Below are 55,989 nucleotides of genomic sequence, written 5' to 3'. Positions count from 1 at the left end.
AGGTGAACGGGCAGGTGGTCGACACCAGCTTTGTGATCAACAAGGACAGCAGCCTGGCCATCATCACCGCCAAGGACGCAGACGGACTGGAAGTGATTCGTCACTCCACGGCGCACTTGTTGGCCTACGCCGTGAAAGAGCTTTTTCCCGCAGCGCAGGTCACCATTGGCCCGGTCATTGAAAACGGCTTTTTCTACGACTTCTCGTTCGAGCGTCCGTTCACCCTGGACGACCTGGCCGTCATCGAAAAACGCATGACCGCGCTGGCCGCCAAGGACGAACCCATAGTGCGCCGCGTGTTGCCACGTGACGAGGCGGTGGCCTATTTCAAGGGCCTGGGCGAGCACTACAAGGCCGAAATCATCGCCAGCATTCCGGCCGGTGAAGACGTCAGCCTGTACCGTGAAGGCGCCTTTGAAGACCTGTGCCGCGGCCCGCACGTGCCCAGCACTGGCAAGCTCAAACACTTCAAGCTCATGAAAGTCGCGGGCGCCTACTGGCGCGGTGACCACAAGAATGAAATGCTGCAGCGCATTTACGGCACGGCCTGGGCTACCAAGGAAGATTTGCAGCAGCACCTCACCATGCTTGAAGAGGCCGAAAAACGCGACCACCGCAAATTGGGCCGCGAACTTGACCTGTTCCACATTGATGACCATGCCCCGGGCCTGGTATTTTGGCACCCCAAGGGCTGGGCCATCTGGCAGGCGGTGGAGCAGTACATGCGCCAGGTCTACCGCGACAACGGCTACCAGGAAGTCAAGGGCCCGCAACTGCTCGACAAAGGCCTGTGGGAAAAAACCGGTCACTGGGACAAGTACCGTGACAACATGTTCACCACCGAGTCCGAAAAACGCGACTTCGCCCTGAAGCCCATGAACTGCCCGGGTCACATCCTGATCTTCAAGCAGGGCCTGAAAAGTTACCGTGACTTGCCGCTGCGCTACGGCGAATTCGGCCAGTGCCACCGCAATGAAGCCACCGGCGGACTGCACGGCATCATGCGGGTGCGCGGCTTTACCCAGGACGACGGCCATATCTTTTGCACCGAAGACCAAATTTTGGCCGAATGCGTGGCCTACACCACGCTGCTGCAAAAGGTCTATGCCGACTTCGGGTTCAAGAACATCATCTACAAGATCGCCACCCGGCCCGAGCAGCGCATTGGCTCGGACGACATCTGGGACAAGGCTGAGCACGCGCTCATCGAGAGCTTGCGCGCTTCGGGGTGTGAGTTTGAGCTCTCGCCCGGTGAAGGCGCTTTTTACGGCCCCAAGGTCGAATACACCCTGAAAGACGCCATTGGCCGGCACTGGCAGTGCGGCACCATCCAGGTCGACTTCTCGATGCCTGAGCGGCTTGACGCCGATTACGTGGGTGAAGACAGCGCCCGGCACCGCCCGGTGATGCTGCACCGCGCCATCGTCGGCAGCCTGGAGCGTTTCATCGGTATTTTGATCGAGGAAACCGCTGGTGCGCTGCCAACCTGGCTCGCGCCGGTGCAGGTCAAGGTGCTCAATATCACCGACGCACAGGCCGAATATGCCCGTGATGTCGTCAAAACGCTGCAGAATCAAGGCTTTAGGGTCGAGGCAGATCTTCGCAATGAAAAAATCACGTATAAAATACGGGAGCATTCAATGCAGAAGGTGCCGTATCTGATCGTCATTGGCGACAAAGAGATGGCTTCCGGTGCTGTTGCAGTGCGCGCCCGAGGTGGACAAGACCTTGGCGTGATGTCGGTAGCCGAATTTGCTCAAAAGCTCTCGGCCGACGTCACGCACAAATCATCGCTTTGATTTTGAATTGTTCACGGGGGCTGCGCTGCCCAGTTTTAGCCACGGTGCCTGTGGCAGTTTTTGTGAAGGATTAAGTCATCGCTACCGAATTTCGTGATCGCCGTCACCGCGAAGAACGCAAACACCGATTGAATCGGGAAATCATGGTGCCAGAGGTTCGCCTCTCTGGCGTTGAAAACGAACCCCTGGGTGTTGTCAATATCAACGACGCACTGCGCATGGCGGGCGAGTTGGACGTAGACCTGGTTGAGATTGCTGCTACTGCCAACCCGCCGGTGTGTCGTTTGATGGATTACGGCAAGTTCAAGTACCAGGAACAAAAGAAAGCTGCTGAAGCCAAAGCCAAGCAGACCGTGATCGAAATCAAGGAGATCAAGTTCCGCCCAGGTACCGATGATGGCGACTACAACATCAAGATGCGCAACATCAAGCGCTTTCTTGCTGAAGGCGACAAATGCAAGATCACCTTGCGTTTTCGCGGTCGCGAAATCACCCACCAGGAACTCGGCATGGCCTTGTTGAACCGCATTCGCGACGAGTTGGGCGATACGATTTTGGTCGAGCAGTTTCCCAAGCTCGAAGGGCGCCAGATGATCATGATGATCGCGCCCGGCCGCAAGAAAGTGGCTGCGGCCAAGCCGGTGGTGACAGAGGTCACCGCCAGTACGTAAAGAATTGGGGCAAACGCCGCAAGGTGTTTGCCACGAAAGTGGCAGGTTCACGCCTGCCACTGTAAGTGGTGGGTTAACGTCCACCACTAAAAGTGGAGGGTTTTTAACTCGCCACTAAAAGTGGCTCGGGGCCATCAAGGCTGCAAATTGATTGCAGACGCCTCACGAGCACAATGTAATAGGAGCAGTAAATGCCCAAAATGAAGACCAAGAGCGCGGCGAAGAAACGCTTCCGCGTCCGTCCAGGTGGTACCGTTAAACGCGGCCAAGCCTTCAAACGTCACATTCTGACCAAGAAGACCACTAAAAATAAACGCCATCTGCGTGGTTCAACTGCTGTTCATGAGACCAATATGGGTCACATGGCACAGATGCTTCCAGGCCGTGGTATTTAATTAACGACGAACAAGGAGTACTCACATGCCTCGCGTCAAACGTGGTGTAACGGCTCGCGCCCGCCACAAAAAAGTTCTCGCCCTTGCAAAAGGTTTCCGCGGTCGTCGTGGTAATGTCTTCCGCGTCGCCAAAGAAGCGGTGATGAAGGCTGGGCAATATGCCTACCGTGACCGCCGTACCAAAAAACGTGTCTTCCGTCAGTTGTGGATTGCCCGTATCAATGCCGCTGCTCGTCAGTGTGGCATGACCTACAGCCAGTTCGCCAACGGTCTGAAGAAAGCCTGTATCGAGATTGACCGCAAGGTTCTGTCTGATATTGCGATCCATGACATGGCCGCATTTGCTGGTATCGTGGAACAAGTCAAGGCCAAACTGGCTGCTTGATTTGCAAGATTTGTAATCGTTGCTATTTAATTTATAGCCACTTGCAATAAGATGATGAGGGCTAGAGCTTGAAAAGGCGCTAGCCCTTTTTCCTTGGATCAGAGTTTTCCTGAGTATCTATGAACGACTTGACCGCTGTTGTTGAACAAGCCCGCGCCGCCTTCGAGCTGGCCCTTACACCTGCTGAACTTGAAAACAGCAAGGCCCTGTACCTGGGCAAGGCCGGCCGTATCACCGAGCTGATGAAGGGCCTGGCCGCCTTGCCGGTCGAAGAAAAGAAATTGCAGGGCGCCGCCATCAACCAGGCCAAGCAGGGCATTGAGGCCGCGCTCAACGCCCGCCGCCAGGCGCTGGCAGACCGTGAACTGCAGGCTCAACTGCAGGCCGAAGCCCTTGACGTGAGCCTGCCCGGCCGCCAGCGCGGTACCGGTGGCCTGCACCCGGTGTCGCTCACCCTGGAACGCATCGAAGCCATCTTTGGCTCCATGGGTTTTGAAGTGGCCCAAGGCCCCGAGATCGAGTCCGACTGGTTTAACTTCACCGCGCTCAACACCCCCGAAGACCACCCCGCACGCTCCATGCACGACACCTTCTATGTTGAAGGCGGCAGCGAGACAGCCCCCAATTTATTGCGCACCCACACCAGCCCGATGCAAATCCGGCACGCGGTGCAGCATGTCAAGCAACACCGCCTGGCCCATGGCAGCGCGGTGGACGGCACGCTCTACAGCGGCGACATGCCCGAGATTCGTGTGATTGCGCCAGGGCGCACCTACCGCGTCGACAGCGACGCCACCCATTCGCCCATGTTTCACCAGTGCGAGGGCCTGTGGGTGGGCGAGGCCATCAGCTTCAAGGACCTGAAGTACGTTTTTACCGACTTCTGCCGCACCTTCTTTGAAAACCCCGACTTGGTGCTGCGCTTTCGGCCCAGCTTTTTCCCGTTCACCGAGCCCAGCGCCGAGATCGACATCCAGTTTCCCAGTGGCCCGCTGGCCGGTCGCTGGCTCGAAGTGGCTGGCTCCGGTCAGGTGCACCCCAACGTGATCCGCAACATGGGCCTGGACCCCGAGCGCTACATCGGTTTTGCCTTCGGCATGGGCCCGGACCGGCTTACCATGCTGCGCTACGGCGTCAATGATTTGCGCCTGTTTTTTGATGGCGACATCCGCTTTTTGTCGCAGTTCCGTTGAACTGCGCCGGCCTTGTCTCCCAAGAATTAATCGATAAAAACTATGCAATTTCCTGAATCCTGGTTGCGTGAATTTTGCAACCCCGCTTTAAGCACCACCGAGCTCGCTGAAACCCTGACCATGGCCGGTCTCGAGGTGGAAGAACTTAAATCCGTGGCGCCACCATTCAGCCACATCGTGGTCGGTGAAATCAAGGAAGCGGCACAGCACCCCAATGCCGACCGCCTGCGCGTTTGCCAGGTCGACGTCGGCCAGCCCGAGCTGCTCACCATCGTTTGTGGTGCGCCCAACGCGCGCGTCGGCATCAAGGTGCCCTGCGCCATGGTGGGGGCCGAATTGCCCCCGGGTGAAGACGGACAGCCCTTCCTCATCAAGGTCGGCAAGCTGCGTGGCGTCGAGAGCTTTGGCATGTTGTGCTCGGCGCGCGAACTCAAGCTCTCCGAAGACCATGGCGGCCTGCTCGAACTCGCGGCTGACGCAGCCGTGGGGCAAAGCATTCGTGATCATCTGCTGCTTGATGACACCCTGTTCACGCTCAAACTCACGCCCAACCTGGCGCATTGCCTGAGTGTCTATGGCATCGCGCGCGAGGTGTCGGCGCTCACCGGCGCGCCCCTCAAAACACCGGCTTTTCCAAAAGCCATCTGCGCTGTCAATGAAGTCCTGCCGGTCAAGGTCGGCGCGCTTGATCTGTGCGGCCGTTTTTCCGGCCGCATCATTCGCGGCGTCAACCCCAAGGCAGCCACCCCCGCCTGGATGGTCGACCGCCTGGCGCGCTGCGGCCAGCGCAGCGTGACCGCGCTGGTCGATATCTCCAACTACGTGATGTTCGAACTCGGCCGGCCGTCACACATTTTTGACCTCGACAAAATCCACGGCGGCCTCGACGTGCGCTGGGGCAGGGCGGGCGAGTCGCTCAAACTGCTCAACGGCAATACCGTCACGGTCGACGCCCAGGTGGGTGTGATCGCCGACGCTCAACAGGTCGAATCGCTGGCCGGCATCATGGGCGGTGACGCCACTGCCGTGTCGGACGATACCGCCAACATCTATGTCGAAGCCGCTTTCTGGTGGCCCAAGGCCATCGCCGGACGCTCACGCCGCTTCAACTTCTCCACCGATGCCGGGCACCGCTTCGAGCGCGGTGTCGACCCCGAACTCACCGTCGAACACATCGAACGCATCACCCAGTTGGTGCTCGACATCTGCGGCACGCCCAGCACCGTGTGCGGTCCCATCGACGACCAGCAGGTCGCCATGCCCCAGCCCGCCAAGGTGGTCCTGCGCGTGGCGCGTGCCGCGCGCGTGCTGGGCATGCCGTTAACGCAAGCTCAGTGCGTCAAGGCGCTCACCGGCCTGGGTCTGCCCGTGACCGAGGGCGATGGTGTCATTGAAGTCACTGCGCCTTCCTACCGCTTCGACCTGCGAATCGAGGAAGACCTGATCGAGGAAGTCGCCCGCATGATCGGCTTCCACAACTTGCCTCAGACGCCGCCGCAAGCCCCCATCACAGCCAAGCTTCGTCCCGAGAACGAACGCAGCCCGTTTGCCGTGCGGCGCACACTGGCTGCCCTGGGCTACCAGGAAACCATCAACTTCAGTTTTGTCGACGAGCGCTGGGAGCACGAACTGGCGGGCAATCCCAAGCCCATCAAACTGCTCAACCCCATCGCCAGTCAGATGAATGTGATGCGCTCCAGCCTGCTGGGCTCGCTGCTGCAGGTGCTGAAATTCAACCAGGACCGCAAAGCGCAACGTGTGCGCGTGTTCGAGTTGGGTCGCGTGTTTCTGCGTGATGCCTCGGTGCCCAGTTCTGACACCACGGTGCAGGGCTTCGACCAACCCATGCGTGTTGCCGGTGTGGCCATGGGCCCGGTCGACGCGCCCGAGTGGGGTTGCAAGGAACGCCCGGTGGACTTCTATGACGTGAAAGGTGACCTTGAAGCCCTGTTCGCGCCCGTCCGCCTGAGTTTTGAGCCGGCCGAGCACCCAGCCATGCACCCGGGTCGCTGCGCGCGTGTGCTGTGTGCGGGCAGCGAGGTCGGCTTTGTCGGCGAACTGCACCCCAAGTGGCGCCAGTCCCTTGACTTGGTGCAGGCGCCGGTCATGTTCGAAGTCGACCTTGACGCCGCGTTGGGTCGCCCCGTGCCACGCTTTGAAGCGGTGCCGCGCTTCCAGGCGGTTGAGCGTGACATTGCGGTGCTGGTGGCCGAGTCGGTCAGCCACAACGCCCTGATGCAAGCCATCTGGGCCGCGCCCTGCGGCGGCCTCCTGCGTGATGCGGTGCTGTTCGACATCTACCGGCCCAAGCCCCAGGCGTCTGATGTGCACAACGTCGCCCCCGAAAAAAGCATGGCCATCCGTTTGACGCTCAACGCACCCGATGCTACGCTGTCCGAACAGCAAATCGAAGAAGCCGTGGCCGCCGTGGTGGCCACCCTGAGCGAAAAAGTTGCCGCGCGTCAGCGTGTGTAAGCCGGTCATCACCCCTATAGCCACAGAGCGAGTCATCGATGGACATTACCGTTGAAACATTGGAAACCCCGGCGCTCACCAAGGCGCAACTCGCCGAGCTGCTGTTTGAACAGATTGGTCTGAACAAGCGCGAGGCCAAGGACATGGTCGATGCTTTTTTTGACTTGGTCTCCAACAGCCTGGTCGATGGTGACGACGTCAAGATCACCGGCTTTGGCAACTTCCAGATCCGCACGAAGTCACCGCGCCCCGGGCGCAACCCGCGAACCGGCGAAGCCATCCCCATTGCCGCACGCCGAGTGGTCACTTTTCATGCCAGTCAAAAACTCAAGGAACAAATTCAGGCCGGTGCGACGGCAAATCAAGTGCAAGTTTGATCGTTCGCAAGTCATATGCGGGTAAGCTGTCTTTACAGCGAGGGCTCAGTTAGAGTACGCTCGCACGTTCGCAGCTTAGATTGTTGATTCGCATGGAGAATTCGCTCCCCCATATTCCAGCCAAACGCTACTTCACCATCGGTGAAGTGGGCGAGCTGTGCGGTGTCAAGCCGCATGTGCTGCGTTACTGGGAGCAGGAATTTACCCAGCTGCGGCCCATGAAACGCCGCGGCAACCGGCGCTACTACCAGCACCACGAAGTGCTGATGATCCGGCGCATTCGAGAATTGCTCTACGACCAGGGCTTCACCATCAGTGGTGCACGCAACAAAATGCAGGAAATGGGGCATGACAAACGTCATTTGTCTGACAACATCCCTGAAATGGACGAGGGTTTGGAGATGCCCGACCCTCAGCCGGCCAGCTTTTCTGACCCAGACACCTTGCCCACCTCTGAGCCGTCGAACGATCCTTGGCGCCAGGTGCGCCACGAGCTTCACGAAATACGCGCTTTGCTGTCGCCCGCCATCTGAAACCGGTTCGCTCTGGGGTTATAATTTGAGGCTTCGGTGTGTGGCGCAGCCTGGTAGCGCACTTGCATGGGGTGCAAGGGGTCGAAGGTTCGAATCCTTTCACACCGACCACAATTTAAAGGCTTGAAGAGCGTCCGCTTTTCAAGCCTTTTTTACTTTTCGGGATGCCTTTTGCGTCAACATTCCATTTGTTCTTGTGGGTGCTCGATTGAATGATCCTGATTTGAGCGTGTTGGCCATGGCGGCTTTTGACCGAATGGTGGCCGCCACGCCTGGTTTTCGCGCCCGCGCTGGCCAGCACGCCATGGCACAGCGCATTGCCAGCAGTCTGCGCGATGTGTCGCTGGGCGACCAGGACCACCCGCAGAGTGCGGTCACGGTGATTCAGGCAGGCACCGGCGTTGGCAAGTCGGCGGCGTATTTGTCGACCACCGTGGCGCTGGCACTGGCGCGCAAGACGCGGGTGGTGGTGTCGACCGCCACCGTGGCGTTGCAAGAGCAGTTGATGACCAAGGACCTGCCGGCGCTGGCCGCCGTGATCGACACGCCGTTTGTTTATGCCCTGGCCAAGGGCCGTGGCCGCTATGTGTGCAAGCTCAAGCTGGAGCGCCTGGTGGGTCATGTTGGCGCAGACGCGGCCGAGCTGTTTGAAGGTGACGACGAGGCCAACACCCCCCAAGCGTCAAGCACGTTCCAGCCTACCCGGGGCGTGGTGTGGCAGGACCCCACGGAGCGGCGCGTGGCCTTGTACGAAACTCTGGCTTCAGCCCTGGTTGCGGGTAAGTGGGACGGCGACCGCGACAGCCTGGCCGAGCAACCCGAGGCGCGCGACTGGTCGACCGTGGCCGCCGAGCGCCACACTTGCACGGCGCGCCATTGCCCGCGTTTTTCCAGCTGCAGCTATTACCAGGCCCGCATGCAGCTGGCGCAGGCGCAGGTGATTGTGGCGAACCACGACTTGGTGCTGGCCTCTTTGGGCATGAAGGCACTGCCGGACCTGGACAACTGCCTGGTGGTGTTCGACGAAGGCCACCATTTGCCAGCGGTGGCGTTGGACCAGTTTTCCAGCGCCATGGACCTCACCGGCCTGCGCTGGCTCGACAAGCTGCCAAAAATCCTGATTGAGGTGGCCGACAAGATGGGTGTTGTGCTGGCGCAGGACGTCACCACGCTGGCGCAACAGCTCAAGACCGCGCTACTCGATGCGGGCCGGCTGGCGCTGGAGCTGGTGCGGGGTCTGTCGACCGGTTATGACACGGTGTACCGTTTCAAGGACGGCGTGGTGCCCGAGGCCATGCTGGAGCCTTTCAAGCTCATCCATGGCCACGCCGCGGCGTTGTCGGATGCGCTCGAGGCGCTGGGCGCCGAGCTGAAATTGCGCGCCAAGGAAGACCCGGCCCAGGCCGCCAATTGCTCGGTGCAGTACGCCAGGCTGGGCCAGATGGCGCCCAAGCTCAACAGCGTGGTGGCCACCAGCGCGCAGTGGCTCAGCAGCGACGAGCCGCCGCTGGCCAAGTGGCTCAAGTCAGACACCGGCTCGGGTTTGGTGTCGATCAGCGCGCATGCCTGCCCGATCGTGCCCGGCGACTTGCTGCGGCGCCACCTGTGGCGCCAAGTGCGCGGCGCGGTGGTGACCTCGGCGTCGCTGACCACTTGCGGCAGCTTTGACTTTTTCCTGGGTGAGACCGGGCTGGCTGGCTTGCCGCAGGTGAGCACGCTGGCGGTGGAGAGCCCGTTTGATTACCGCACCCAGGGCCAGTTGGTGGTGGCTGATACTGCCGCGGACCCCAAGCAGGTGGATCTTTACACCACCCAGATGGTGGCGGCCTTGCTACGTGACCTGCGCGAGGTGCCGCATGGCGCGCTGGTGTTGTTTACCTCGCGCGTGCAGATGCAGGCGGCGGTGAGCGCGCTGGACGCAAGTTTGCAGGAGGTCGTGCTGGTGCAGGGACAGATGGCACGTGGCCGATTGTTGGGCATTCACCAGGCGCGGGTGGAGGCGGGTTTTGCCTCGGTGATTTTTGGTCTGCAGTCCTTTGGCGAAGGGCTGGATTTGCCGGGCACGCTGTGCGAGACCGTGTTCATCGCCAAGCTGCCATTCAGCCCGCCCTCGGACCCGGTCGAGGAAGCGCGCGCCGAGTGGCTCAAGCGGGCCGGGCGCGACCCGTTTAACGAATTGGTGGTGCCGGCCACCGGTATCAAGTTGCTGCAATGGACCGGCCGCGCGATCCGCTCCGAAACCGATCAGGCGAGGGTGATTTGCTACGACAAGCGCTTGCTGAACACCGCCTATGGCCGGCGCATGCTGCAAGGCCTGCCCCCCTATGCGGTTTCAAGGCGCGCGTCAGGAACGGTTTTGGTCGTTTGATGCGATGATGCCCCCACGAATGGCATACAAGGAATTGCTGGGTGAATAATTTTGTAAAAGTGCTGGCCGCCTGGGTGTTTCGCCTGAGTTTGCTGGCGGCTGCGCTGATTTTTATGGTGGGCCTGCTGTTTGTAGCCGCCTTGCTGCTGTCGCTGTGGCTGCTGCGTGCCTTGTGGGCCAAACTGACCGGCCAGCCGGTGCAACCCTGGGTCTTCAAGATGAACCGGGCTGACCTGTGGCAACGGGCTTACCGGGGCACAGCGCCGGGTGCCAGCCGGGCTCAAACGCCGGTGGATGTGATTGATGCCGAGGTGACCGACGTCACGGATGTCACAGAAAAACGCCGCTGAACTCAGCGCAGTGCGGGGTTTGTCGTGATGGCGCCTGCAAGCGCGTTGCCGGCTTCGGTGGAGGTGACGCGTCGTGCGCCGTCAAAGCGATGGCTCCAGTAGGAGATACCCATGTTTTCCACCCGCACCTGCGCGCCGGGCTTGGGTGAATGAATGAATTTGCCGTCGCCAATGTAGATGCCCACATGGCTGAAGGTGCGGCGCAGGGTGTTGAAAAACACCAGGTCGCCGGGCTGCAGTTCGGAGCGGTCAATGTGTTGGGTGGCGGCGGCTTGCTGCTCGGCCTTGCGCGGCAGGATCAGGCCCACGGTTTGTTCGTACATGGCTTTGACAAAACCACTGCAGTCGAAACCAGTTTCAGCGTTGTTGCCGCCCATTCGGTAGGGAACACCCAGAAAACCCAGCGCGTTGACCACCAGGTCGGAAGCCTTGTTCGTGACGTTTTGGCGTACCTGGTCAATTTGGGACAACAAGCCCTTGTCATGCATAAAGCGGCTCAGGTCATCGGGCGCATCAGCCGGCGCAGCGTGCACACTGGCGGCCATGAGCAGGGATGACAAAAGGGCGGAAATTCGCATCGGCGTAGTTTACACACATTTGCCGGACCGCCACGCACATCCTCAAACCTGCGGTTTAATCAGCAGATGCCTGTTTTATATTTTTGAAAGCCCGCCATGCTGCTTGAATCCGAACTCTCCCAATTGGTCCTGGTCGACTACCAGACCCGACTGATGCCTGCCATTTTTGAGGCGCCGCTGGCGTTGGCCAATGCCGTGCGCTTGGCGCAGGCGGCCCAATTGATGCAGGTACCGGTGTGGGGTACCGAGCAAAACCCGTCCAAGCTCGGCGAAAACCCGCCCGAACTTCGCGCCCTGTGCCAGCGCACGCTGGCCAAGATGCAGTTCAGCGGCGTCGAAGAGGGCCTGGGCGAGTGGTTGCGCCCGCCATTGAAAGCGCCGACTGGCAATGCGCGCAGCCTGCCCAAGCACCTGCAGAAACCGTCCAACACGCCCACCGAGCGCAACAGCATCGTGATCGCTGGTTGCGAGGCGCATGTGTGCCTGATGCAGACCGCGCTGCATTTGCTCGAGGACGAGTTTGACGTTTGGGTGGTGACCGATGCCTGCAGTTCTCGCACCGAGCGTAATCGCGACGCCGCCTTCGACCGCCTGGCCGGCGCTGGTGCCGAATTCGTGACCACCGAAATGGTGGTGTTCGAGTGGCTGCGCAGCGCCGAGGCGCCGCAGTTCAAGGCGATGCATGCCTTGATCAAGTAAGACCAGCCGCTGGCACGGTACGGTACGGTACGGTACGGCGCAGGCAGGCGGCGATAATCAGCCGCTTCTTGTACGGGAGCTTGCGTGGATATTGTTTTGCTGATCAAAGCCGCCATCATGGGCGTGGTGGAGGGGCTGACCGAGTTTTTGCCGATCTCGAGCACGGGTCATCTGATTTTGGCCGGGGCCCTGCTGGGGTTCGACGATGACAAGGCCAAGGTGTTCGACATTGCCATCCAGACCGGCGCCATTTTTGCCGTGATCCTGGTGTACTGGCAAAAAATACGCGACACCGTGCTGGACCTGCCCACCGAAAAGCAGGCGCAGCGCTTTGCCCTCAATGTGCTGATCGCGTTTTTCCCGGCGGTGATTCTGGGCCTGCTCTACGGCAAGGCGATCAAGGCGCATCTGTTCACGCCGGTGGTGGTGGCCAGCATGTTCATCATTGGTGGTTTCATCATCCTCTGGGCCGAACGGCGTCAGCAAAAAAATCCGGCGGTTACCCGTATCCATGATGTGGATGCCATGACGGCCATGGACGCGCTCAAGGTGGGTCTGGCGCAGTGCACGGCCATGATTCCAGGCATGAGCCGCAGCGGCGCCACCATCATCGGTGGCATGCTGTTGGGCCTGAGCCGCAAGGCCGCTACCGACTTCTCCTTTTACCTGGCCATTCCGACGCTGATCGGCGCGGGTGCCTACAGCCTGTTCAAGGACCGGGCTCTGCTGTCCTGGGCCGACGCGCCGGTGTTTGGTGTCGGGCTGGTGATGTCATTCCTGAGTGCCTGGTTGTGCATCCGCTGGTTGCTGCGTTTTATTTCAACGCACAGCTTTGTCGGTTTCGCCTACTACCGCATTGTGTTTGGCATCGTGGTACTGGTCACCGCCTGGACCGGCACCGTGAGCTGGACGGCCTGAAGCCCGCAAGCACGATCGGTTGAGGACAGAGCAAATTTACTGCGTAAATCTTGGTCTGTCCCGCAAGGTAATTAGATTAACTTTTCCTGCGGCGAGCTGATTTTTTTCAGGGCCTGGTTGCGGCTGGCGGGCTGCATCAGGGGTACGGTGGTGTGTTCGCCGTTCCACATCGGGTCCTCGATGCTGTCAAAGACTTCGCGCAGCTTGGCGCCCCAGCTGTTGTGCATCATCTTGAAGTAGGGGTTGTGCTCGTCAATGCAGACCACCTTGTCGGTCTGGAACTGGTTGACCTCATAGACGACCATGTCCAGCGGCAGGCCCACCGACAAGTTGGATTTGAGGGTCGAGTCCATGGACACCAGCGCGCACTTGGCGGCCTCGTCCAGCGGCGTGTGCGGGGTGATCACGCGGTCCAGCACGGGTTTGCCGTATTTGGATTCGCCAACCTGGAAATAAGGTGTCTCGGGCGTGGCTTCGATGAAGTTGCCAGCTGAGTAGACCTGGAACAGACGCATGCCTTCGCCCTTGATCTGGCCGCCAAAAATCAGCGAGACGTTGAAATCGACCCCAGCCAGTTTGAGCGCAGCGGCATCGCGATCGTAGACATGGCGAATGGCCGAGCCGAGCACGCGCGCTGCGTCGAACATGCTTTTGGCGTTCCAGATCGTGATGCCCTCGTCTTCGTCACGGTCCTTGAGTTTCTCTACCTGCAGGATCTCGCGCACCGACTGCGAAATGCTCAGATTGCCGGCTGACAGCAGCACCATGAAGCGGTCGTCGGGCTTTTCGTAAACGATCATCTTGCGAAAGGTGCTGATCTGGTCCAGACCGGCGTTGGTGCGTGAATCGGACAGAAAAACCAGTCCGGCGTTGAGTTTGATGGCGACGCAATATGTCATGGATTCGGGTTCGTGGGAAAAGAGTGAGTTTAACGGGCAGAAAAAAATTCGCCCGGGTTCAGCGAGCGAATGATCTACAGTGCACGCTGGTACTGGCTTAGGACATCGGCACGCAACTGCAGAACAAATTGCGGTCGCCATGCACGTTGTCGATGCGCCCGACCGGCACCCAGTACTTGGACTGCTTCAGCGCGGGTGCCGGGAAGGCAGCCAATTCCCGTGAGTAGGGTCGGTCCCAGGTTTCACCCAAGAGCGACGCCGCCGTGTGAGGCGCGTGACTCAGCGGGTTGTTGCCCTGCGGCCAGACGCCTTGCTCGACCTTGGCGATCTCTTCGCGGATGGCGATCATGGCGTTGATGAAACGGTCGAGTTCTTCCAGCGTTTCGCTCTCGGTGGGTTCCACCATCAGCGTGCCGGGCACCGGAAAGCTCAGTGTGGGGGCATGAAAACCGTAGTCCATCAGGCGCTTGGTAACGTCTTCGGCGGTCACACCGTTGACGCCGCCACTGCTTTCCTTCAGCGGACGCAGGTCGAGAATGCACTCGTGCGCGACACGACCCGGCTTGCTTTCGTGCGCGACGCGACCGGGTTTGCCATGGGAGGAGGCGCTGGTGTAGAGCGTGGGGTAGTGGTCTTTCAGGCGCACGCTGATGTAGTTGGCGCTCAAAATGGCCACCTCGGTGGCGGCTTTCAAGCCCTCGGCCCCCATCATGCGGCAGTACATCCAGCTGATCGGCAGCACGGCCGCATTGCCCAGGGGCGCGGCTGACACGGCACCGACACCATCACCCGGCAAGTAGGGCACCAGGTCGGCCACCACACACACGGGCCCCACACCGGGGCCGCCGCCGCCGTGCGGGATGCAAAAGGTCTTGTGCAGGTTCAGGTGGCTCACGTCGCCGCCGAATTCGCCGGGCGCAGCCAGGCCGACCAGCGCGTTCATGTTGGCGCCGTCCACATAAACGCGCCCGCCATGGCTGTGCACCAGGGCGCACAGTTCCTTGACGCTGGTCTCGAACACGCCGTGGGTGCTGGGATAGGTGATCATGATCGCCGCGAGGTTGGCGCTGTGCTGTTCACACTTGGCTTTGAGGTCGTCCATGTCGACATTGCCGTTGGCATCACACGCCGTGACCACCACCTTCATGCCCACCATGGTGGCGCTGGCGGGGTTGGTGCCGTGCGCGCTGCTCGGGATCAGGCAAATGTTGCGATGGCCCTCGCCACGCGCTTCGTGGTAGCCGCGGATGGCCATCATGCCGGCGTATTCGCCCTGGCTGCCGGCATTGGGTTGCAGGCTGATGCCGGCGTAACCGGTGGCCTCGCAGAGCCAGGCGCGCAGCTGCTCATCCATCTCGGCGTAGCCCGCGCGCTGGTCGTCGGGGCAATAGGGGTGGATGTTGGCAAACTCGGGCCAGGTGATCGGGATCATTTCGCTGGTGGCGTTGAGCTTCATGGTGCAACTGCCCAGCGGGATCATGGTGCGGTCCAGGGCCAGGTCAAAGTCAGACAGGCGGCGGATGTAGCGCAGCATGCCGGTCTCACTGTGATGCGTGTTGAACACCGGGTGCGTCAGGTAACTGCTGGTGCGCAACAAGGCGGCGGGCAGCAGGCTGGCCGTGTTTTGCTCGAAGTCAGCCACCTTGGGCAGGGTCTGGCCGGGCTTGGCGAAGAAGCCCCAGAGCTGCTCCACATCGGTGCGTGTGGTGGTTTCATCGAGCGACACGCTGAGGGAGCCGCTCGATGCCAGCCGCAGGTTGGCACCGGCTGCGAGCGCTTTGGAAGCGATCGCCACCGTGTTGTCAGCCGTGGCGATCGTGAGCGTGTCAAAGGCGTTGGCATTGGTGACGGCAAAGCCCAGGCTCTTCAGACCCGCAGCCAGCACGGAGGTCAAGGTCGCCACGCGTTGCGCGATGCGCTTGAGGCCGGCCGGGCCGTGGTAAACCGCGTACATGCTGGCGATCACCGCCGGCAGCACCTGCGCGGTGCAGATGTTGGAGGTGGCTTTTTCGCGGCGAATGTGCTGTTCGCGCGTTTGCAGCGCCAGCCGGTAGGCCGGGTTGCCGTGGCTGTCGACACTGACGCCCACCAGGCGGCCGGGCATGGTGCGCTTGTGCTCGTCGCGGCAGGCCATGTAGGCGGCGTGCGGGCCGCCGTTGCCCATTGGCATGCCGAAGCGCTGCGTGGTGCCCACGGCGATGTCGGCGCCGAGTTCGCCGGGCGAGGTCAGCAGCGTGAGCGCCAGCAGGTCGGCCGCCATGATGACAATGCCACCGCGGGCCTTGACGGCGCTGATCAGCGCGCGGTCATCACGCACCACGCCGCCGGTACCAGGGTATTGCAGCAGCACAGCGAAGCTGTCCTGGGCCAAATCGTCGCTGTTGTGGCACGGCTTGACGCTGATGCCCAGCGGCTCGGCACGGGTCTGGATCACGGCCAGGGTCTGCGGCAGCACCTCGGCATCGACCAGAAAAGTGGTCGACTTGGACTTGCTGACACGCATGGCCATGGTCATGGCTTCGGCCGCGGCAGTGGCTTCGTCAAGCATCGAGGCATTGGCCATGGGCATGCCGGTCAGGTCCATCACCATGGTCTGGAAATTGACCAACGCCTCCATGCGGCCCTGGCTGATCTCGGCCTGGTAGGGCGTGTAGGCGGTGTACCAGGCGGGGTTCTCCAGAATGTTGCGCAGGATCACGCCGGGCGTGTGGGTGCCGTAGTAGCCCTGGCCGATGTAGCTTTTGAACACCTTGTTCTTGCCCGCCATGGCCTTGAGCTCGGCCAGCGCGGCCGCCTCGGTGATGGGCGCGGGGATGGCCATGGGCTGGCTGCGGACGATGCTGGCTGGGACGATCTCGTCGATGAGTGCCGCGCGCGATGCTGCCGCTACGGTTTTCAGCATCACAGCTTCGTCAGCCGCATCGATGCCGATATGGCGCGCAATAAATTCAGACGCGTTTTCAAGTTCGCCCAAAGGCGAAAGAGCAATGGAGGTCATGGTGGGCTGCCTGATCAGTGCGCGTCAGCGGCGAAAGCGGTGTAGCTGGTCTCGTCCATGAAGGCGTCCAGGTCGGCCGGGTTGGCGAACTTGATCTTGAAGAACCAGCCTGCGCCCAGCGGGTCGGAATTGGCCAGCGAGGGGTCGTCGCGCAGTATTTCGTTGACCTCGGTCACTTCGGCCTCGACCGGCATGTAAACGTCGGCGGCGGCCTTGACCGATTCAACCACGGCGGCAGCATCCTTTGCGGCATAGGCTTTGCCGACTTCGGGCAGGTCGACAAAGACCACATCGCCCAGCGCGTCTTGCGCGTGGTGCGTGATGCCAACGGTACCGATGTCGCCGTCAATTTTGATCCATTCGTGGTCGGGGGTGTATTTGATGGTCATGGTGATGCTCTACAAAAAATTGAGTGAAAAAGTGGTGGAGAGGGGACTGAAAAAGACGTTAACCGCGGAAATATCGGTTGGGGACAAAGGGCATGGCCACCACTTCCATGGTGACCGGTTTGCCGCGCACCATGGCGTTGACCTGGCTGCCCAAGGTGGCCAGGGCTGGGGGGATATAGCCCATGGCAATGGGTTGGTCGATGGTGGGCCCGAGCAGGCCGCTGGTGACTTCGCCAATGCGCTCACCAGCCATGCTTTGCAGTTCAATGTGCTCGCGTACTGGCACACGCGCCAGCGCTTTCAGGCCAACACGCTTGCGTGTGACCGAACCCGCCTCACCAGCCAATTGCGCCAGAATTTTGTCGGCACCCGGGAAACCGCCCGCGCGTGCGCCACCCGCGCGGCGCACTTTCTGGATCACCCATTGCAGGCCGGCCTCGACCGGCGTGGTGGTCGTGTCGATGTCGTTGCCATAAAGCGGCAAGCCGGCTTCCAGGCGCAAGGAGTTGCGCGCGCCCAGGCCAATCGGCTTGACTTCGGGTTGCGCCAGCAGCGCCTGGGCCAGCGCCGTGGCTTGTGAGGCATCGACCGAGATCTCAAAACCGTCTTCGCCGGTGTAACCGCTGCGCGTCAGGAACACGTCGATGCTTTGTGTGCCGGTGTTCACCGTGAAGCTGCTGCCGGTCATGAACACCAGTTTTTCCACGCCAGGGGCCAAGCGCGACAGGGCAGTCACGGCTTGCGGGCCTTGCAGTGCCAGCAGCGCGCGTTCGGGCATGGGAATGACCTGGCAGCGGCTGCCGATTTTGGCCTGGATGTGCGCGATGTCACCCACCTTGCAGGCGCCGTTGACGATGACAAAGATGTCTGTGCCGCGGTTGACGAACATCAGGTCGTCGACGATGCCGCCAGCCTCATTGAGCAGCAGGCCGTAGCGCTGTTTGCCCACGCCCAGGTCCATCACATCGACCGGAACCAGGCTCTCGAATGCGGCTGCGGCGTCCGGCCCGACCAGGCGCAACTGGCCCATGTGCGAGACGTCGAACAGACCGGCGGCCGTGCGCGTGTGTTTGTGTTCGGCCATCAGGCCTTCGGGGTACTGCACCGGCATGCTGTACCCGGCAAAAGGCACCATGCGGGCACCCAGGGCAAGGTGCAGGTCGTTCAGGGGAACTTGCAGAAGATCATCAGGCATGGCGGACATTAACACTCCAGTAGAGCAGGGGGCAAACCAAATTCCATGACCTGACGGGGCGTCAGTGCCATGGGCTGCCCCCGCTGTCCGCTTTACCTGAGAGATTCGCCAAATCCAGTCACGCAGGGTGTTGGGCTTGGGTTGCTCCTTCGGTGGATCCGAATCGGCGCAAGTGCCAAGGCAGACCTCTCTCCAGTGGGGATACGTCACAAAGTCTGGCGATGTTGTGACGTTTGTCAGTCCTTTTGCCTGAGCGTTCAAATGGCTGCAATCAGCCACTCTGCGCCTTCGGCGGCCGCCTCAAAGGGCCGGCTCTCTCCTGACGGGTTAAATTCTACAGGATGGGTTTACATCCCCGCGTAATTAGGCCCGCCGCCGCCCTCGGGCGTGACCCACATGATGTTCTGCGTCGGGTCCTTGATGTCGCAGGTTTTGCAGTGCACGCAGTTGGCGGCATTGATCTGCAGGCGGTCGGTGTTGTCGTCGTTCTTCACGTATTCATAGACACCAGCCGGGCAATAACGCGCCTCGGGGCCGGCGTATTTGGCCAGGTTCACGTTGACAGGCACGCTGGCGTCCATTAATGTCAGGTGCGCGGGCTGGTTTTCCTCGTGGTTGACGTTGCTGATGAAGACGCTGCTCAGGCGGTCAAAGGTCAGCTTGCCGTCGGGCTTGGGGTAGTCGATGGGCTTGCATTCCGAGGCCGGCTTCAGGTAAGCATGGTCTGGCTTGTCGCGTCGGATGGTCCAGGGCATCCGGCCATTCAGGCCGAACTGCTCCAGGCCGTTCATCAAGGTGCCCACCGTCAGGCCGTGCTTGAACCAGGCCTTGAAGTTGCGTGACTTGTTGAGCTCGGTGTAGAGCCAGCTGGCTTCAAAGGCTTCGGGGTAAGCGCTCAGCTCGTCGTGCGCGCGGCCCGCCGTCACCGCTTCAAAAGCTGCCTCGGCGGCCAGCATGCCCGACTTGATGGCCGCGTGGCTGCCCTTGATGCGGCTGACATTGAGGAAGCCGGCATCACAACCCACCAGCGCACCGCCCGGGAACACGGTTTTCGGCAGCGACAACAAGCCCCCGGCGGTGATGGCGCGCGCGCCGTAGGCGAGGCGCTTGCCGGTGACTTCACCCTGGTCATTTTCCAAGTACCAGCGGATGTTGGGGTGGGTCTTCCAGCGCTGGAATTCCTCGAACGGGCTCAAATACGGATTGGCGTAGTTCAGGCCGGTGATGAAGCCCAGGGCGATCTTGTTGTCTTCCATGTGGTACAGGAAGGAGCCGCCATAGGTGTCGTTTTCCATCGGCCAGCCGGCGGTGTGCACCACCAAGCCGGGCTCGTGGCGGCTGGGCTCGGCCTCCCACAGTTCCTTGATGCCGATGGCGTAACTTTGCGGGTCGCAGCCTTCGTCGAGCTTGTACTTGGCAATCACCTGTTTGCCCAGATGGCCGCGCGAGCCTTCGGCAAACACGGTGTACTTGCCCAGCAGTTCCATGCCGATCTGGAAGTTGGGGCCGGGCTCGCCATTCTTTTCGACGCCCATGTTGCCGGTGGCCACACCCCGGACTGCGCCAGCCTCGTCATACAGCACTTCAGCGGCGGCAAAGCCGGGGAAGATTTCCACGCCGAGGCTTTCCGCCTGTTCGGCCAGCCAGCGTGTCAGCGCGCCCAGGCTGATGATGTAGTTGCCGTGGTTCTGGCTGCATTCGGGCAGGAACAGGTTGGGCGTGCGGTAGCCGGTGGTCTCGGACAGAAACATCATGGCTTCGTCTGTCACCGGCTGGTTCAAGGGCGCACCCATGGCTTTCCAGTCGGGAAACAGCTCGGTGAGGGACTGCGGGTCGAGCACCGCGCCCGAGAGGATGTGGGCGCCGGGCTCGGAGCCTTTTTCCAGCACGACGACCGAGAGCTCCTGACCTTTCTCTGCGGCGAGTTGTTTGAGGCGGATGGCGGTGGCCAGGCCGGCGGGGCCGCCTCCGACCACGACCACGTCGTAGTCCATGGATTCGCGGGGGCCGTACTGGGTCAGGATTTCCTGGTTTGTCATGTTGGGACTCGCTTTATCAACTGATTAAACTCAAGCCAAGTGAAGATGGCTAAAACTGGAGTGAATTGTCTTCGACAAATCCGGATTTTAGGCAGCACAATGAACATAATAGAACGGTCGTTCTATTAATGACCGAGGAATAAGCATGGCATACAGCATTGACCTTTCGGGCCGGGTGGCCCTGATCACCGGCGCTTCGGGTGGTTTGGGGGCGCAGTTCGCCCGCACCCTGGCCGGCGCTGGCGCCGCTGTGGTACTGGCCAGCCGGCGTATTGAACGGCTCAAGGAGTTGCGCGCGCAGATCGAGGCTGAGGGTGGTGACGCCCATGTGATCGAGCTTGATGTGACCGACCAGGCCTCTATCAGGTCCGCCGTGGCGCACGCCGAGACCGAGGTCGGCTCGATCGATATCCTGGTCAACAACTCGGGCGTCAGCACCACCCAGCGCCTGGTGGATGTGGGCCAGGACGATTTTGATTTCGTGTTTGACACCAATGTCAAGGGCGCATTTTTTGTGGCGCAGGAGGTCGGCAAGCGCATGCTGGCGCGCGCACAAGGGTCGGCCCCAGGCAGCTTCACTGGTGGCCGCATCGTCAATGTGGCCAGCATGGCGGGCCTCAAGGTCTTGCCCAAAATTGGCGTCTATTGCATGAGCAAGGCGGCGGTGATCCAGATGACCAAAGCCATGGCTGGGGAGTGGGGCCGCTTTGGCATCAACGTCAATGCGATCTGCCCAGGCTACATCGACACCGAGATCAACCACGCCCACTGGCAGACCGAGTCGGGTCAAAAACTGGTTCAGATGCTGCCGCGCAAACGCATTGGCCAGCCGCAGGACCTGGACGCGCTGCTGGTGATGCTGTGCTCCGACCAAAGCCATTTCATCAATGGCGCCGTAATTTCGGCTGATGATGGCTTTGCGGTGTAGCGCTGCATGCTGACCGGACTACTGGCCGGCTTGGCTGCAGGTGCTTTATGGGGCATGGTGTTCGTGGTGCCACGCATGACGCCGGGTTTGAGCTCGGTCGACCTGACCGCCGGGCGCTTTCTCAGCTACGGCGGCATGGCGGCATTGGCCATGCTGGTCACTTGGCGGCGCCACACCTGGCCCACAATGCGCCAGGCGGCAAGCGCTTTAGGCATGAGCCTGCTGGGTGCCACCGGTTACTACCTGCTGCTGGCGCAAAGCATTGTCTATGCGGGTACCGAGGTGCCCACGCTCATCATTGGCACCATCCCGATCTGGGTCATGCTGCTGGGCAAGCCAGCAGGCCTCAAGTGGGCGGGTTTGTTGCCAGGCTTGCTGCTGACCCTGTGCGGGCTGGCGCTGATGATGCAGTCGACACTGGACAACGCGGTGCAACTGCCTGCCCGTGGCGGCCAGTTCTGGTGGGGTGTGCTGTTGGCGCTGGGGGCCATGCTGTGCTGGACGGCTTTTGCCTTGTTGAATGCGGCCTGGCTCAAACGCCACCCGGAGGTGAGCGCGACCGAATGGGCCAACTGGATTGGCGTGGCCACCGGGGTGGGGGCCTTTTTGCTCTGGCTGCTGCTGGGTTCTGATCTCGGGACGCTGTCGACCCTTGACAATCAGGCCATGATCGCCGTGGCGTGTGTCGCCACCGGTATCGGTTCGGGCTGGGCTGCCAGTATTTTGTGGAACATGGCCAGTCGACGTTTGAGTGTGAGTTTGTGCGGTCAGTTGATTGTGAGTGAAACCTTGTTTGCCCTGTTTTATTCTTTTGTCTGGGATGGTGTCTGGCCTGCCGCAACGCAAGCCTGGGCTGCCGTGTTGTTCACGCTGGGCATTTTGGCCTCGATCCGGGCGCATCGCTGATGGCTTGGCAAGCTTTTACGCCTGCCCGCGGCGGTTTGCGGCGCTGGTTGCAGGCCTCGGGTTCGCTCAGTGCGCGGCTGGCGGCCACTGGTCAGCATTTCAGCGTGCAGGTGCTGGCGCAGGGGCGCCAGCCGCTGACACTGGACGAGTCATGTGCCTTGGGCCTGGGCGGGCGGCGTATCGGTTACGCGCGTGAGGTTGTGTTGCGTGTGGATGGCCAGGCCATGGTGTTTGCCCGCAGTGTCACCTCGCACGCTGATTCAGTCGGGGCCTGGCGCTCGGTGCGCGGTTTGGGCAGTCGCCCACTGGCCGATGTGCTGTTCAAACGAGCGGGCATTTCGCGTGCGCCGCTGGCCTACAGCCAGCTCAAGCGCCAAAGCCCATTACAGCGCCATGTGGCCAGTTCCTGGCAAACGGCGACCGGTGTCGTCCTGGCTCACCCGGCTCTGCCTGCGCGTCGTTCGGTTTTCACCCGCCATGGCGCCACCTTGCTGGTGATGGAGGTGTTTGCCGTCCCAGCTGGCCACTGGCGTTGGCCGCAAGCTGCGCCCCGGAAGATTTTCAAGCAAAGGACTTAAGCCATGAAATACGACATTCCAGAACAAAAAAAGCTGGTGTTCGAGGTGGTGATCCCGATCCGCTGGGGCGACATGGACGCCATGGGCCATGTCAACAACACCACCTACTTCCGTTATCTGGAAACCTGCCGCATCGACTGGATGCGTGCCGCGGGCTGCATGCCCAATCCGCTTGGAGAAGGGCCGGTCATTGTGAATGCCTTCTGCAATTTTTACAAGCAGCTGGAATACCCTGGCAACGTGTTGGTCAAGATGTACGCCAGTGACCCGGCCCGCACCACCTTCGAGACCTGGGCCACCATGGAAATGGCCGACCAGCCCGGCGTGATTTACGCGGCAGGCGGTGCCACCACCATCTGGGTGGACTTTCCGAAACAAAAGGCCATTGACCTGCCCGACCGGATTCGCGCCATCGTGTCCTGACGCAAGCCACCAGCCGGCTGGATTCTCTTAACTGGAAAAATGCCCTGAGGCGATCAGGTGATCGACTTCCCGCTCGGCCATGGCCCAGTCATCAAGGGGGTTGCCGGGGGCGAAACCGCGTCGTTGTGCCACATAAAAAGCAGCCACTTCAATGTAGTTGTGGCGCTGCTCGGGCGTCACGGCAGGTCGTGCGGCCACGGGTGCAACGCTGGCCTTGGCGGGCGCTGCTTTTTTCGCTGGGCTTTTTTTGACCGCCGCAGGTGCTGCCTCGACCGCGGCGGTGACTGGCGTTTTCACCGCAACCGCTTTTTTGGCAGGCGCCTTGGACTTGGGTGCAGCATCAGCTGCGGGGGAGCTTGTCTTTTTTGCGGTAACCATGGGTTTCTCCTTGAGTTGAAAACGTGTGACGACCATCGACTTTGCGGGTGATCAGGCGGCTGCTGTCGGTGTCCCTCCCGGTATTACTGGCCCGACATCAGTTTGTGAACCAGGTCACCGGTATTGGATGCCTTGTATTTTCGCATCAGTCGGGCCCGGTAGATTTCCACGGTGCGGTGGCTGATGGCCAGCGTCTTGCCGATCTCTTTGCTGGTCAGACCCGCCATTAAAAAAGTGGCCACTTCGCGCTCGCGCGGTGTGAGTTCGGCTTTAACCGCACGGCTGGCGCTCAAGTCTTCAAAGGTCCAGATGCCAGCCTCATGCGGTGCTGCCTGATTCAGGGCCCGGCCGGTGACGTGGCACCAGAAAGTTTCGCCCTTGAAGCGGCCATCTACCCGTTTCATGATGCGGTCATCGGCGTAGGTGCCGTTGCGGTTGAGCAGCGGCGCGATGCGCTGGCCGGTGCGCTCGAATTCAAGCGCGCTGGGGTAGAGCACCTGGAACGACTGGCCAATCAGCTGGTCGGGCGCGGCACCGAACATGTCGCACAGGTGGCGGTTGCAGTCCACCATGATGCGGTTGCGCGACAGCGCCAGGCCAACAGGTGCCATCTCAAAAGCCAGCCGGTAATCAATGTCCATTGCGGGTCAGACCTTACGGAAAACTACGTATCAAAATAAGTAGTATCGTAGTGTCACTGTTTTTATCCACGGAGAATTCAAAGTGAACAAAATTTACCCTTCCGCAGCGGCCGCGTTGCAAGGCATTGTCAGGGACGGCCAGTTGCTGGCCGTCGGTGGCTTCGGCTTGTGCGGCATCCCCGAGGCCTTGATTGACGCCCTGCGCGACACCGGCGCCAGTGACCTGACCGTGATCTCCAACAATGCCGGTGTCGACGGTTTTGGCTTGGGCAAGTTGCTGGAAACCCGCCAGATCAGCAAGATGATCTCCAGCTATGTGGGCGAGAACAAGGAGTTTGAACGCCAGTACCTGGCCGGTGAACTGCAGCTGGAGTTCACACCCCAGGGCACGCTGGCCGAGAAACTGCGTGCCGGTGGCGCTGGTATTCCGGCGTTTTACGTGCGCACGGGGGTGGGCACGCTGGTGGCCGAGGGCAAGGAGAACCGGGTGTTCGACGGTCATGTTTACATTCTGGAGCACGCCCTGGTGCCCGATGTGTCGCTGGTGAAAGCCTGGAAGGCCGACAAGAGCGGCAACCTGCTGTTCAGGCGCACTGCGCGCAACTTCAACCCGGCGGTGGCCATGGCCGGCAAGATCACCGTGGTCGAAGTCGAAGAAATTGTCGAAACCGGCACGTTTGATCCGGACAGCGTGCATTTGCCCGGTATCTACGTGAACCGCATTGTGCTTAATGCCACACCCGAGAAGCGTATTGAAAAGCGCACCATCACCGAAAAATCTAACAAAGCAGGAGTTTGATCATGGCTTGGACACACGACGAAATGGCCGCTTTGGCCGCCCAGGAATTGCAGGACGGTTTCTATGTGAACCTGGGCATCGGCCTGCCCACGCTGGTGGCCAATTTTGTTCCACCCGACATCGAGGTCTGGCTGCAAAGTGAAAACGGCATGTTGGGCATTGGCCCGTTTCCCACTGAAGATGAGGTGGACGCCGACCTGATCAACGCTGGCAAGCAAACCGTCACCACCATTGCCGGCTCCAGCATCTTCGGCAGCCATGACAGCTTCGCCATGATTCGCGGCGGCAAGATCAACCTGAGCATTCTGGGCGCCATGCAGGTGAGCGAAACCGGCGATCTGGCCAACTGGATGATTCCGGGCAAGATGGTCAAGGGCATGGGCGGCGCCATGGACCTGGTGGGCGGCGTGAAAAGTGTGGTGGTACTGATGGAACACGTGGCCAAAAAGAAGGATGGCACGATTGACCTGAAGATTTTGCCAAAGTGCACGCTGCCCTTGACCGGTGTTGGTGTGGTCGACCGCATCATCACCGACCTGGCCGTGATGGACATCACGCCGCATGGTCTCAAGGTGGTGCAGCGCGCCCCGGGCGTGACGATGGAGGAGTTGGCCGCCAAAACCGGCGTGGCGCTGCACTGAGTGCAATCCGGGTTCCCATTGATCGTCAGATTCGGCTGCGCGCCACCTGGCGCAGCAGCCAGGTGAGCCCCAGCGCCGCAATCGTCAGCCCCAGCACCAGTGCAATCCAGAAACCCTGGGCTGCCATGGGCTGTGCCGGTGCCCAAGGTGCCCAGGCTGGCGCCAGCCCCAGCACGTAGCCCAGCGGCAAGGAAAAAACCCAGAACGCCGTCAGGTGAATCGCCATGGGTGCGCGCGTGACCTTGTAGCCGCGAATGGCGCAACTGGCGACCACCTGGGTAGAGTCTGAGAGCTGAAAAACGGCCGCCAGCAGCAGCAACTGCGCGGTGAGCGCAATCACTGCCGCGTCGCTGGTGTAGGCGCTGGCGATTTGCCGGCTGAAGAGTGCCATCAGCGTGGCCGACACCACTGCAAAGCCCAGCCCCACGGCCACGCCGACCCAGGCCTGGTAACGCGCCAGCACTGGTTCGCCTGCCCCCAGCGACTGGCCCACCCGTGTCAGCAACGCCAACCCCAGACTCAGCGGCACCATGAACACCAGCGAGGTGAAATTGAGCGCTATCTGGTGCGCCGCCATCTGGGTACTGCCAAACACGGCAATCAGCAGGGCAATCAGACTGAAGGCACTGGCTTCGGCAAAGTAGGTCACGCCAATCGGCAGCCCGAGCTTGAGCAGGGTTTTGATTTGCGGCCAGTGTGGTCCCTCAAAGTGTTCAAACGGCCAGCTGGCGCGGTAAACAGGCGAGCGCTGCATCCACCACAGCAGGGCCAGCAGATTGAAGGCCACCGAGATCAGGGTGGCCCAGGCACAACCCAGTCCGCCCAGGCGCGGAAAACCGAGGGTGCCAAAGACCAGCAGGCTGTTGACGACGATGTTGAGTCCGAGCGACAGCAAGGCAATCACCATCAGCGGCTTGGTCTGGTTGATGCTGGTGCTGTAGCCATAAAGTGCGCGGTAGCAGGCAAACAGCGGCATGGCAACACTGGTGATGCGCACAAAACCCATCGCCAGTTCATGCACATAGGGTTCCAGCGTCATGTGGTCAAACAGCAGGGCGGCCAGGTTGGCCAGGCCCATGGCCACCAAGCCCACAAACAGGCCCTTCCACAGGGCTTGCCGCACCGCATGGGGCACCTGCGTCAGATCCTGCGCCCCCACATGGTGGGCCACCACCGGGTTGATGGCCATCATCACACCCATCATGCTGATGATGAGCATGTTCCAGATCGACACGCCGAGTGACACGCCTGCCAGGTCTTGCGCCGAGGCATGACCCGCCATGGCGACCTCGACCACCGCCATGCCGACATAGGCCAGTTGCCCCACCAGAATCGGCCAGGCCAGGTGCCAGAGACCGCGCAGCTCGGCGTCAAGGCGGCTGCGCTGTGCCGGGTGGTCTATCAGTTGTTTAAAGGGGCTGAACAAAATGGCTGAGGTTCATGAATGAGGGACGGATGCGCTGGCTGCATCAACGTCCGCGCAGGAACAGGGCATCAAGCTCGCGCAGGCTGATTTGCCGCCAGGTGGGGCGGCCGTGGTTGCATTGGTCGCTGCGTTCGGTGGACTCCATCTGGCGCAGCAGTGCGTTCATTTCTTCCAGCGTCAAATGCCGGTTGGCGCGCACCGCGCCGTGGCAGGCCATGGTGCCGAGCAGCTCGTTGTGGGCGCGTTGCACCACGCTGCTGGCCTCATGCTGGGCCAGCTCGGTCAGCACGCTGCGTGCCAGCTCGACGGCATCGCCTTGCGCCAGCGTGATCGGTACGGCGCGCACCGCCAGCGTCTTGCCGGAAAACGGCGTGATGTCGAGGCCCAGCAGGTGCAGTGTGGCGGTATGGGATTCGGCGGTGGCCACTTCCAACGGCGTGGCGGCAAAGGTGGCGGGAATCAACAGTGGCTGGCTGGGCAGACAGGACCCGTCCTGGGCCTGGGACCACTGCGCCTTGAGTCGTTCGTAGACGATGCGCTCGTGCGCCGCATGCATGTCGACAAGGACCAGGCCCTGGGCGTTTTCAGCCAGGATGTAAATGCCCTTGAGCTGCGCCAGCGCCCGACCCAACGGCCAGTCGCCGGCAGGCAGGGGTGCTGGCGCTTGGTTGGGGGCTGCAGCCACGCTTTGCGTTGGCTGGCTGGCTGTCGCAGGGGCAGGGATCCACGGCGCGCCCAGGTCGCTCACCCGATGACCCACCGGGGCGTCAAACCGCATGGGCGCCTGGGTGTAGGAAAACGAGGTCAGTGGGCGGTCGGACGGGTCGGTTACGGCTGCTGATGGCGCTTCAGGGTTTGCCTGGTCAGGCCCCGCTGCCGAATTGTCCGGCGTCATTGCGCCGCTCGGCATGGTTTGTCCGACGCGTGGTGCGGCGAGCGCACTTTCAACCGCGTGGCGAACCGCCTGGTGCACCTCGCGGCTGTCGCGAAAACGCACCTCGATCTTGGTCGGGTGAACGTTGACATCGACCCGGGTCGGGTCTATTTCGATGTAGAGCGCGTAAACCGGTTGGCGCTGGCCGTGCAACACGTCCTCATAGGCGCTGCGGGCAGCGTGGGTGATGACCTTGTCACGCACAAAGCGGCCATTGACGTAACAAAACTGCTGGTCGGCGCGCGCCCGTGCCGCGTCTGGCAGGCCAACCCGGCCCCAGACCTTGATGACGGGCGCGTAATCCGGGCGGCCGGGTGCGGTACGCGTGGAGAAGTCGACCCACACCGAACGCTCGACAAAGTCGCTACCCAGCACATCGGCCAGGCGCTGCTCCAGCGCCGGCAGGCTACCCAAATCGCCACAGCGGCGCCATTGTTCGACCAGTTTGCCCTCGTGCCAGATGGCAAACCCGACGTCGGGCCGCGCCAGCGCGTGACGGCGCACCGCCTCGACGCAATGCGCCAACTCGGTCGCATCGGTCTTGAGGAACTTGCGTCGTGCGGGAGTACTGAAAAACAGTTCCTTGACCTCGACCGTGGTGCCGGTGCTGCGCGCCACCGGCGTGATCTCGCCGGTCTGGCCTTCGAGCAGGTAGGCGTGTGCCTGGCCGCTCACGCGCGACAGCAGGGCGCAATCGGCAATGGCATTGATGGCGGCCAGCGCCTCGCCGCGAAAACCCATGGTGCCGACCGATTCCAGGTCGGCCAGGCTGCCAATCTTGCTGGTGGCGTGGCGCTTGAGCGCGATCGGCAGCTCTTCGGGCAGGATACCCGCGCCGTCGTCTTCCACGCTGATCAGGCGCACGCCACCGGCCAGCAGCCGCACGGTGATCTGGCTGGCCCCGGCATCGAGCGCGTTGTCCACCAGCTCGCGCACCACCGAGGCGGGCCGCTCCACGACTTCGCCGGCGGCAATCTGGCTGATCAGGGTGTCTGGGAGTTCCCGGATGGGCCGCCGGGATGGGTTTGAAAGGGGTGTTGGATCAAAGTTCACCCGGGCATTTTAGGTGCCCGGGTGGCTGGGAAATCGCCCTGTTTTTCCAGACTTAAATGTCAAATCAGACCATAAGCCTCCGCCAGCAGGTAGCCGATCACACAAGAAGTCCCCACGCCAATCAAGCCCGGAAGGATGAAGCTGTGGTTGATCACATACTTGCCGATGCGGGTGGTGCCCGAGCGGTCGAACTGGATGGCAGCCAGGTCGCTGGGGTAGGTGGGCAAAATATAGTAGCCGTAGGAGGCGGCGGCAAACGCCACAACATAGCCGGGTGGCACGCCTATGGCCAGCCCCACTGGCACCATCGCAGTCACGGCGGCCGCTTGCGAATTCACCAGTTTGGACACCAGCAGCAGCGCAATGGCGTATGTCCAGGGCTGCGTTTTGACCAGATCGGTCAGCGCAGCTTTCATTTCTGGCAAGTGCGCTTCAAACACCGTGTCGGCCATCCAGGCGATACCAAACACCGCCACCACGGCAATCATACCGGCGCGAAACACTTCGGTCTTGCCGATGGTGGCGGGGTCGGTTTTTGTGAAAATGATCATCAATGCACCTGCCAGCAGCATGAACATCTGGATGGTGAGCACCATCGACATGGGCTTGCCGTCAAAGCTTGGGCGCAGGCTGGGGTAGGCACCGAGGAAGGCCACCACCACAATGGCACCCAGAAAAATCCACATGGCGGTCCATTGGTCTTTGGAGAGGATCTTGTTCATCAGTGTGGCGCTTTCGCCGTAGATCATCTTGCGTTGTTCGGGATCGGCAATGCGCGCCTGAAACTCGGGGTCCTTGTCAAGGTCCTTGCCGCGGAACCAGCTGAAAATGCCAATCATCAGCACGCCGGCCAGCGTGGAAGGGATGGTGATGGAGAGCACCTGTACAAAGTCGATCACATGGCCATCCACCGGCGCTTTGGCCAAAAAGGCCACCAAGGCCACCACGGCCACCGACACCGGGCTGGCCAGAATGCCCATCTGGCTGGAGATGGATGAAGCTGCCATGGGGCGCTCGGGGCGGATGTTATTTTTGATGGCCACGTCGTAGATGATGGGTAGCATGGTGTACACCACATGGCCGGTACCGCACAGCATGGTCAGCACGCAAGTGGTAAACGGTGCCAGGATCGACACATATTTGGGGTTGCGGCGCAGCAGCTTTTCAGCACCCTTGAGCATCACATCCAGCCCACCCGAGGCCTGCAGCGTGGCAGAGGCGGCCACCACGGCAATGATGGTCAGCATCACATCGACGGGTGGCTTGCCGGGCTTGAGCTCAAACACAAACACCATGATGACAAGGCCGATGCCGCCGAGCAGGCCCAGCGCCACGCCACCTTTTCTGGCGCCGTAGAACAGGCAGACCAGAATCACAATCAGTTGCAGAAATATGTCCACATGCATCTCCTTCAAAGAAGGCCCTACTTTAATAAGAATTAGGGTAAACCCTTTCTTTCGATCTGCGCTTCACTTGATTTAAATCAATCAAACATTGTTTTTTGTAATAAATCGTTCATTATTCAGAATCGGTTGGGGTGCTTTCCGGTGTTCACTGAGCGTGTGCGCTGGCCGCGGATAATGCCGACTTATGGAAATCATCTCTTTTCTTATTGACTTCATCCTCCACGTCGACAAACACCTGGAGGCCTTCGTGCAAAGCTACGGTGGATGGGTCTACGCGTTGCTGTTTTTGATCATCTTTGTCGAGACTGGCGTGGTGGTGATGCCGTTTTTGCCGGGTGATTCGCTGCTTTTTGTGGTGGGCGCCATGTGTGGCGTCGGGCTCATGAGTTATCCGTTGTCGGTGGGTCTGCTGTTTGCGGCAGCGGTGCTGGGCAACCAGTGCAACTACACGATCGGACATTACTTCGGGCCCAAGGTGTTTGGCTGGGAAGACTCACGCTGGTTCAACAAGAAGGCGTTCAATCAGGCCCACGCGTTTTATGAAAAGTACGGTGGTATCACCATCGTGGCGGCACGCTTCATGCCGTTTTTGCGCACTTTTGCACCTTTCGTCGCGGGTGTGGCCCAAATGACGCGCAGCCGCTTCACGTTTTTTGATGTGTTGGGGGGCGCGCTCTGGGTGGGCGGCATCATCACCGTGGGCTATTTCTTTGGCAACATGCCGTGGGTCAAGTTGCACCTCGACAAAATTATCTGGGCAATGATCCTGGTGCCCGGCCTGGTGGTGCTTTATGGGGCCTGGAAGGGGCACAAGAAGGCGGCTTGATTTGAGTTCGGGAGCTTTTAAAATGGTGCAAATAAATCTTTCGGTTCAGGTGGCCACGGCTGGCGAGGCCCTGATTGATTTCATTGCCAATGCCGATGGGCGGTTCGAGCCCTGTCTGGGCGGCGCGGTCTACAACTTGGCACGCGCCCTTGCGCGCCAGGGTGTGCCGACGCTCTATCTGAATCCCCTTTCGCGCGACCGTTTTGGTCGCAGACTGGCCCAAGGTCTGTTGGACGACGGGGTTTGCCTGGCCGTGCCGGAAGCTGTGCAGGCGGTCACTTCGCTGGCCGTGGTGAATGTCAATGCGCAGGGCCATCCCGACTATGCGTTTTACCGCGAAGGTGTGGCCGACCGTGCCACTTCGGCGGCGGAGCTGACACAAGTTTGTGCACCGCTGGACAGCTTGTCACTGGTTTGCACCGGCGCGCTGGCCTTGTCACCCGATGATGCCGATATCTACCTGCCCTGGCTGGCAGCCCAGCGCCAGGCTGGCCGTACCGTGGTGATCGATGCCAACCTGCGCCCCTCCGTCATGCCCGACCTGGTGGTCTATCGCCGCCACGTGCTGACTGCACTGCACTACGCCGACGTCATCAAGGCCAGCGACGAAGACCTGGTTTGCCTGGAACTGCCGGGTGGCGACGCGCTGACCCAGGCAAGACATTTGCTGCAAAACACACGCGCCAGTGTCATGGCGCTAACTCTGGGCGGCGAGGGCGCGGTGCTGCTGACACGGCACGGCCAGGTGTTTGCTTCACGCGAGCTGGAGCCGATTGCGGTGGTGGACACGGTGGGGGCGGGCGACTGTTTTCTGGCGGGTTTGGTGGTGGCCATGCTGGCGCACCAGCTGCCCGCTGATTGGGGCGGTGGGGCTGTGTCCCACGAGGTCGCCCGGGAACTTCTCACCAGTGCCATCGCTAGCGCCAGCCTGTGCGTGATGCGCCGCGGCTGCGTGCCACCGACGCGGGCCGAGGTGTTGGCGCGGCTGGCACAGCGACCCTATGCGTTCAGCACGTTAACCAGCGATGGCCATGCAGCTGCTGCCGGATAAGGTGCCTTGAATTCAGGCACGCGAGCTTGTGAATGACAAGCCGGTTCTGAATCAACTGGTCCGATTACGAGCCAGCGGCGGGTTTCTGGCGAAATAGCCCTCAATGCCGCGCATCAAGGCATCAGCCAACTGGTCCAGGTAAGCGGGGCTGTTGAGCTTGGCTTCTTCGTCGGGGTTGCTGATAAACGCTGCTTCCACCAGCACACTGGGAATATCGGGCGCCTTGAGCACGGCAAAGCCGGCCTGTTCGACGCGCGGTTTGTGCAGTTTGCCGACCCGGGCAATTTCCTTGAGCATGGCGCCGCCCAACTGCAGGCTGTCCTTGATCTGGGCGGCGGTGCTCATGTCGAGCAGGGCGCGCTTGACCTGGGCGTCCTTGGCGCGCACGTTGAGTCCGCCCACCATGTCGGCCTTGTTTTCCTTGGCCGCCATCCAGCGCGCGGCGCTGCTGGAGGCGCCGTCCTGACTCAGGGCAAAGACGCTGGCGCCCTGGGGCCTGGGCGTAAAAAAAGCATCGGCATGCAGGCTGATGAACAAGTCGGCCTGCACCCGCCGTGCCTTGTCAACGCGGATGTGCAAGGGCACAAAAAAGTCGGCGTCACGGGTCAAGAAGGCCCGCATCGGGTTGCCGTTGCTCGATGCCGCGTTGATGCGGTCACGCAGGCGGTGGGCCAGGCGCAACACCACGTCCTTTTCATAAGTTCCTGCCGGGCCAATGGCGCCGGGGTCTTCACCCCCGTGGCCCGGGTCGAGCGCAATGATGATGAGCCGGTCGGTGGCGGCAGGGGTGGGGGCGCTCATGCTTTGCGGCGGAAGCCGACTGACTTGCTTCGGTGGCACGGCCACCTCTGGCGCGCGTGCTTGCGCTGTTTGCGCGATCAAGTCGCCCAGCGGGTCGGCTGCAGGCGCTGGTGCGACCCGTACGCTGGCGCTCTCCTTGAGACGCTCGGCAATCAGGGTTTCCAGCGGGTCCGCCACCTGGGTCGGATACAGATCGAATACCAGCCGGTGCTGGTAGGCTGCGACGGGTGTCAGGCTGAACACCTGTGGCGCAATGGCTTGCTTGAGGTCCAGCACCAGCCGCACCACGCCGGGACCGAACTGGCCGACGCGAATGCCCGAAATGTTGGGGTCATTGGCACTGACTTTGGCCACCAGCTCCTTGAGCGCCGGGTTCAGGTCAATGCCCTTCACATCGACCGCGAGTCGCGGCGGATTGGGAATAAAAATCTGGCTGAAACTCAATGAGGCGTCGGATTCGATCGTGACACGCGAATAGTCCGGCGCTGGCCACACCCGAACCGCCACAATGCTGGCGCCGCGGGCCAGGTGCTGGGCGCCCAGCAACAGCACCAAGGTGCCCGACTGCAATAGCTGGCGTCGTTTCATGGACCCACGGTGTTCAGGCAGGTGGGTCCCAGGCCGTTCAGCAGCTTGGCACCCAATTTGGTTTGTGCCGTCAGGCGCAACTGGCGCGCTGCGTCGTCCTGCACGTCAAGCTGCAAGGCCAGGTCAGCCAGCGGCACGCATCCGGCGGCTTTTTCCGGCCATTCGGCAATTTTGAGGCCCGGGCTGGCAAAGATGTCGCGAAAGCCGGCATCCTGCCATTCGCGCGGGTCGCTGAAGCGGTAAAAATCAAAGTGCCAAATGGTGAGGTCGGGCAATTCATAGGGTTCCACCACGGCGTAGGTGGGGCTTTTGATGCGCCCCTGCACCCCCAGGGCACGCAGCAGATGGCGCACCAGCGTGGTTTTGCCCGCGCCCAAGTCACCCCGCAATTCAATGTAGGCCAGGCGCACGTCAGGCAGCGCCGCCAGCGCGCCGGCAAAGCGCTCGGTCGCCGCTTCGTCACACAGAAGCAGGGTTTTTACAATAGGCAGGTGATCAACACCATGCAGCAACTCAACAGCAGTCAATGGGTCTCCAGAATTCAGGAATGGGGCCGAGCATTGGGATTTTCACAAATTGGTGTGGCAGATGTTGATTTGTCCGCCGCAGAACCCGGATTATCCGCATGGCTGGCCGCCGGGTTTCATGGCGACATGCATTACATGGCGGCCCACGGCCTCAAGCGTGCCCGCCCGGCCGAGCTGGTGCCGGGCACCGTGCGTGTCATCACCGCGCGCATGGACTATTTGCCTGCTGACACCCCCGAGGGCTGGCAGGCGCTGGAGTTGGACCGGCTGAAGCACCCGGCAGAAGCCATCATCTCGGTCTATGCCCGTGGCCGGGACTACCACAAGGTCATGCGCAACCGTCTGCAAAAATTGAGCGATCAGATCGCCGCCGCACTGGGTCCGCTGGGTTACCGGGTGTTCACCGATTCGGCCCCGGTATTGGAAGCTGAATTGGCCAGTCTGAGCGGTCTGGGCTGGCGCGGCAAACACACCTTGCTGCTGAGTCGTGAGGCCGGCTCGACATTTTTTCTGGGCGAGATTTTTGTCGACATGGCCCTGCCCGTAACCGACCCTGTTGCCGGACATTGCGGCAGTTGCAGCGCCTGCATCGATATTTGTCCGACCCAGGCCATCGTCGCCCCGTACCGGCTCGATGCCCGACGCTGTATTTCCTACCTGACGATCGAACACGCCGGGCCGATCCCGCTGGAACTGCGCCCCTTGTTGGGCAATCGCATTTACGGTTGTGACGATTGCCAGTTGATTTGCCCCTGGAACAAGTTTGCCCAGCGCAGTGCCTTGCCCGACTTTGATGCCCGTGCCGGGCTGGCGGGCAGCCAACTCATTGAGCTGTTTGGCTGGAGCGAGGAAGCGTTTTTGCGTTTCACCGAAGGCAGTCCGATTCGGCGCATCGGCCATGAACGCTGGTTGCGCAATATTGCCGTGGCATTGGGGAATGCGCTTTGTGTGGCTGATGCCGAGTCAGCGGTGTCGTTGATGGCTGCACTCGCGACCCGGGCTGAGCATCCGAGCGCCTTGGTTCGCGAACACGTGGTGTGGGCGTTGGCGCAAAAAAATTAACTGCAGGTTCGCTTTACCCGCGCAGTGGCTGGCTTTGGCGGCTTCCTCATACTGGAGTACCAGAAATCGTCAGCCCCCAAAGCCAGCCACTGCGCTGGTGGCAGTGAAGTGACTCTGGACGGTTCACTGTGGTCACGCTCAAACCTCAAAAAGAAACGGTATTTGTCTTTTTTATGGGTCTTCGCACATCACCACCTCGCGCGGTAACTAAACAAACGCCCTCAACACTCCCAGCGCCAGCGGCAAACTCAGCATGCCGAGCAGGGTGGACAAGGTGACCAGCGCCGCCACATAAGGTCCGTCATACCCCATGCGTGCAGCCAAGACGTAGCAGCTTGAGGCGGTCGGCAGGGCAGAGAACATCAGCAAAATGGTGGCCTGCACCGGGTTCAGGCCAAACATCAGGCACAGGGCCAGCGCCCACAGCGGCATCAGCAAATGGCGAATCAGCAACACGGCGACCCCCAGCAACTTGGCATGGTTCAAGGCAGCCAGTTGCATGCCGGCACCCGCAGCCATCAAGCCCAGCGTCAATGACGCACCACCAATGCGCGTCACGGTCAGTTCGGCCCAGCCGGGAATGGAGAAACCGGCCAGGTTGGCCGCCAGGCCACTGGCGGTACCAATGATCAGTGGGTTGCGCACCAGTTCGCCCAGAAAACCCCGCTTGGCGTGGCGCGCCATCGGCCACACGGCGCCGATGTTCATCAGCGGCACGCTGATGCCGATGAGCAGCGCAATCACCAGCAGGCCCGGTGGGCCGGTCAGGCGTTCGGCCAGTGCCAAACCAATGAACGAGTTGAACCGGAAGGCAATTTGCGCGCTGGCAGCATGTTGTCGCGCCGCCATATGACTCTTGAGGCCGGGCCAGTAGGGCACCGAGTAAGCCATGGCAATGCCGCCCAGGCCCAGCGCCCAGCCGGCCCCCACCAGGTTACCCGCCGCGCTGAGGTCGAGCGGGCTTTTCACGATCGAATGAAACAGCAGCACCGGAAAAAATAGAAAGTACACCAGCTGTTCCACCTGCGCCCAGACGGCCCGGTTCAAGGGCGTGAAGCGGCAGATCAGGTAGCCGATCAAAATCAGCGAGAAATCAGGAAAGAGAAGTTCAGCGTAGTTCACACCTTGAGAATAGCAGGACGCACCGCGCCAAAATGGCCGACGACGCCCCCCGCCGACAGCTCCGCATAAGATGGGCGTATTTATTGTTGCCTTCAAACCCATGTCCCAAACGCAAGCTGCTGACCACTCAGTCGCCCAAGACGCCAAAAAAGCGCCCGACCCGGTGATCGACACCTTCATCGACGCCCTATGGCTGGAAGAAGGCTTGTCTGCCAACACCCTGGCGGCTTACCGGCGCGACCTCACCTTGTTTGCTAACTGGCTGGCAGTCCAGGGCAGCAGCTTGGCTGGCGGCACCGAACTGTTGCTCAACAGTTACTTTGCCGACCAGCATGCCAGCACCAAGGCAACCACCGCCAACCGGCGCCTGACGGTGTTCAAGCGCTTTTACCGCTGGGCCTTGCGCGAGCGCCTGCTGGGCGCAGACCCCACACTCAAGCTGCAAGCCGCCAAACAGCCACTGCGCATGCCGAAAACGCTGACAGAAGCCCAGGTCGAGGCCTTGTTGAATGCCCCGGACACGTCAGCAGCTTTGGGCATGAGGGATCGCACCATGCTGGAACTGATGTACGCCAGCGGCCTGCGGGTCAGTGAGCTGGTCGGCCTGAAAGTGCTGAACCTGAGCCTGAACGACAACGTGCTGCGCGTCTTTGGCAAAGGCAACAAGGAACGCCTGGTGCCGTTTGGCGAAGTGGCCAGCCTCTGGCTGAAACGCTATCTGGCCCAGCCCAGGGCCGAACTGTTGGCCGGCCATGCCAGCGAGGCGCTGTTTGTGACCCAGCGCGGCAGCACACCGGGCACGGCCATGAGCCGGGTCATGTTCTGGATGCTCGTCAAAAAATATGCACAGCTGGCAGGCATCACGGCACCGATGTCACCGCACACACTGCGCCATGCCTTTGCCACCCATTTGCTCAACCATGGCGCCGACCTGCGGGCGGTGCAACTGCTGCTCGGTCATGTCGATATTTCCACCACCACCATCTACACCCATGTGGCCCGGGAGCGCCTGAAAACCCTGCACGCCCAGCACCATCCGCGCGGCTGAGCGCGTGCATGGATTCAACCGGTGGCGACTGCGCTTGGCCGCTGCAGGACCGAGAGTTCGGCTTCAGAAAAGCCCGCAGCGCGACGTGCCGCCAGGTTGAACGGGCCTTTGAGGACGGGGGCCTGGTAGCGCTCTGCCAGCGTTGCGTAGGTCGCAATGGGCTCAAGCTGGCGCGCGTCGCAAAGATGGCGGTACCAGCGGTTGCCAACGGCGACATGGCCGATTTCGTCGCGCAGGATGATGTCCAGAATCCTGGCTGCGCCCTGGTCACCCACCGACACCAGCCGGTTGCGCACCGCCGGCGTGGCATCAAGTCCTCGCGCTTCCAGCGTGCGCGGCACCAGCGCCAGGCGCGCCAGCACATCGCCTTTGGTGCGTTCGGCCATGTCCCACAAGCCGTCATGCGCGGGAAAGTCGCCGTAGGCAAAGCCCAGTTGTTTCAGGTGGGCGTTGAGCAACTCGAAATGCAGCGCTTCCTCCTGCGCCACGCGCCACCAATCCAGGTAGAAATCGGTGGGCATGTCGGCAAAGCGCCAGACGATGTCGAGCGCCAGGTTGATGGCATTGGCCTCGATGTGGGTCAGCGCATGAATCAGCCCGGCGCGGCCTTCCAGGGTACCGACGGCGCGGGTCTTGAGTTGCGAGGGGTGCACCAATCGCGGGCGCTCGGGTCGCCCGGGCAAGTCAGCAGGTGCGGTGAAGCTTGCGCAGGGGTCGAGCGTGCAAAGAGCCCCATCAAGCCCGCGCACCTGGGCCGCCTTGTCGTCTGGAGATGTGATTTGCAGCAGGCGCAGGCACGCGGCGCGCAAGTCGGTTGGGGACTGTTGGTCATCTGAAGAGCTTGAGGCGTTTGAGTCGATCGGGTTCATGTTGCGCTTGGTTTCCCTACAATTCTAGGTAAATGAATCTGAAAGAACGCTATGGCTATTTATGAACTTGATGGGGTGTCGCCGCACATTGCGGACTCCGCCTGGGTCGCTGACAGCGCCGAGGTCATGGGCGATGTGGTGCTGGGTGAGCAGGTCAGTCTCTGGTTCGGCGTGGTGGCGCGGGGCGACACGGCCGCCATCCGGATTGGTTCGCAGACCAACATTCAGGACCTGAGTGTGCTGCACGCCGACGTCGGCATGCCCTTGACCATTGGCTCGGGTGTCACCGTCGGTCACAAAGCCATGCTGCACGGCTGTACCGTGGGTGATGACAGCCTGATCGGCATTGGCGCGGTGGTGCTCAATGGCGCAAAAATAGGCAAGGGCTGCCTGGTTGGCGCTGGTTCGCTGGTCACTGAAGGCAAGGAATTTCCCGATGGCTCCATGATCATGGGCACACCGGCCAAAGTGGTGCGCCAGCTCACGCCCGAACAGTTGCAGGGTCTGCGTGACAGTGCCCGGCATTACGTGGCCAATGCGCAGCGCTTCAAGGCCAGTTTGCACAAAGTCGCTTAATCTGTTGGGGTCAGAGCATGTCGCTGCGCGAGTGGTCTGACCCGCAATGTCTCAATAGTGTTGATATGTCTGAAATTCACAAATTTATTTTCGAAGGCCTGCCAGTGCGCGGCGCTGTAGTGCGTCTGACCGATGCCTGGGTGGAGATCTTGCGCCGCCGTGCCAGCAACACCACGCAGGGCGCTTACCCGGCGCCGGTGCAGGTGCTGTTGGGTGAAATGACGGCGGCTGCCGTGCTGATGCAGTCCAACATCAAGTTCAATGGCTCCCTGATCGTGCAGGTGTTTGGCGATGGTCCGGTCAAGCTGGCGGTGGTCGAGGTGCAAAGCGACTTTTCGCTGCGCGCCACGGCCACGGTGAACGGCGAGGTCAGTCTGGACGCCACATTGAGCCAGCTGGTCAATGTCGGCAATGAAGGCCGCTGTGCCATCACGCTCGACCCCCAGGACCGTCAGCCCGGGCAGCAGCCCTACCAGGGCGTGGTGCCGCTGTTTGGCGATGCCCGTGAAAAGCTCGAAAAATTCAGCGATGTGTTGCAACACTACATGCTGCAAAGTGAGCAGCTGGACACCACGCTGGTGCTGGCTGCCGACGACAAGGTGGCCGCCGGCCTGCTGATCCAGCGCCTGCCGATGGCGGGCAAGGGCAATCTGGCGGGCAGTTCCCAGGCCTCGGATGAGGATCAGATTGGCATCAATGAGCACTACAAGCGCATCGCCATGCTGGCCTCCAGCCTGAAGCGTGAAGAGCTGTTGACGCTGGATGTCGAAACCATCCTGCACCGCCTGTTCTGGGAGGAACAACTGCTGCGTTTCGAGCCCTTGCAGGGCGAGGCGGGTCCCCGCTTTTCCTGCTCCTGCAGCCGTGAGCGGGTGTCCCGGATGTTGCTGAGCCTGGGGCAGCCGGAGGTTGACAGCATTTTGCAGGAGCGCGAGGTGATCGAGGTGGGCTGCGATTTTTGTGGCTTGCAATACCGTTTCGATGCCGTGGATGCAGCCCAGATCTTCCGGGCACCCCACCTCCCGGTGCCGCCGACACCGCTGCAGTAGGCTCGGTGGGCCGCCGCGCCAGGCCCAAGGACACTTGGGGCACAGTGCTATACTCGTCTGGCTTTGTAGCTGGCCGATTTCATCAGCGCCTGCTGCTACAAAGTTAATCCGCAAACCAGTTTCATCAAGGTGTTGCCAGTCCGCTGGCAAAACGAACTGGATTTCAGACCTAACCTTTGGAGTTTTTTTTATGGCAATTACCATGCGCGAAATGCTGGAAGCCGGTGTCCACTTTGGTCACCAGACCCGCTTCTGGAACCCGAAAATGGCCCCCTTCATTTTTGGCCATCGCAACAAGATTCACATCATCAACCTGGAAAAATCGTTGCCGATGTTCCAGGAAGCCGCCAAGTTTGCGCGTCAGATTTCGGCCAAGCGCGGTACCGTGCTGATGGTCGGCACCAAGCGTCAGGCCCGCGAAACCGTGGCCGTCGAGGCCAAGCGCGCCGGTGTTCCCTACGTTGACGCCCGTTGGTTGGGTGGCATGCTGACCAACTTCAAAACCGTCAAGACCTCGATCAAGCGTCTCAAGGACATGAAGATCCAGCAGGAAGCCGGTCTGGACAGCATGAGCAAGAAAGAGCAGCTGATGTTTGCCCGTGAGCTCGAGAAGCTGGAAAAAGACATCGGTGGTATTCAGGACATGACCACCTTGCCGGACGCGATTTTCGTGATCGACGTGGGCTACCACAAGATCGCCATCGCCGAAGCCCGCAAGCTGGGTATTCCGCTGATTGCCGTGGTCGACACCAACCATTCGCCCGAAGGCATCGACTATGTGATTCCTGGTAACGACGACTCTTCCAAGGCGGTTGAGTTGTACGCCCGTGGCATCGCTGACGCGATCCTGGAAGGCCGCGCCAATGCCATGGACGACGTGGTCAAGGCCGTGGCTGAAGACAGCGCTGACGAATTCGTCGAGGTCAATGAGGCTGCTGCCTGATTCTTTGGCGACCCCAATCCAAAAGGGGGGCTCATGTGCCCCCTTTTTTTAATTTGAATTGATAAACTGTACTGATTTCCGGAGAACAAAATGGCTCAAATTACTGCAAGCATGGTGGCTGAACTGCGTGGCAAGACCGACGCCCCGATGATGGAATGCAAGCGCGCGCTGACCGAGGCCGAAGGCGACATGGTCAAGGCTGAAGAGCTGCTGCGCGTCAAATTGGGCAGCAAGGCCGGCAAGGCCGCCAGCCGTGTCACGGCCGAAGGTGTGGTGGTTTACGCAGCAGACGCCGGTGTCGGCGCGCTGCTCGAAGTGAACTGCGAAACCGACTTTGTCACCAAGAACGACAGCTTCCTGGCCCTGGCCAACGCTGCTGCGGCCTTGATCGCCAAGCAGAACCCGGCCGATGTGGCTGCCTTGGGTGCCCTGGCTTACGAGCAGGATGGTTTTGGTCCGACGCTCGAAGACGTGCGCAAGGGCCTGATTGGCAAGATTGGCGAGAACATGAGCTTTCGCCGTTTCAAGCGTTTTGCCAACGGCAGCAAGCTGGCTTCCTACCTGCACGGCACCCGCATTGGTGTGGTGGTCGAATTCGAAGGTGATGAGGTCGCCGCCAAGGATGTGGCCATGCACATTGCTGCCATGAAGCCCGTGTCCTTGTCGAGCGACGAGGTGCCCGCTGAGTTGGTGGCGCGTGAGCGCTCGGTGGCAGCTGCCAAGGCGGCCGAAGACGCTGCTGTGGCCACCGCTGCCGGCAAGCCCGTGCAGTCCGCAGAAATTGTGACCAAGCGCATCGAAGGCGGCGTGCAGAAATACCTCAAGGAAGTGTCTTTGCTGAACCAGGCCTTTGTCAAGAACGACAAGCAAACGGTCGAGCAGATGCTCAAGGCCATGGCCACCACGGTCAAGTCATTCACCTTGTATGTGGTGGGTGAGGGCATTGAGAAAAAGGTGGATGACTTTGCTGCTGAAGTGGCGGCCCAGGTGGCTGCTGCACAAAAGGCGGCCTGATCTGGCTCCTGCTGTTTCATTGAATCCACCCAAGACCAAGGAGTCACCCATGTCAGATGTCAAGCCGGCTTACAAGCGCATTTTGCTCAAATTGTCGGGTGAGGCACTGATGGGGGACGACCAGTTTGGCATCAACCGTGACACCATTGTGCGCATGGTCGATGAAATCGTGGGGGTTACCGCCCTTGGTGTCCAGGTGGCCGTGGTGATTGGCGGTGGCAATATTTTCCGCGGCGTGGCGGGTGGCTCGGTCGGTATGGACCGTGCCACGGCCGACTACATGGGCATGCTGGCGACCGTGATGAACTCACTGGCGCTGGGCGACACCATGAACAAGGCTGGCCTGACGGCGCGCGTGATGTCGGCCATTGCCATCGAGCAGGTGGTGGAGCCCTATGTGCGTCCCAAGGCCCTGCAATACCTCGAAGAGGGCAAGGTCGTCATTTTTGCCGCCGGTACCGGCAATCCGTTCTTTACCACCGACACCGCGGCCGCCTTGCGCGGTGCCGAAATTGGTGCCGAGATTGTGCTCAAGGCCACCAAGGTCGATGGCGTCTACAGTGCTGACCCCAAAAAAGACCCCAGCGCCACGCGCTACAGCAAGATTTCCTTTGATGACGCCATTTCGCAGAACCTGGGCATCATGGATGCCACGGCGTTTGCCTTGTGCCGCGATCAGAAACTGCCGGTCAAGGTGTTCTCGATTTTCAAGCACGGTGCGCTCAAGCGCGTGGTGCTGGGTGAAGATGAGGGCACCCTGGTGCACGCCTGATTTTTTATTTTGAACCCTGAGTGAGGAAGACCCATGTCAGTCGCCGAAATTAAAAATACCGCAGAAACCAAGATGGACCAGTCCATCGAGGCTTTCAAACACAACCTGACCAAGATCCGTACCGGACGCGCCAACCCTGCCATTCTGGACACGGTGCAGGTTGATTACTATGGTTCCCTTGTACCCATCAGCCAGGTGGCCAACGTGTCGCTGCTGGATTCGCGCACGGTGAGTGTGCAGCCCTGGGAAAAAGGCATGGGCGCCAAGATTGAAAAAGCCATTCGTGACAGCGACCTTGGGCTGAACCCATCGTCCATGGGCGACCTGATCCGGGTGCCGATGCCGCCGATGTCCGAGGAGCGCCGCAAGGAGTTGACCAAGTTGGTGCGCAATGAAGGCGAGGGCGCCAAAATTGCCGTGCGCAACCTGCGCCGCGACGCCAACGAGGGCGTCAAGAAGTTGGTCAAGGACAAGCTCGCGTCGGAAGATGACCAGAAGCGCTGCGAAACCGACATCCAGAAAGTGACCGACCGGCACATTGCGGCCATCGATCAGCTGGTGGCGGCCAAAGAACACGACATCATGGCGGTTTGACCGGCCATGCCCCCTTCCTCAACGCCGTACCATGTCGCCATCGTCATGGATGGCAATGGGCGCTGGGCGTCCAAGCGCTTTTTGCCTCGTATCGCGGGTCATAAGCAAGGGGTTGATTCCCTCAAGCGTTGTGCCTGCGCCTGTGATGCGCGCGGCATCAAGGTGCTCACGGTCTTTGCCTTTTCTTCTGAGAACTGGCAGCGTCCGCAGGAGGAAGTCTCTGGCTTGATGGACTTGTTTGCGCTGGCTTTGGGGCGCGAGGTGCCTCAGCTCAAGCTTGACGGCGTGCAACTGCGTTTCATTGGCGAGCGCCAGGGCCTCTCGAACCGCGTGCTCAAGGGTATCGAGCAGGCCGAAGCAGCCACAGCCGCCAACCACAAACTGGTGTTGAATGTCTGTTTCAACTACGGCGGCCGTTGGGACATCGTGCAGGCGGCTGCGCGTGTTGCCGCCCAGGGGCTGGAAATGACCGAACAGAATCTGAGCCAGACGATGGCGCTGGCGCATGTGCCCGACCCCGACCTGGTGATCCGCACCGGTGGTGAGCAACGCATCAGCAACTTTTTGCTTTGGCAGTCCGCTTATTCCGAATTTTTCTTTTCCGACAAACTGTGGCCCGATTTTGACGAGGCCGCGCTCGACCAGGCCATTGAATCCTATGCCTTGCGCGAACGTCGCTTTGGCAAGGTCCCGGGTCAGGGTGATGCCGCTGCTTCGCCTGTCGGCGTCCACTGAAGGCTTGCCATGCTCAAGCAACGCGTGATCACCGCTGTGTTGTTGTTGCTGGTGCTGTTGCCCGCACTGTTTTACCAGGATGCAGCACCCTTCAATTTTCTCGCACTCCTGTTCATTGCCGCTGCGGCCTGGGAATGGGCGCGTTTGAATGGCTATGAGCCGCCTGCCAGCTACCTTGCCGGTGCTTTGTGTGCCCTGACGTGCGCAGGACTTTGGTGGGCTGGCGGGCTGGCGCAGACCTTGCCTCGGGTTTGGCTTGTGACCGGTGCCGTCTGGGTGCTGCTGGGCAGTTGGGTGTTGCGTGCCGGTGTGCCGGCCTGGGGTCAACTGAATCGCAGTTTTCGTTTGGGACTCGGCCTGCTGGCGCTGGTGGTCACCTGGCTGGCCGTGGCCCAGGCCAGACTTGTGGGCCCCAATTTTTTGCTGTCGGTCTTTGCCTTGGTCTGGGTGGCCGACATCGGTGCCTACTTTTCCGGCCGCACCTGGGGCGGGCGACTCGTCAAGCGCAAATTGGCGGCGTCGATCAGCCCGGGCAAGAGCTGGGAAGGCGTCTGGGGTGGCATGGTGGCCGTGTTGCTGTTGGCTTGGGCCTGGACCCGTTTCGATGTGGGGACGCAGGCGACCGTGCCCAGTTTCTACAGCCACCTGGCTGAGCGCGGCGCGGTCTTTGTCGTGATCGCCTGCCTGTTCCTGGCCGCCATGAGTGTGGTGGGTGACCTGTTCGAGTCCCTGGTCAAGCGCAGCGCCGGGGTCAAGGACAGCAGCAAGCTCCTTCCCGGTCATGGTGGCGTGCTGGACCGGGTTGACGCCTTGTTGCCCAGCTTGCCTTTGGCCATGATGCTTTACACATTTTGAGAGTGCCCATGCTGGATTCAAGGGGTTTGAAAAAGAAACGTGTTGCAATTTTGGGGTCGACCGGCTCCATTGGCGTCAGTACCCTGGAGGTGCTGTCGCTGCACCCGGAGCGGTTCGAGGTGTTTGCCTTGACCGCCTCGACCCAGGTCGATAAATTGCTGCAGCAGTGTGTTCAATTTCGACCAGCCTTTGCGGTCATGGCCAGCCCGGCGCACGGCCAGGAACTGGCGCGTCTTTGCCGCGACCTGGGTTTGCCGACCCAGGTGCTGTGTGGTCCGGACGCCATCACCGAGGTGGCCAGCCATGAGCAGGTCGACGTGGTCATGGCGGCCATTGTGGGTGCTGCCGGCCTGGCTTCGTGCCTGGGTGCGGCGCGCGCAGGCAAACGCCTGTTGCTGGCCAACAAAGAAGCCCTGGTGGTCGGCGGCGACTATTTTTTGCAGGCCGTGAACGCCGGCGGTGCCAAGCTGTTGCCGATCGACAGCGAGCATTCGGCGGTTTTCCAGTCCCTGCCCGAAGACGCCGCGAGTTGGGCCACGCAGATCGACAAGATCATCCTGACGGCCTCGGGCGGGCCGTTCCGGCGCCGCGATCCGGCCAGCTTTGCCGACATCACGCCGGACCAGGCCTGTGCCCACCCGAATTGGGTCATGGGGCGCAAGATTTCGGTGGATTCGGCCACCATGATGAACAAGGCGCTCGAGGTGATCGAGGCGCGCTACCTGTTCGGCGTCGCGCCAGCGCAGATCGAGGTGGTGATCCATCCGCAGAGCGTGATCCACTCGATGGTCCAGTACCGTGACAACTCCGTCATCGCCCAGCTGGGCACGCCAGACATGAAAGTGCCTATTGCCTATGGTCTTTCCTGGCCGCAACGCATGAGCTCGGGTGCCAGCGCGCTTGATTTTCGGACCATGGCCGACATGACGTTCGAGTCGCTGGATGACCATGGCCACCGCCAACGCTTTCCTGGCCTGGCCTTGGCCTGGTCCGTGCTGGCCGCGCCAGCGGGAAGCACTGCCGTGCTCAACGCCGCCAACGAGATCGCCGTGGCGGCTTTTCTGGCCGGGCAGATCCGCTTTGACCAGATGCACGCGGTCAATCTGGAAACCCTGGCCAAGGTGCAGCCCACGCCGCCGGGGTCGCTGGAAGATTTGCTGGCACTCGACGCGCAGAGCCGTGAGCTTGCTACGCGCGTGGTCACCCGCCTGTCCATCTGACGCGCCGCCCCGATGCTGACTGTCCTTGCCTTCATCGTCGCCATCGCCTTGCTGATTGCCGTGCATGAGTACGGCCACTATCGGGTCGCGGTGGCCTGTGGCGTCAGGGTCTTGCGCTTTTCCATCGGCTTTGGCAAGCCCCTGTTGCGCTGGCAGTCCAAAACCAGCGGCACTGAATTCGTGCTGGCGCTGTTTCCGCTGGGCGGTTTTGTCAAGATGCTTGATGAGCGTGAAGCTCCGGTGGCGCCGGCCGAGCGTCATCTGGCCTTCAACACGCAAAGCCTGGGGCGTCGCAGTGCCATTGTGGCGGCGGGGCCGGCGGCCAATCTGCTGTTGGCGGTGCTCTTGTACAGCGTGGTCAACTGGACCGGGGTGCAAGTCCCGGCTGCCATCCTGGCGCCGCCGCAGGCAGAGTCGATGGCCAGCCAGTCCGGACTGGTTGGCGGCGAGCGGGTCGTGCGCGCCGCGCTGGACGGTGAGGCAGAAACAGAAGTGCGCTCGTTCGAGGACCTGCGCTGGCAACTGACCCGCGGGGCGCTCGAAGGGCGAGACGTCAGGCTCTGGGTGCAGGCGGAAAAGACCAGTGCTGAGCGTGAATTCCTGCTCAGGCTGTCCACTTTGGACAGCCATGAGGTCGATGCCCGCATGTTTCAAAAAATGGGTGTCATTGGCCCGCTGACACGCCCGTTGATGGGCGACATCATGCCGGATTCAGCCGCGGCACAGGCCGGTTTGCGTGCCGGCGACGAAGTGACCCAGGTCGATGGCAAGCCCATTCTTGACGGGCAGGGCCTGCGCGTCCTGATTCGCCAATCGGTGGTCAATGGCAAAGCGCCGACCCAGGTCTGGACCCTTCTGCGCGACGGCCAGCGACTGCAACTGAATGTGACGCCGCGCGTGGTGCAGGAAAACGGCCAGGCGATGGGCCGCATTGGCGCCTACGTGGGTGCGCCACCCGAGCAGGTACTGGTGCGTTATGGTGCCCTGGACGGCAGTTGGCAGGCGCTGGTGAAAACCTGGGACGTGTCGGTCCTGACACTCAAGATGATGGGCCGCATGCTGATTGGCGAGGCCTCCATCAAGAACATCAGCGGCCCGCTCACCATTGCCGACTATGCCGGCAAATCGGCCGGCATGGGGCTGACCCAGTACCTCATTTTCCTGGCGCTCATCAGTGTCAGCCTGGGTGTTTTGAATTTGCTGCCGGTGCCGGTGCTCGATGGTGGACACCTGATGTATTATCTTTGGGAGGGTGTCACCGGTCGGCCTGTGTCGGATGCCTGGATGGAACGTATGCAACAAGGCGGTATTGCCATTCTGATGCTCATGATGGCGGTCGCTCTTTTCAACGATGTTTCCCGCTTGTTTGGCTGATCGTCGTCCACTTGGCCGGCACCTATTACTTATCAAACTGAACTATGTTAACCAATCGATTTCGCCTCACTACAAGTGCCGCACTGGCTTCCCTGATGTTGGTCGCCCAGTCCGCCTGGGCTGTCAACCCGTTCACCGTGCGCGATATCCGGATTGAGGGGCTGCAACGCGTGGAGCCGGGCACCGTCTTTGTTTCGTTGCCGGTGCGCGTTGGCGACACTTACAACGACGACAAGGGCGCCGCCGCCATTCAAAGCCTGTTTGCACTGGGCCTGTTCAAGGACGTGCGCATTGAAGTCAACGGCGATGTGCTGGTGGTGGTGGTCGAAGAACGCCCCACGGTGGCCAATGTGGAGTTTGTTGGCACCAAGGAGTTCGACAAGGACGTGCTGGTCAAGTCCTTGCGTGATGTCGGTCTGGCCGACGGCCGGCCGTTTGACAAGGCCCAACTCGACCGTGCCGAGCAGGAGCTCAAGCGCCAGTACATCAACCGCAGTCTGTACGCCGCCCAGGTGGTCACCACGGTGACACCGATCGAGCGCAACCGGGTCAACCTGACCTTCACCGTGGTGGAAGGTGAACCGGCCAACATTACCGAAATCCGGATTGTCGGCAACAAGGCGTTCAGTGAATCCACGCTGCGCGGCCTGTTTGATCTGGACACCGGCGGCTGGTTGAGCTGGTACACCAAGTCCAACCGTTATTCGCGTGCCAAGCTCAACGCCGACATCGAGACCCTGCGCTCCTATTACCTGACCCGGGGCTACCTCGAGTTCAAGGTGGACTCGACCCAGGTGGCGATCCAGCCCAACAAGACCGACATCGGCATCAACATCAACATCACCGAAGGCGAGCGTTTTGTCGTCAGCAGCGTCAAGCTGGCGGGCGAATACCTGGGCAAGGAAGAGGAGTTCAAGTCGCTGGTGGCGATCCGTCCGGGTGAGGCTTTCAACGCTGACGAGGTCGCCAAGACCACCAAGGCCTTCACCGACTATTTCGGCAACTTTGGTTATGCTTTTGCGCGCGTCGAGGCCCGGCCCGAAATTGACCGGGTCAACAACCGCGTGGCGCTGGTGCTGCAGGCCAATCCGTCGCGTCGCGCCTATGTGCGCAAAATCAACGTGGCCGGCAACACCCGTACCCGCGATGTGGTGGTGCGCCGCGAATTCCGTCAACTGGAAGCGTCCTGGTACGACGGCGACAAAATCCGCCGCTCGCGCGACCGGGTCGACCGTCTGGGCTACTTTGGCGACGTCGCCGTGGAAACCGAGGAGGTGCCCGGCACGCCGGACCAGGTCGACCTGACCATCAATGTCACCGAAAAACCCACTGGCAGCCTGAGCCTGGGTGCGGGTTACTCCAGTGGTGACGGCTTGGGCCTGTCCTTTGGCCTGAAGCAGGAAAACGCCTTTGGCTCGGGCAATTCGCTGGGTCTGCAGGTCAACACCAGCAAGTTCAACCGCCTGGTGGTGATCAACACCACCGATCCGTATTTCACCGAAGACGGCGTGTCGCGCACCTTTGACCTGTATGCGCGCACCAGCAGCCCGTACCAGGACGAGGACTATTACAAGCTCGAGACTTCTGGGGCCAGCATCCGCTTTGGCGTGCCGTTTACCGAAATCGACACCGTGTTTTTTGGTCTGGGCATTGAAAAGACCACCATTGTCCCGGGCACCGATCTGCCGATCTCTTACAAGAACTACGCCGATGAATACGGTTACTCCAGTACCGCGCTGCCCTTGACCGTGGGTTGGGCGCGTGACAGCCGCGACAGCGCCCTGGCACCGACCAGCGGCCGCCTGCAGCGCGCCAATGCCGAGTGGTCTTTTGCCGGCGATGCCAAGTACCTGCGCGCCACCTACCAGTTCCAGCAGTATGTGCCTTTGAACAAGCAATTCACCGCGGCCTTCAACACCGAAGTCGGCCTGGGTCGTGCCTTTGGCGGCGGCACGTTCCCGGTGTTCAAGAACTTTTATGGCGGGGGCCTGGGCTCGGTGCGCGGTTTCGAGCAGGGCAGTCTGGGGCCGAACGAGCAGGCGGACGGTCTGGGGACCTCTTTGGGCGGCTCACGCAAGCTCAACGTCAACATGGAAATATTGGCACCTTTCCCCGGCGCCGGCAATGACCGCACCCTGCGCATGTACGGCTTTTGGGACATCGGCATGGTCGGGGGCGACAACCCGGTCAACGCCAATGCCAACGATCTGCGCTCGTCGGTCGGCGTGGGCATCAGCTGGATTTCGCCGGTGGGCCCTTTGCGCCTGGCGTTTGCCAAACCAATCCGCAAGTTTGACAACGATAGAATTCAAAGCTTGCAATTTCAAATCGGGACCAGTTTCTAATGAACTATTTCTTACGACATCTTTGTGCCCTGAGTCTGTGCGGCCTGTCTGCGATGTCCTTGCAGGCGCAGGACCTGCGCATGGGCTTTGTCAGCACCGATCGCGTGCTCAAGGAAGCCGGCACCGCCAAGGCGGCGCAGACCAAGCTGGAGCAGGAGTTTTCCAAGCGTGAGAAAGAGCTGGTCGACCAGGGCAGCAGCATCAAGGCGCTGGCCGACAAGTTCGAGCGCGAGGCACCCACCCTGCCCGAAACCCAGCGCCAGACCCGGCAAAAGCAGTTGCTCGAGCAGGACCGTGATTTCCAGAGAAAGCGTCGCGAGTTTCAGGAAGACCTGAATGCCCGCAAGAACGAAGAGTTGCAACTGGTGATCCAGCGCGCCAACAAGGTCATCAAGGACCTGGCCGTGGCCGAAAACTACGACTTCATTTTTCAGGACGCGGTGTACGTCAATCCCAAGCATGACATCACCGACAAGGTGATCAAGGCGCTCAATTCGTCTGCCGGCAAGTAAATCCGACTTGAAGGCGGCGTGCGCGTGACCCTGCGATTGGCATCTGTTGTTGAGGCGCTGGGCGGCGAGTTGCATGGCGATGCCAACCTGCGCATCGAAGGTCTGGCGCCGCTGGAAAGCGCCGGGCCGGCCCAGCTGAGTTTTCTCAGCCATCCCAAATACCAGCATTTGTTGTCGGCCTCCGCTGCCGGCTGCGTGATTGTCAGCCCCCAGTTCCAGACTTTGGCTGCGGCGCGCGGGGCCTGCATCGTGACCGAGCAGCCTTATTTGTACTACGCCCGGGTCACTCAACTCTGGAAAAAGACCCTGGCTGCGCCCACCGGGCCGCTGATCCATCCGAGCGCGGTGATTGACCCGCTGGCCCAGGTGCATCCCAGCGCGCGTATCGGTCCACTGTGCGTGCTTGAGGCCGGCGCCGTGGTGGGCGCCGACACGGTGCTCAAGTCGCGCGTCACGCTGGGCGAAGGCTGTGTGGTGGGTGAGCGTTGCATTCTCCATGCCGGCGTCGTCATCGGGGCCGACGGCTTCGGTTTTGCCCCCAATGCCGGCGCCTGGGAAAAAATTGAACAACTGGGCGCGGTACGCATCGGCAACGATGTCGAAATTGGCGCCAACACCTGCATCGACCGCGGCGCTCTGCAGGACACCGTGATCGAGGACGGCGTCAAGCTCGACAACCTGATCCAGATCGGCCACAACGTGCACATCGGCCGGCACACGGCCATGGCGGGTTGCGCCGGTGTGGCAGGCAGCGCCACCATTGGCGCCCATTGCACCGTGGGCGGCGGCGCCATCGTGCTGGGCCATCTGACGCTGGCCGACGGCGTCAACATCTCTGCCGCTTCGGTGGCGACGCGCTCCATCCACAAGCCGGGCCATTACACCGGCATGTTCCCGCTGGACGATAACGCCGCCTGGGAAAAAAATGCCGCGTCGCTCAAGCACCTGGCCAGCCTGCGTGAGCGCATCCGTGCGCTGGAGGCGCAACTCAAACCAAACAATTCAAACTAAGGACCTTTCGATGGATATTTACAAAATTCTCACCAAGTTGCCGCACCGCTACCCGTTCTTGCTGGTGGACCGGGTGCTGGCCATTGAGAAAGGCAAGACCATCAAGGCGCTGAAAAATGTCACCATCAACGAGCCTTTCTTTCCAGGCCATTTTCCGCACCGCCCGGTGATGCCCGGCGTGTTGATGCTGGAAGCCCTGGCTCAGGCCGCTGCCCTGCTGGCCTTTGATGCCATAGACTCCGGCGCCACCGACGACATGGTGTACTACTTTGCCGGCATGGAAGGGGTGCGCTTCAAGCGTCCCGTGGAGCCTGGCGACCAGTTGATTCTGAATGTGGAATTGCTGCGCATGAAGGCCGGTATTTTCAAGTTCAAGACGTCCGCCACCGTGGACGGCGCGTTGGCGGTCGAGGCTGAACTCACCTGCGCCATGCGCAAAATTGCCTGAGGAGAGTCGCTTGACCACCATTCACGCCACGGCCCTGGTTGACCCCGCGGCCGAACTCGACAGCTCGGTCACGGTCGGGCCTTACACCGTCATTGGTCCGCACGTCAGCATTGGTGCCGGCACCACCGTGGGCCCGCATTGCGTGCTGGAAGGCCACACCACCATTGGTTGCGACAACCGCATTTTCCAGTTCTCCTCGCTGGGCGCCATTCCGCAAGACAAGAAGTACGCTGGCGAACCCTGTGAACTGGTCATTGGCGACCGCAACACCATCCGCGAATTTTGTACCTTCAATATCGGCTCGCCAGGCGATGTCGGCGTCACGCGCGTGGGTGACGACAACTGGTTGATGGCTTATGTCCACCTGGCGCACGATTGCCAAGTGGGCAGCCACACCATTTTTGCCAACAATTCGCAGTTGGCGGGCCATGTGCATGTGGGCGACTGGGCCATCCTGGGTGGTTTCACCGTGGTGCACCAGTTTGTGCGCATTGGTGCCCACAGCATGACCGCCATGTGCACGCTGCTGTTTGCCGATGTGCCGCCGTTTGTCATGTGCCAGGGTCAGCCGGCTGCGGCGCGTTCGATGAATTTTGAAGGCCTGCGCCGGCGCGGTTTTTCGCCCGAGCGCATCAGCGCCGTCAAGGCCATGCACAAGGCGCTGTACCGCGATGACCTGACGCTGCAGGCAGCCCGCGAACGTATTGCCGATTTGACACATAGCTACCCCGAATCGGCGTCGGACGTGCAGATGATGCTGGCGTTCCTGGACCACGTTTCGCCCCAGCGTGGCATTGTGCGCTGAGCGTTTTACCCTGACACCATGCAAGCCGCACTGGTCGCCGGTGAAACTTCTGGCGACCTGCTCGCCGGACTGTTGCTGGACGGCCTGAAGCAGCGCTGGCCCGAGCTGCAGTCGGTGGGCATTGGCGGCCCGCAGATGGCGCAGCGCGGGTTCGAGGCCTGGTGGCCGCACGACAAGCTGGCGGTCCATGGCTTTGGCTGGGAGGTGCTGCGTCGTTACCGCGAGATCGTCGGTATACGCAAGCAGCTCAAGGCGCGCCTGCTGCAACAGCCGCCAGACGTTTTCATTGGCGTCGATGCCCCCGACTTCAACCTTGACCTGGAGGCGTCCTTGAAGGCGCACGGCATCAAGACCGTGCATTTTGTCTGCCCGTCGATTTGGGCCTGGAGACCCGAGCGGATCGAGAAAATCAAGCGCAGCGTCGACCATGTGCTGTGTATTTTTCCGTTCGAACCGGCGCTGCTCGCTGCCCATGGGATTGCCGCCACCTATGTCGGCCACCCCTTGGCCAACGTGATTCCGCTGCAGCCAGACCAGGCGGCAGCGCGGGCCCGGTTGGGCTTGTCGGTGCAGAACACGGTGGTGGCCATTTTGCCGGGCAGCCGCGACTCGGAAATTGCCCATCTGGCGGCCCATTTTTTTGCAGCGGCCAGGTTGATCCGGCAAGCGCGCCCTGACACCCAATTCATCGTTCCTGTGGTGCCGGCACGCCGGGCCCAAATCGAGGCGGCGCTGCGAATGAGTGGCATGGTTGAGTGGGTGCAGATGGTGATGGGGCAGTCCCATACCGTGCTCGCCGCCTGTGACGTCACCTTGATCGCCAGCGGCACGGCCACGCTGGAAGCGGCCTTGTTCAAGCGCCCCATGGTCATTGCCTACCGCATGGGCTGGCTGTCGTGGCAGATCATGCGGCGCAAGAAGCTGCAGGCCTGGGTGGGTCTGCCCAATATTTTGTGCCGTGATTTTGTCGTGCCCGAACTGCTGCAGGACGCCGCCACGCCGCAAGCGCTGGCCCACGAAATTTTGCAGTGGCTTGACGCCAAAGCCCGCCAGCCTGAGAAAATACGGGCCCTTGAACAACGTTTCACCGCGCTGCACACCGAGTTGCAGCGCGACACACCCCAACTCGCTGCCCATGCCATCGCGCAACTCCTCCACTCCTGAGCTTGGCGCCATCAAGGCGTCAGCGCCACGGTCTGCGCGTCTGCCCAAGCGCCGCGCCCAAACGCCCGTCAGCATGCAACAGGTTGCCTTGCAATGGGATATCAATGGCTTGATCGCCGGGGTTGACGAGGCGGGCCGCGGCCCCTTGGCAGGACCGGTCGTTGCCGCGGCGGTGATCCTGGACGATCTGCATCCGATCAAGGGCCTGGCAGACTCCAAAAAGCTCACGGAACGCCAACGTGAACAGCTGTTTGACGAGATCCGCGCCAAGGCCCTGTGTTTTTCGGTGGCGCAGGCCAGCGTGCAGGAAATTGATGCGCTCAACATTTTGCAGGCCACCCTGCTGGCCATGCGCCGCGCGGTGGACGGTTTGCGCCTGGCGCCCAAATTGGTGCTGGTCGATGGCAACCGCCTGCCGGTCTTGCCCATGCGCGCCGAGGCCATCGTCAAGGGCGATGCCCTGGTGGCAGCGATTTCCGCGGCTTCGATCCTGGCCAAGGTCACGCGTGACCGTTGGTGCCAGGAAGTCGACACGCTGCACCCCGCCTATGGCTTTGCGCAGCACAAGGGTTACGGCACGACGCTGCACCTGGCGGCTTTGCGGGAACATGGCGCCTGTCCGCTGCACCGCACCAGCTTTCGCCCGGTGACCGAAGTCTTGCAAGGCGTCCGGCCATGACCTCACCCCAGGTGCTGAACATCAGCTCGCGCGACAACGCCTTGTTCAAGGACCTTAAACGGCTGGCGCACAGCAACACCGAGTACCGCAAGCAACAGCGCTTCTGGACCGAGGGTGACCACCTGTTGCGCGCCGCTCTGGGGCGGGGCGTGCGGCCGACCATCGGGTTGTTTGCCGCGTCTTACTGGCTTGAGGCACCGGTGCCCTACGTGCAAGCCGCGCCGAAAAACATTGTGCTGGGTGACGCGCTGTTCGATGAGCTCAGCACGCTGGAGTCGCCAGCGCGCCTCGGCTTTGTCTTTGATTTGCCGCAAGAGCCAGCCATCCAGGCTGGCGCGGCCACGGTCATCCTGGACCGGGTGCAGGACGCCGGCAATGTGGGGGCCATTTTGCGCAGTGCCTCGGCCTTCGGCTTCAAGCAGGTCATTGCCCTCAAGGGTACCGCCGCTCTGTGGAGCACCAAGGTGCTGCGCGCGGGCATGGGCGCCCATTGGGGTCTGCAACTGGTCGAGGGGGCTTCCCTTGACCAAGTGGATGTTTTGACGGTGCCGTTGCTGGTGACCAGCTCGCACCGGGGCAGCTACTTGCACCAGGCGCTCCTGAATAAGGAGCTATCCATGCCATGCGCCTGGGCCTTGGGGCATGAAGGGCAGGGCGTTTGTGCCGAGCTGGAGGCGCGTGCCAGCGGTCATGTGCGCATTGCGCAACCGGGGGGTGAGGAGTCGCTCAACGTGGCCACGGCTGCGGCCATTTGCATGCACGCCAGTTCGACGGCGCACCTGGCATAGGAGCCGGGGCGGCAGAGAGCTCTGCGCAGGTAAAGGCGGAGCCCGCAGGGCGGGGGACACGCAGCAGAACACTCTGCCGCCCAAGCTCCTTGCGCATCTAGAAGGCTTATTGGTGAAAGCGCGGCCGCCAGCCCAGCGCTGCCATGCCTTGGCGCAAGGCTTCTGCCAATCCGGTAGGTCCGCAAAACCAGATTTCCGTATTTTTCAACACGCCCAGCGCAGATGCTGTCAATTTGGCACCCTGACGCGCATCATGGATGTGCAGTTGCACCGAGGGCAGGGTGGCGCACAAAGTCAGCAGGCGCGGCGCAAAGGCGTCGGTGCTCTGATCGCGGGTGCAGTAATGCAGGTCGGCCATGGGCGCCTTGTCCGGATGGGCTTGCAGGGACTCCAGCCAGGCCAGGAAGGGCGTGATGCCAATGCCACCCGCGATCCAGATCTGTCGGGCCCTGCGATTGCAGCGGGCGAGGTCAAAACGACCGTAAGGCCCTTCCACGCGCACCGGTTGCCCGGCGTGCAGGCGTTGCCCAAGCTGCTTCGTATAGTCGCCAAGGGCCTTGATCTGAAAGCTGATGGTCTGGTCACCCCGGTCCGCACTGGCTATGGTGAACGGGTGCGCCCCTTCCTTGTCATCAAAGGTGACGAAGGCAAACTGGCCTGGCTGGTGCCCGTGCCAGCCCTGAAGCAGCCGGCAACGCACGGTGGTGATCTCCGCCGCCGGATGCTCGATGGCAACGATGGTACCGCTCGCCTCGCGGGCGCGGCCAATCCCACCCAGCAGCGAACGCAGTGCGCCATAGCCGCCGAGGACCAGCAGCATCGCCAGCAAGGCGCCTG

Annotated in this window: 56 protein-coding genes, 1 tRNA gene and 2 riboswitches (1 of these 59 only partly in view); of the genes, 41 read left to right on the top strand and 16 right to left on the bottom strand. The window is 61.3% G+C overall.

Annotated features, from left to right (window positions below; genetic code table 11):
• The 11 genes from thrS to Q7U49_RS05135 form a co-directional block, all read left to right on the top strand.
• Window positions 1-1,799: the 3' portion of a threonine--tRNA ligase gene (gene thrS / locus Q7U49_RS05185; RefSeq protein WP_304762804.1), read on the top strand. 115 nt of this gene lie to the left of the window's left edge; the window shows 1,799 of its 1,914 coding nt (coding positions 116-1,914); the start codon falls outside the window, past its left edge; the stop codon is at window positions 1,797-1,799.
• 77 nt (window positions 1,800-1,876) lie between these two features.
• Window positions 1,877-2,470, top strand: a complete 594-nt coding sequence (gene infC / locus Q7U49_RS05180) for a translation initiation factor IF-3 (protein ID WP_304762991.1) — start codon at window positions 1,877-1,879, stop codon at window positions 2,468-2,470.
• Between the two features lie 191 nt (window positions 2,471-2,661).
• A complete protein-coding gene (gene rpmI, locus Q7U49_RS05175; RefSeq protein WP_142814204.1) occupies window positions 2,662-2,865 on the top strand; it encodes a 50S ribosomal protein L35 in 204 nt (67 codons plus the stop codon).
• 25 nt (window positions 2,866-2,890) lie between these two features.
• Complete coding sequence (gene rplT / locus Q7U49_RS05170; protein WP_223911786.1) at window positions 2,891-3,250, top strand: 50S ribosomal protein L20; 360 nt, start codon at window positions 2,891-2,893, stop codon at window positions 3,248-3,250.
• Window positions 3,251-3,369: 119 nt separating this feature from the next.
• Window positions 3,370-4,443 carry a phenylalanine--tRNA ligase subunit alpha gene (gene pheS, locus Q7U49_RS05165; RefSeq protein WP_304762797.1) on the top strand — a complete coding sequence of 358 codons (1,074 nt, stop codon included), beginning with the start codon at window positions 3,370-3,372 and terminating at the stop codon, window positions 4,441-4,443.
• 42 nt (window positions 4,444-4,485) lie between these two features.
• Entirely contained in the window at window positions 4,486-6,918 is a 2,433-nt protein-coding gene (gene pheT / locus Q7U49_RS05160; protein WP_304762795.1) for a phenylalanine--tRNA ligase subunit beta, read from the top strand.
• Between the two features lie 38 nt (window positions 6,919-6,956).
• A complete protein-coding gene (locus Q7U49_RS05155; protein WP_304762793.1) occupies window positions 6,957-7,295 on the top strand; it encodes an integration host factor subunit alpha in 339 nt (112 codons plus the stop codon).
• 92 nt (window positions 7,296-7,387) lie between these two features.
• Window positions 7,388-7,828: a MerR family transcriptional regulator gene (locus Q7U49_RS05150; protein WP_304762791.1), complete on the top strand. Its 441-nt coding sequence runs from the start codon at window positions 7,388-7,390 to the stop codon at window positions 7,826-7,828.
• 34 nt (window positions 7,829-7,862) lie between these two features.
• Window positions 7,863-7,939, top strand: a tRNA-Pro gene (locus Q7U49_RS05145).
• A gap of 97 nt (window positions 7,940-8,036) precedes the next feature.
• Complete coding sequence (gene dinG, locus Q7U49_RS05140) at window positions 8,037-10,196, top strand: ATP-dependent DNA helicase DinG (RefSeq protein ID WP_370653962.1); 2,160 nt, start codon at window positions 8,037-8,039, stop codon at window positions 10,194-10,196.
• A 41-nt stretch (window positions 10,197-10,237) separates the two neighbouring features.
• A complete protein-coding gene (locus Q7U49_RS05135; protein ID WP_304762789.1) occupies window positions 10,238-10,546 on the top strand; it encodes a hypothetical protein in 309 nt (102 codons plus the stop codon).
• A 2-nt stretch (window positions 10,547-10,548) separates the two neighbouring features.
• Here the strand turns inward: Q7U49_RS05135 and Q7U49_RS05130 are convergent, their stop codons facing one another.
• Entirely contained in the window at window positions 10,549-11,124 is a 576-nt protein-coding gene (locus Q7U49_RS05130) for a C40 family peptidase (protein WP_304762788.1), read from the bottom strand.
• Window positions 11,125-11,220: 96 nt separating this feature from the next.
• Between Q7U49_RS05130 and Q7U49_RS05125 the strand changes: the two genes are divergently transcribed.
• Complete coding sequence (locus Q7U49_RS05125; RefSeq protein ID WP_304762787.1) at window positions 11,221-11,823, top strand: isochorismatase family protein; 603 nt, start codon at window positions 11,221-11,223, stop codon at window positions 11,821-11,823.
• Window positions 11,824-11,907: 84 nt separating this feature from the next.
• Entirely contained in the window at window positions 11,908-12,741 is an 834-nt protein-coding gene (locus tag Q7U49_RS05120) for an undecaprenyl-diphosphate phosphatase (RefSeq protein WP_304762785.1), read from the top strand.
• Between the two features lie 71 nt (window positions 12,742-12,812).
• Here the strand turns inward: Q7U49_RS05120 and Q7U49_RS05115 are convergent, their stop codons facing one another.
• The 5 genes from Q7U49_RS05115 to Q7U49_RS05095 all read right to left on the bottom strand — a co-directional run bounded on the left by Q7U49_RS05115 (window position 12,813) and on the right by Q7U49_RS05095 (window position 20,261).
• Window positions 12,813-13,640, bottom strand: a complete 828-nt coding sequence (locus tag Q7U49_RS05115) for a proteasome-type protease (protein ID WP_304762783.1) — start codon at window positions 13,638-13,640, stop codon at window positions 12,813-12,815.
• 97 nt (window positions 13,641-13,737) lie between these two features.
• Window positions 13,738-16,638 (bottom strand): aminomethyl-transferring glycine dehydrogenase, encoded by a 2,901-nt coding sequence (gene gcvP / locus Q7U49_RS05110; RefSeq protein WP_304762782.1) that lies wholly within the window; start codon window positions 16,636-16,638, stop codon window positions 13,738-13,740.
• Between the two features lie 14 nt (window positions 16,639-16,652).
• Window positions 16,653-17,027 (bottom strand): glycine cleavage system protein GcvH, encoded by a 375-nt coding sequence (gene gcvH / locus Q7U49_RS05105; RefSeq protein WP_304762780.1) that lies wholly within the window; start codon window positions 17,025-17,027, stop codon window positions 16,653-16,655.
• 58 nt (window positions 17,028-17,085) lie between these two features.
• A complete protein-coding gene (gcvT, locus tag Q7U49_RS05100) occupies window positions 17,086-18,231 on the bottom strand; it encodes a glycine cleavage system aminomethyltransferase GcvT (protein WP_304762777.1) in 1,146 nt (381 codons plus the stop codon).
• Between the two features lie 64 nt (window positions 18,232-18,295).
• Window positions 18,296-18,428: riboswitch (glycine riboswitch) on the bottom strand.
• 21 nt (window positions 18,429-18,449) lie between these two features.
• A riboswitch (glycine riboswitch) is annotated at window positions 18,450-18,554 on the bottom strand.
• Between the two features lie 15 nt (window positions 18,555-18,569).
• Window positions 18,570-20,261, bottom strand: coding sequence for an electron transfer flavoprotein-ubiquinone oxidoreductase (locus tag Q7U49_RS05095; protein WP_304762776.1), 1,692 nt, complete (start codon window positions 20,259-20,261; stop codon window positions 18,570-18,572).
• A gap of 145 nt (window positions 20,262-20,406) precedes the next feature.
• Here Q7U49_RS05095 and Q7U49_RS05090 point away from each other — a divergent pair, with 145 nt between their 5' ends.
• The 4 genes from Q7U49_RS05090 to Q7U49_RS05075 are packed head-to-tail and all read left to right on the top strand — an operon-like array spanning window position 20,407 to window position 23,096.
• Window positions 20,407-21,189 carry an SDR family oxidoreductase gene (locus tag Q7U49_RS05090; protein WP_304762774.1) on the top strand — a complete coding sequence of 261 codons (783 nt, stop codon included), beginning with the start codon at window positions 20,407-20,409 and terminating at the stop codon, window positions 21,187-21,189.
• 6 nt (window positions 21,190-21,195) lie between these two features.
• Window positions 21,196-22,095: a DMT family transporter gene (locus Q7U49_RS05085; protein ID WP_304762773.1), complete on the top strand. Its 900-nt coding sequence runs from the start codon at window positions 21,196-21,198 to the stop codon at window positions 22,093-22,095.
• Complete coding sequence (locus Q7U49_RS05080; RefSeq protein ID WP_304762771.1) at window positions 22,095-22,673, top strand: chorismate lyase; 579 nt, start codon at window positions 22,095-22,097, stop codon at window positions 22,671-22,673. The genes Q7U49_RS05085 and Q7U49_RS05080 overlap by 1 nt, the downstream gene beginning before the upstream one ends.
• Window positions 22,674-22,676: 3 nt before the next feature.
• Window positions 22,677-23,096, top strand: coding sequence for a thioesterase family protein (locus Q7U49_RS05075; RefSeq protein WP_304762769.1), 420 nt, complete (start codon window positions 22,677-22,679; stop codon window positions 23,094-23,096).
• A gap of 27 nt (window positions 23,097-23,123) precedes the next feature.
• On the opposite strand, the gene Q7U49_RS05070 is transcribed toward Q7U49_RS05075, so the two are convergent.
• Together Q7U49_RS05070 and Q7U49_RS05065 are read right to left on the bottom strand one after the other, a co-directional pair.
• Window positions 23,124-23,474: a DUF2934 domain-containing protein gene (locus Q7U49_RS05070; protein WP_304762767.1), complete on the bottom strand. Its 351-nt coding sequence runs from the start codon at window positions 23,472-23,474 to the stop codon at window positions 23,124-23,126.
• 83 nt (window positions 23,475-23,557) lie between these two features.
• The gene (locus Q7U49_RS05065; protein WP_304762765.1) at window positions 23,558-24,115 is read right to left on the bottom strand and encodes a PAS and helix-turn-helix domain-containing protein; all 558 of its coding nucleotides are present in this window, start codon (window positions 24,113-24,115) and stop codon (window positions 23,558-23,560) included.
• 82 nt (window positions 24,116-24,197) lie between these two features.
• Here Q7U49_RS05065 and Q7U49_RS05060 point away from each other — a divergent pair, with 82 nt between their 5' ends.
• Window positions 24,198-24,914 carry a CoA transferase subunit A gene (locus tag Q7U49_RS05060; protein WP_304762764.1) on the top strand — a complete coding sequence of 239 codons (717 nt, stop codon included), beginning with the start codon at window positions 24,198-24,200 and terminating at the stop codon, window positions 24,912-24,914.
• A 2-nt stretch (window positions 24,915-24,916) separates the two neighbouring features.
• Window positions 24,917-25,555, top strand: coding sequence for a 3-oxoacid CoA-transferase subunit B (locus Q7U49_RS05055; protein WP_304762762.1), 639 nt, complete (start codon window positions 24,917-24,919; stop codon window positions 25,553-25,555).
• A 25-nt stretch (window positions 25,556-25,580) separates the two neighbouring features.
• On the opposite strand, the gene Q7U49_RS05050 is transcribed toward Q7U49_RS05055, so the two are convergent.
• The 3 genes from Q7U49_RS05050 to Q7U49_RS05040 are packed head-to-tail and all read right to left on the bottom strand — an operon-like array spanning window position 25,581 to window position 30,374.
• Complete coding sequence (locus Q7U49_RS05050) at window positions 25,581-26,981, bottom strand: MATE family efflux transporter (protein ID WP_304762760.1); 1,401 nt, start codon at window positions 26,979-26,981, stop codon at window positions 25,581-25,583.
• A 43-nt stretch (window positions 26,982-27,024) separates the two neighbouring features.
• A complete protein-coding gene (gene mutL, locus Q7U49_RS05045) occupies window positions 27,025-28,968 on the bottom strand; it encodes a DNA mismatch repair endonuclease MutL (RefSeq protein WP_304762758.1) in 1,944 nt (647 codons plus the stop codon).
• Between the two features lie 59 nt (window positions 28,969-29,027).
• A complete protein-coding gene (locus tag Q7U49_RS05040) occupies window positions 29,028-30,374 on the bottom strand; it encodes an anaerobic C4-dicarboxylate transporter (RefSeq protein WP_304762757.1) in 1,347 nt (448 codons plus the stop codon).
• Window positions 30,375-30,558: 184 nt separating this feature from the next.
• On the opposite strand from Q7U49_RS05040, the gene Q7U49_RS05035 reads away from it, so the two are divergent.
• Together Q7U49_RS05035 and Q7U49_RS05030 are read left to right on the top strand one after the other, a co-directional pair.
• A complete protein-coding gene (locus Q7U49_RS05035; protein ID WP_304762755.1) occupies window positions 30,559-31,200 on the top strand; it encodes a VTT domain-containing protein in 642 nt (213 codons plus the stop codon).
• 22 nt (window positions 31,201-31,222) lie between these two features.
• On the top strand, window positions 31,223-32,251 hold the full coding sequence (locus Q7U49_RS05030) for a PfkB family carbohydrate kinase (RefSeq protein WP_304762753.1): 1,029 nt from the start codon (window positions 31,223-31,225) through the stop codon (window positions 32,249-32,251).
• 51 nt (window positions 32,252-32,302) lie between these two features.
• On the opposite strand, the gene Q7U49_RS05025 is transcribed toward Q7U49_RS05030, so the two are convergent.
• Window positions 32,303-33,640, bottom strand: a complete 1,338-nt coding sequence (locus Q7U49_RS05025) for an N-acetylmuramoyl-L-alanine amidase (protein ID WP_304762751.1) — start codon at window positions 33,638-33,640, stop codon at window positions 32,303-32,305.
• Window positions 33,637-34,152, bottom strand: a complete 516-nt coding sequence (tsaE, locus tag Q7U49_RS05020; protein WP_370653966.1) for a tRNA (adenosine(37)-N6)-threonylcarbamoyltransferase complex ATPase subunit type 1 TsaE — start codon at window positions 34,150-34,152, stop codon at window positions 33,637-33,639. The genes Q7U49_RS05025 and tsaE overlap by 4 nt, the downstream gene beginning before the upstream one ends.
• Here tsaE and queG point away from each other — a divergent pair.
• Window positions 34,144-35,229, top strand: a complete 1,086-nt coding sequence (queG, locus tag Q7U49_RS05015) for a tRNA epoxyqueuosine(34) reductase QueG (RefSeq protein WP_304762748.1) — start codon at window positions 34,144-34,146, stop codon at window positions 35,227-35,229. The genes tsaE and queG overlap by 9 nt on opposite strands.
• Before the next feature lie 207 nt (window positions 35,230-35,436).
• Here queG and Q7U49_RS05010 read toward each other — a convergent pair whose 3' ends face one another.
• Window positions 35,437-36,351 (bottom strand): AEC family transporter, encoded by a 915-nt coding sequence (locus Q7U49_RS05010; protein ID WP_304762745.1) that lies wholly within the window; start codon window positions 36,349-36,351, stop codon window positions 35,437-35,439.
• Between the two features lie 100 nt (window positions 36,352-36,451).
• On the opposite strand from Q7U49_RS05010, the gene xerD reads away from it, so the two are divergent.
• The gene (gene xerD, locus Q7U49_RS05005) at window positions 36,452-37,399 is read left to right on the top strand and encodes a site-specific tyrosine recombinase XerD (protein ID WP_304762744.1); all 948 of its coding nucleotides are present in this window, start codon (window positions 36,452-36,454) and stop codon (window positions 37,397-37,399) included.
• A 14-nt stretch (window positions 37,400-37,413) separates the two neighbouring features.
• On the opposite strand, the gene Q7U49_RS05000 is transcribed toward xerD, so the two are convergent.
• Window positions 37,414-38,268 (bottom strand): ferritin-like domain-containing protein, encoded by an 855-nt coding sequence (locus Q7U49_RS05000; protein WP_304762743.1) that lies wholly within the window; start codon window positions 38,266-38,268, stop codon window positions 37,414-37,416.
• 51 nt (window positions 38,269-38,319) lie between these two features.
• Here Q7U49_RS05000 and Q7U49_RS04995 point away from each other — a divergent pair, with 51 nt between their 5' ends.
• From Q7U49_RS04995 to Q7U49_RS04910, 18 genes are all read left to right on the top strand, one after another.
• A complete protein-coding gene (locus Q7U49_RS04995; RefSeq protein WP_304762741.1) occupies window positions 38,320-38,844 on the top strand; it encodes a gamma carbonic anhydrase family protein in 525 nt (174 codons plus the stop codon).
• A 65-nt stretch (window positions 38,845-38,909) separates the two neighbouring features.
• Complete coding sequence (locus Q7U49_RS04990) at window positions 38,910-39,893, top strand: Hsp33 family molecular chaperone HslO (protein ID WP_304762740.1); 984 nt, start codon at window positions 38,910-38,912, stop codon at window positions 39,891-39,893.
• A 190-nt stretch (window positions 39,894-40,083) separates the two neighbouring features.
• Window positions 40,084-40,836, top strand: a complete 753-nt coding sequence (gene rpsB, locus Q7U49_RS04985) for a 30S ribosomal protein S2 (protein ID WP_304762739.1) — start codon at window positions 40,084-40,086, stop codon at window positions 40,834-40,836.
• A gap of 90 nt (window positions 40,837-40,926) precedes the next feature.
• Window positions 40,927-41,850 (top strand): translation elongation factor Ts, encoded by a 924-nt coding sequence (gene tsf, locus Q7U49_RS04980; RefSeq protein ID WP_304762737.1) that lies wholly within the window; start codon window positions 40,927-40,929, stop codon window positions 41,848-41,850.
• Window positions 41,851-41,899: 49 nt separating this feature from the next.
• Window positions 41,900-42,622, top strand: a complete 723-nt coding sequence (gene pyrH, locus Q7U49_RS04975) for a UMP kinase (RefSeq protein WP_304762736.1) — start codon at window positions 41,900-41,902, stop codon at window positions 42,620-42,622.
• Between the two features lie 33 nt (window positions 42,623-42,655).
• The gene (gene frr, locus Q7U49_RS04970) at window positions 42,656-43,216 is read left to right on the top strand and encodes a ribosome recycling factor (protein ID WP_304762735.1); all 561 of its coding nucleotides are present in this window, start codon (window positions 42,656-42,658) and stop codon (window positions 43,214-43,216) included.
• A gap of 6 nt (window positions 43,217-43,222) precedes the next feature.
• Window positions 43,223-43,951, top strand: coding sequence for a polyprenyl diphosphate synthase (gene uppS, locus Q7U49_RS04965; protein ID WP_304762733.1), 729 nt, complete (start codon window positions 43,223-43,225; stop codon window positions 43,949-43,951).
• Window positions 43,952-43,960: 9 nt separating this feature from the next.
• Window positions 43,961-44,806 (top strand): phosphatidate cytidylyltransferase, encoded by an 846-nt coding sequence (locus Q7U49_RS04960; protein WP_304762731.1) that lies wholly within the window; start codon window positions 43,961-43,963, stop codon window positions 44,804-44,806.
• Between the two features lie 8 nt (window positions 44,807-44,814).
• The gene (gene dxr / locus Q7U49_RS04955) at window positions 44,815-46,026 is read left to right on the top strand and encodes a 1-deoxy-D-xylulose-5-phosphate reductoisomerase (RefSeq protein WP_304762729.1); all 1,212 of its coding nucleotides are present in this window, start codon (window positions 44,815-44,817) and stop codon (window positions 46,024-46,026) included.
• A gap of 12 nt (window positions 46,027-46,038) precedes the next feature.
• Complete coding sequence (gene rseP / locus Q7U49_RS04950; RefSeq protein WP_304762727.1) at window positions 46,039-47,400, top strand: RIP metalloprotease RseP; 1,362 nt, start codon at window positions 46,039-46,041, stop codon at window positions 47,398-47,400.
• Between the two features lie 44 nt (window positions 47,401-47,444).
• Entirely contained in the window at window positions 47,445-49,745 is a 2,301-nt protein-coding gene (bamA, locus tag Q7U49_RS04945; RefSeq protein ID WP_304762725.1) for an outer membrane protein assembly factor BamA, read from the top strand.
• Entirely contained in the window at window positions 49,745-50,257 is a 513-nt protein-coding gene (locus Q7U49_RS04940; protein WP_304762723.1) for an OmpH family outer membrane protein, read from the top strand. The genes bamA and Q7U49_RS04940 overlap by 1 nt, the downstream gene beginning before the upstream one ends.
• Before the next feature lie 24 nt (window positions 50,258-50,281).
• Complete coding sequence (lpxD, locus tag Q7U49_RS04935; RefSeq protein WP_304762720.1) at window positions 50,282-51,268, top strand: UDP-3-O-(3-hydroxymyristoyl)glucosamine N-acyltransferase; 987 nt, start codon at window positions 50,282-50,284, stop codon at window positions 51,266-51,268.
• A 10-nt stretch (window positions 51,269-51,278) separates the two neighbouring features.
• Entirely contained in the window at window positions 51,279-51,716 is a 438-nt protein-coding gene (gene fabZ / locus Q7U49_RS04930; RefSeq protein ID WP_304762719.1) for a 3-hydroxyacyl-ACP dehydratase FabZ, read from the top strand.
• Window positions 51,717-51,726: 10 nt separating this feature from the next.
• A complete protein-coding gene (gene lpxA, locus Q7U49_RS04925; protein WP_304762717.1) occupies window positions 51,727-52,521 on the top strand; it encodes an acyl-ACP--UDP-N-acetylglucosamine O-acyltransferase in 795 nt (264 codons plus the stop codon).
• A gap of 18 nt (window positions 52,522-52,539) precedes the next feature.
• Window positions 52,540-53,685 carry a lipid-A-disaccharide synthase gene (gene lpxB, locus Q7U49_RS04920; RefSeq protein WP_304762715.1) on the top strand — a complete coding sequence of 382 codons (1,146 nt, stop codon included), beginning with the start codon at window positions 52,540-52,542 and terminating at the stop codon, window positions 53,683-53,685.
• Between the two features lie 73 nt (window positions 53,686-53,758).
• Window positions 53,759-54,364, top strand: coding sequence for a ribonuclease HII (gene rnhB, locus Q7U49_RS04915; protein WP_304762985.1), 606 nt, complete (start codon window positions 53,759-53,761; stop codon window positions 54,362-54,364).
• Window positions 54,361-55,152 carry an RNA methyltransferase gene (locus Q7U49_RS04910; protein ID WP_304762714.1) on the top strand — a complete coding sequence of 264 codons (792 nt, stop codon included), beginning with the start codon at window positions 54,361-54,363 and terminating at the stop codon, window positions 55,150-55,152. The genes rnhB and Q7U49_RS04910 overlap by 4 nt, the downstream gene beginning before the upstream one ends.
• Before the next feature lie 106 nt (window positions 55,153-55,258).
• Here Q7U49_RS04910 and Q7U49_RS04905 read toward each other — a convergent pair.
• Window positions 55,259-55,989, bottom strand: a 731-nt coding sequence (locus Q7U49_RS04905; protein ID WP_304762712.1) for an FAD-binding oxidoreductase, incomplete at its 5' end; no start/stop codon positions are given.

The sequence above is a fragment of the Rhodoferax sp. genome, from assembly GCF_030653815.1.
GTDB lineage: Bacteria > Pseudomonadota > Gammaproteobacteria > Burkholderiales > Burkholderiaceae_C > Rhodoferax.
Note: the sequence above shows the minus strand (reverse complement) of the source record. Positions and strands in the feature narration are given on the sequence as shown.

Bases quoted from the DNA above. Each gene is read 5' to 3' on its own strand.
- rpmI (WP_142814204.1), top strand. From the start codon at position 2,662: ATGCCCAAAATGAAGACCAAGAGCGCGGCGAAGAAACGCTTCCGCGTC.
- rplT (WP_223911786.1), top strand. From the start codon at position 2,891: ATGCCTCGCGTCAAACGTGGTGTAACGGCTCGCGCCCGCCACAAAAAA.
- pheS (WP_304762797.1), top strand. From the start codon at position 3,370: ATGAACGACTTGACCGCTGTTGTTGAACAAGCCCGCGCCGCCTTCGAG.
- pheT (WP_304762795.1), top strand. From the start codon at position 4,486: ATGCAATTTCCTGAATCCTGGTTGCGTGAATTTTGCAACCCCGCTTTA.
- Q7U49_RS05155 (WP_304762793.1), top strand. From the start codon at position 6,957: ATGGACATTACCGTTGAAACATTGGAAACCCCGGCGCTCACCAAGGCG.
- Q7U49_RS05150 (WP_304762791.1), top strand. From the start codon at position 7,388: ATGGAGAATTCGCTCCCCCATATTCCAGCCAAACGCTACTTCACCATC.
- Q7U49_RS05130 (WP_304762788.1), bottom strand. From the start codon at position 11,124: ATGCGAATTTCCGCCCTTTTGTCATCCCTGCTCATGGCCGCCAGTGTG.
- Q7U49_RS05125 (WP_304762787.1), top strand. From the start codon at position 11,221: ATGCTGCTTGAATCCGAACTCTCCCAATTGGTCCTGGTCGACTACCAG.
- Q7U49_RS05115 (WP_304762783.1), bottom strand. From the start codon at position 13,640: ATGACATATTGCGTCGCCATCAAACTCAACGCCGGACTGGTTTTTCTG.
- gcvP (WP_304762782.1), bottom strand. From the start codon at position 16,638: ATGACCTCCATTGCTCTTTCGCCTTTGGGCGAACTTGAAAACGCGTCT.
- gcvH (WP_304762780.1), bottom strand. From the start codon at position 17,027: ATGACCATCAAATACACCCCCGACCACGAATGGATCAAAATTGACGGC.
- gcvT (WP_304762777.1), bottom strand. From the start codon at position 18,231: ATGTCCGCCATGCCTGATGATCTTCTGCAAGTTCCCCTGAACGACCTG.
- Q7U49_RS05095 (WP_304762776.1), bottom strand. From the start codon at position 20,261: ATGACAAACCAGGAAATCCTGACCCAGTACGGCCCCCGCGAATCCATG.
- Q7U49_RS05090 (WP_304762774.1), top strand. From the start codon at position 20,407: ATGGCATACAGCATTGACCTTTCGGGCCGGGTGGCCCTGATCACCGGC.
- Q7U49_RS05085 (WP_304762773.1), top strand. From the start codon at position 21,196: ATGCTGACCGGACTACTGGCCGGCTTGGCTGCAGGTGCTTTATGGGGC.
- Q7U49_RS05080 (WP_304762771.1), top strand. From the start codon at position 22,095: ATGGCTTGGCAAGCTTTTACGCCTGCCCGCGGCGGTTTGCGGCGCTGG.
- Q7U49_RS05075 (WP_304762769.1), top strand. From the start codon at position 22,677: ATGAAATACGACATTCCAGAACAAAAAAAGCTGGTGTTCGAGGTGGTG.
- Q7U49_RS05070 (WP_304762767.1), bottom strand. From the start codon at position 23,474: ATGGTTACCGCAAAAAAGACAAGCTCCCCCGCAGCTGATGCTGCACCC.
- Q7U49_RS05065 (WP_304762765.1), bottom strand. From the start codon at position 24,115: ATGGACATTGATTACCGGCTGGCTTTTGAGATGGCACCTGTTGGCCTG.
- Q7U49_RS05055 (WP_304762762.1), top strand. From the start codon at position 24,917: ATGGCTTGGACACACGACGAAATGGCCGCTTTGGCCGCCCAGGAATTG.
- Q7U49_RS05040 (WP_304762757.1), bottom strand. From the start codon at position 30,374: ATGCATGTGGACATATTTCTGCAACTGATTGTGATTCTGGTCTGCCTG.
- Q7U49_RS05035 (WP_304762755.1), top strand. From the start codon at position 30,559: ATGGAAATCATCTCTTTTCTTATTGACTTCATCCTCCACGTCGACAAA.
- Q7U49_RS05030 (WP_304762753.1), top strand. From the start codon at position 31,223: ATGGTGCAAATAAATCTTTCGGTTCAGGTGGCCACGGCTGGCGAGGCC.
- Q7U49_RS05025 (WP_304762751.1), bottom strand. From the start codon at position 33,640: ATGAAACGACGCCAGCTATTGCAGTCGGGCACCTTGGTGCTGTTGCTG.
- queG (WP_304762748.1), top strand. From the start codon at position 34,144: ATGCAGCAACTCAACAGCAGTCAATGGGTCTCCAGAATTCAGGAATGG.
- xerD (WP_304762744.1), top strand. From the start codon at position 36,452: ATGTCCCAAACGCAAGCTGCTGACCACTCAGTCGCCCAAGACGCCAAA.
- Q7U49_RS05000 (WP_304762743.1), bottom strand. From the start codon at position 38,268: ATGAACCCGATCGACTCAAACGCCTCAAGCTCTTCAGATGACCAACAG.
- Q7U49_RS04995 (WP_304762741.1), top strand. From the start codon at position 38,320: ATGGCTATTTATGAACTTGATGGGGTGTCGCCGCACATTGCGGACTCC.
- Q7U49_RS04990 (WP_304762740.1), top strand. From the start codon at position 38,910: ATGTCTGAAATTCACAAATTTATTTTCGAAGGCCTGCCAGTGCGCGGC.
- rpsB (WP_304762739.1), top strand. From the start codon at position 40,084: ATGGCAATTACCATGCGCGAAATGCTGGAAGCCGGTGTCCACTTTGGT.
- tsf (WP_304762737.1), top strand. From the start codon at position 40,927: ATGGCTCAAATTACTGCAAGCATGGTGGCTGAACTGCGTGGCAAGACC.
- pyrH (WP_304762736.1), top strand. From the start codon at position 41,900: ATGTCAGATGTCAAGCCGGCTTACAAGCGCATTTTGCTCAAATTGTCG.
- frr (WP_304762735.1), top strand. From the start codon at position 42,656: ATGTCAGTCGCCGAAATTAAAAATACCGCAGAAACCAAGATGGACCAG.
- uppS (WP_304762733.1), top strand. From the start codon at position 43,223: ATGCCCCCTTCCTCAACGCCGTACCATGTCGCCATCGTCATGGATGGC.
- Q7U49_RS04960 (WP_304762731.1), top strand. From the start codon at position 43,961: ATGCTCAAGCAACGCGTGATCACCGCTGTGTTGTTGTTGCTGGTGCTG.
- dxr (WP_304762729.1), top strand. From the start codon at position 44,815: ATGCTGGATTCAAGGGGTTTGAAAAAGAAACGTGTTGCAATTTTGGGG.
- rseP (WP_304762727.1), top strand. From the start codon at position 46,039: ATGCTGACTGTCCTTGCCTTCATCGTCGCCATCGCCTTGCTGATTGCC.
- bamA (WP_304762725.1), top strand. From the start codon at position 47,445: ATGTTAACCAATCGATTTCGCCTCACTACAAGTGCCGCACTGGCTTCC.
- Q7U49_RS04940 (WP_304762723.1), top strand. From the start codon at position 49,745: ATGAACTATTTCTTACGACATCTTTGTGCCCTGAGTCTGTGCGGCCTG.
- fabZ (WP_304762719.1), top strand. From the start codon at position 51,279: ATGGATATTTACAAAATTCTCACCAAGTTGCCGCACCGCTACCCGTTC.
- lpxB (WP_304762715.1), top strand. From the start codon at position 52,540: ATGCAAGCCGCACTGGTCGCCGGTGAAACTTCTGGCGACCTGCTCGCC.
- rnhB (WP_304762985.1), top strand. From the start codon at position 53,759: ATGCAACAGGTTGCCTTGCAATGGGATATCAATGGCTTGATCGCCGGG.
- Q7U49_RS04910 (WP_304762714.1), top strand. From the start codon at position 54,361: ATGACCTCACCCCAGGTGCTGAACATCAGCTCGCGCGACAACGCCTTG.